A 43,355-nucleotide genomic window follows, 5' to 3' on the forward strand; every position below is an offset into this window, starting at 1 on the left:
GGCCTTCGAACTCGGCATTGAGCTCGAGTTGAACGATTTCGGCATGTATGAAATGACACTGTCAGTGATGTTTGAAGGCGAAATCGTCTATATGAACGGCGCTGAGCGGACTTACGAGTTTGAAGACGAGCTGTTCTTTATGTTCTCCGACCAGGACCAGATCGACTTCAACCAAATTCCGGACGGGCTCTACAACGAGATCCAGAAATTTGCTGCCGGCATGGGTGATGCTTGGGGCGGCATGGAAATCCTGAACGCTCAGCTGGAAGCAATTTTCCTCCAGCTGCAGGAAGACGGTCACTACCAGGCATGGGATGACGTGGATCAGGGACTGGACAACCCGTTCGACTTCAACGTACCGCCGTCCGACTGGCTGACCTGATCGACTCGAACCACTCCGCAGAATTCATCTCTTTTGGAAGATCTGCCTTTCTCTTGAACGGACCGGTGGCAAAGCCATCGGTCCGTTGTCGTATTTCAGAAGGCCAACAATCTGGTCATATCGGATTTTGCGCCACAATAGCTTTTGACGTTTCGACCAGATGTTTGTACGACGGAACTCTGATTTGAAAGACATCTCTGGACAGAGATGCCGTCCGTGATTGCCAGAGGTCTTTATGCCGAATTTTGTGAGAAAAACTCGAAATGCCGGAAACCGCCTTGGACTCATTGCGGTTGGCACTCTCGCATTCGCCCTGAGTGCCTGCCAGATCCAGTCGCCTTCAGATATTCTTTTTGCACCAACCTACAATACCGACCGCGGCAGCATTCCGGTCGTATCCGGAACTCAGTATGACTGCCGCACGTTTCAGGGCAGCGGTTGGAAAGGGATTGCTGGCGGTCGCGCAGCGAACTGGGGAGAGCCTTTCCCGGTTGCCCGGACAGCCTGTTTTAAGACGCGGGACGAGTGCCAGGCTTTCCTGACCCTGATGAGCGGTTACATCGACTATCAACCCTACTATCGCTGCCAGCCCCACACAGCCTGATATGATCAGCTGATCTGTCGCGCTATTATGTCTCGGCGTTGCCGGAAAATGTGCAAGACCAGTACTCTGCGGCGGCGTTATCTGACCACTTAAGTCAAAGTTGATACCGCGGGTAGCTGTCCTTGAAACACGGGTCTTTCGGCCAGATAGGTCCACATAAACTCCCGTAGACACTTTGCACGCGCGCTCAAGAGCCTACCGGTTGGCCAGACAGCGTAGATATCCCGTTGCTGACCCTGCCAGTTCGGCAGGAGAAGTTTTAGTCGGCCCTGCTCTAGCGGCTCAGCAGCTTCAGTCACACTCAATAGACACACGCCAAACCCGTCCTCTGCAAACTGACGGACGAGCGCGATATCATCAACAATCACATCTCCCTTGAGATGCAACTCGGAAGTGCTGCCAGTCAACCTGTGGCTCAACCGCCAGGCCGGGATCGTTCGGACGGCGATGATGGCATGCTGCTCGAGATCGTCTGGACTTTCCGGCATGTTGCACCCCTCAAGATAGGATGGGGCTGCCATCACCGCTGTCGAAATGGATCCAATCTTTCTTTGATAAAGACGCTGATCCTGCTGCGGGCCAATTCTCAGGGCCAGATCAATTCGCTCATCCAACAGGTCGATGTTGAAATTGCTCAGTCGCAAGTCCAGACGAATGCCTGGATACTGCCGCATGAAGGCGGTCCACATTGGCTGGAGGGCCCCAACAGAAACATTGGTTGGCGCAGCGACAACGAGAGGCCCACTGAGCTCATACATGTCGGCGCTCAAGTTGCGCGCTGTGACTTCCGCCTGCTCCACGATCCCGGCGAAGGCTTGAAAATACGCTTCACCTTCCGACGTTAGTGCGAATTTGCGGGCGGAGCGATGAACCAGTTGATGCCCGAGCTTGTCTTCCAACCGCTGCAAACGGCGGGTCACAGTCGCAGCCGGCAGGCCCAGCGCTGTACCGGCACCCGTTAAGCTGCGGGCTTGGGCGACGTGTACAAAGAGCGCAATATCATCCAACATGATTACATTTTCGGAATTTAAATTGTCGATAATCGGTATTTATCATGAAAAATGAAATTCATATACCTCTCCTGTCCCCAAACAAAACAGGAGATAATCATGAGCCACTACTTCATCAGCGCCAGTATCGAAATGACCGAAGGCTCGAAGCTTGAGCAGGTTGAAACCGAACTTCAGAAGCTGGTTGCGCAAACGCGCGAAGAACCAGGCTGCATCTTGTTTGAAATTCGCCAGAACCTAAAAGAACCAACAAAATTCACCTTGTGGGAGTGCTGGACCAATCCGGATGCCTTGGCCGCACATTTCGAGGCACACCACACCAAAGCCTATATGGCACAAAATCTCACAGAGGTAAGGCACATCGAAGCGCTCGGAGAAATAGGAGACAAAACCTTCGCCGATGCGATCAAGGCACACGCATGAGACATCGCCTGATCTCGACCGCGTTGATGTCCTTCTTCTTGTCGTTTCTGATGTCCTGCTGGGTCACCTTGATCAATCTCGGCTGGAGCGACGCTTTCCTTGGTCAATGGATGTCTGCATTCCGGCTTGCATGGCCGGCTGCCGCCGTAATTGCATTCTGCTTTGGCCCTTTTGTCCAAAACGCCACCGCCTACATCACACAGCGCTTCCCGGGTTAGGCGCTCCGATCATGAGAGAAATCATGCTTCCAATTCGCCAAAACGTCGATCAACTTGGCCCCGTGGCCGGGCCATACAGCCATGCCGTGATCCACGGTGACACGCTCTACACGTCGGGCCTGACAGCCTTTGGCTCAAACAGCCAGTCCGAAGGCGCAGCAGAGCAAACACAAACCATTCTGGACCAGCTCTCCATTCTAGCTGAGAGCTGCAACACATCCCTGCAGCACCTGATCAAGGTCACGATCTTCGCGGTGGATCCGGCTGACATTCCCGAAGTCCGAAAGGTGCTCACAGACCGCTACGGTGAAAACGTGCCGGCCAGTTCTCTTGTGTTTGTAAAGGAGCTGTTTTCACCGGATCTCCGGCTGGAAATCGAGGCAGTGTTCGCAGTGAATCCCGCGTAACAGCCACATGCCGCCACTGCGGGTTTGATCCTGCAGTTTGCAAGACGCTTAATCAAAACCGGTAATGCGGCCATCACACCGCATTGCCGGCACCGCATAATTCAGTGGCGGTTTTACAAACTACACTGGAGAAAAACAGTCTCTTTTATGGGCGTATCATAATAGGCCGGGATCTCCACAAACCCTGCAGCCTTGTATAAACGAATAGCGCCTTCCATGGTGGGAAGTGTATCCAGCCGCATATAGCGGTAGCCTGCGCTTCTAGCCCGTTCCAGAACGGCGGACACCAGGCTGGAGCCGACCCCGCTGCCCCGTCCCTCAGGCGCGACATACAAGCGTTTCATCTCGCAAATGCCGTCATCAGCCATGGGCCGCAGGGCCACACAGCCGATCGAGACATCAGAGCTCGTCTTCGCGAGTATTAGCGCCCCTAAGGGCGGTACATACTTGCCAGGCAATGCAGCCAATTCTTCCTCAAAGCCCTGATACGACAAATCAATGCCAAGCCAGTCCACATAGGCCCGGAACAACCGTTTGAAGTCTTCAAGGTCGCGGGACGGATCAGCATCCGTAACGGTGAAATCAGTCATGCTTGGGAAAATCTTGTCCAGTTCAACTCGCGATCATTGGGCAGCGCCCGAAACATCCGGGATTGCTTTCAAATAAACCCCGATCGCCTCGCGGTCAGAGGCCGGAAGGCGGGCCATATTTTCCTGAACCGGCACCATCTCGCCACCCACAGAATCGTAATCCGGTGTAAATCCACTTTCCAGGTAATAGGCGATGTCAGATGCGCTCCAGCTGCCAAATCCTCCCGAGACAGGGGTGATGTTCGGCACCCGCCCCTCACCCGTTGCAGCCGGTGCCCCGCCCAACCAGTCGGAAAGGATCAAGCCTCCAGCAAAATCGCGCGGCGTATGACATTCCCCGCAATGGCCCGGGCCTTCCACGAGATACCGTCCCCGCTCCCAAACTGCGGGATCCACATCTTCTCCACCGACAGGTGCCGCAACAACCGGAGCCGGGTCCAGGAACATTCGTTTCCAAAGCCCGACGCCCCGCCGGATGTTGAAAGGAAAGGCCAGCTCATTCGGCCCGGCACCGCCCTCGACAGCCGGCAGGGTCTTCATGAAGCTGAAGAGATCATTGATGTCCGCGAGATCCATCCGGGCGTAAGAGGCATACGGAAAGGCCGCGTAGTAATTCCGGCCGTCCGGAGATGTCCCGTGTGTCATCGCGTTTGCCAGATCAGCGACCGACCAATTCCCGATACCATCATTCGGGTCTTGGGAGACATTTGGTGCCACGAAAACGCCAAACGGAGTTTCAAGACGCAGCCCGCCACCGAGTTTCAGCTTGTCATCACCTTTCGCCTCAGCCGCTGCGTGGCAGGAACTGCATCCAGATGCCCAGAACACAAGCTCACCATTGACGGGATCGCCCGGTCCGAGATTGGCAACTGTGTTTTCGTCCAACCGGGTTGGGGCGGAGAGAAACCAGCCCGCGAGCGCCGCAGCAACGCCCAGCACGATCACGAACAGCAAGAGCTTTTTCATGACGGTTCTCCCCTCACCCCGAGTTATGGATCCCGGAAACCCTAGTTTTTGACCCGGAACCCTTCATGGCATGACTTGCATGTCCCGAAGACTGGCCCCATCGCCGCTTTGAAGGCATCAAGATCGGCTGGTCCGGCGCGTCCGGCTGCTTCCATCGCCGTGCCCGTTGCAGCAGCGAACTTCGCGATCTCGGCATCAAATCCGGCCCGGTTGTCCCAGATCGCCGGAGCGGCTTCTGTGTCGCCCGCGTTTGATCCATCCGGGAAATAGTCTCCAAAAGTAAGGGAGGCTGCACGCATGGCGGCAATGGCCGCTTTGCCGGCAGCAGGCGAATAGGCGATTTCGCCCTTCATCAAGCCGCCGCCAAGCCCAGCGGCTGCACCAACGGACGACATGATCGCCTGCCGGTCACCAATTGGATCATCGTCCGCCTGGGCCGCCCCAAGGCTGGCTGCAATCGCGATCGAAACAATGGAAATGCACTTCGAAATGGTCCGCATGGTCCTCTCCTCACTGACAGGTCTCAGCTTTGCTCAAGCGGATCTGCGTGTGGGAGCGTCCATCCCGGCAGCCGCATAAGTCTAGGGGAGCGGAAAGTTGCGGGCGTTGCAAGCTTTGAAATGTAACAACCGTTATCAAGAAATAGTGCGCGAACGTCCGCCGAATACAAAAAAGCCCCCGGTCTCGATTGAGGCCGGGGGCGGAAACGTCGCAGAAGCGAAGATTTACTTCGTTGCAGCTTCGTACATCTCCAGGACGTAGTCCCAGTTGATCATGTTGTCGATGAAGGCTTCCAGGTACTTCGGACGCGCATTGCGGTAGTCGATGTAGTAGGAATGCTCCCAAACGTCACAGCCCAGGATCGGGCTTGCACCGTGAACCAGCGGGTTTTCCCCGTTTGGGGTCTTCATGATTTCCAGTTTGCCGTCCTTGACTGCCAGCCATGCCCAGCCAGAACCGAACTGGCCGACGCCAGCTGCAATGAAGTCCGCACGAAACTTATCGTAGCCGCCAAGGTCGCTGTCGATGGCAGAAGCCAGAGCGCCCGGCAGAGAGGTGCCGCCACCGTCTTTTTTCATCCACTTCCAGAAGTGGATGTGGTTGTAGTGCTGACCGGCGTTGTTGAAGAGAGGTGCGTTCTTGCCGAAGCTTTCTTTCACAACGTCTTCCAGAGACTTGCCTTCTAGGCCGCTGCCTGCGAGCAGCTCATTGCCTTTGGTGACATAGGCCTGATGGTGCTTGTCGTGGTGAAACTCGAGAGTTTCTGCAGACATATACGGGGCCAAAGCGTCATAAGCATACGGCAGATCAGGCAATTCAAAAGACATGGCAAACTCCTCATGTGTTCTATGAACAGCGGTGCTGACCAAAACGGCCGCGTACCGTGTTGAGCGGCAAAATAGGTTCGTCACCTGCGCTCGGCAAGGCGCGTTTTGAAAATAAAGAAAAATTTTCTTTGTTTTATCGCTTGTCCGGCTGAAATGCGTTCCGGATCAAGCGGGAATCGAAGTTGAGCGGCATCTCACCCTCGACGGCGTAGATATAAAGCGCAGCCCGCAAGATGGCGCTGAGTGTGGTCACCACGACAGACCCGACAAGGATCAGGGTCACGCCCACAGTGGCCAAACCACTGCCCAAAGTCGGATTTTGCTCAAAGGAAAAGATCCCAAGCATCAAGATTGGCATCGCCACAATCAAAATCAGGAAATTCAAAGCCCCCAAGCCTATATGCCCGACCAGCGCTTCGCCCCAGGTTTTTCGAACGGCTTGAACTGATCGCTTGATTGCGGTCACCGGACCGACACCATCCACCACCAAAATCGGCACTGCGAAATACGTGGCAACAGCCCAACCGGCCCCGAGCAAGTTGATGAAAAAGCGCATCAGCCCCTTCAACCGGCTTTCAAGAAGCTGCAGAACCCAACCAACAAATGCCGTCACCAAGGCCCAAAGCAGGATCTGCGGCAGTCTGCGCATGGACAGACTGAGACCGTCCATGACCGTCGGATCTCCACCGGCGAACCGGATTAGGGCACAGCCAAGAAGCGCCGCGTTGAAAAAGATCATGATGAAGTAATTGATGAACAGGAAAACGAACATCAGCGCCCAGAACCGAGGATCCTGATCCGGCTGCTCGCTGTCGAAGATGCTCTGGAAGAAAGCTTGAAGTTCGGGCGTCGTGTAGATCGCCCAGCCTCCGGACCCAATCACAAGAGCAAGTGCCAAGGCGCTCATGATCGGAAACAGGAGCATCTCCTTGTCAAGGAGCAACACTTTCCAGCAAGCCGCCCCAAGCGCCAGGGCCCGTTCCAGTTTCTCGATCATGTGTGGTTCCGCTCGCCGTACAAATCGACACGGTACGTAACCACATTTTCCGTTAAGGAAGACCGAAGACAGACACTTCACACTTCAGATGCGCCCGCGTCCATCCACAGACATCGGTCGCACTGGCGGTTAGTTCTGTTGTTCTAGCGGTGCGATCAGGGCAAGAATCCGTCTGTTACACCATTTGATTCGTTGAGTTTTTCCAAGATGGGCAGTGTTTATCCTGGCGCGGTGAGGCCAGCGCTGTGGCTGTTTGCTTTTACGATTATCGCTGCGTCGCAGCCCCAACAGATCCAGGCGGCTGACGTTCGGGTTGTTGACGGAGATACGCTCGTTGTGAACGGAGAGCGGGTCCGCCTTGAAGGAATTGATGCACCCGAACTCGCCCAAACCTGCCTCACGTCTGCGGGCAAAAGCTATCGATGCGGCTTAACCGCCAAGGAGCACCTGCAATCGCTGATAAAGCAGGGTGATGTCACGTGCAGGGGAAATGAAACCGACGCCTACGACCGGAAACTCGCCACCTGTTTTTCCGGCAAAAAGAACCTGAACAAAGCCATGGTTGCAGATGGTCATGCGTATGCGTTCTTGCGATACTCTGATGCCTATCGGACCGAACAGGAAATGGCTCGGCTGAATGGCGCAGGTCTTTGGGCGGGCATTGCTGAAGCGCCTTTGGACTTCAGGCAGCAAAAATGGCAAGTTGCAGGGTCAAAGGCACCGGCAGGTTTTCCAATCAAGGGAAACATTTCCGCCCGCGGACGGATCTACCACACACCCTGGTCACCGCACTACAGCAGGACACGGATCAACGAGGCTGCGGGAGAGCGCTGGTTCTGCTCCGAAGAAGAGGCGGTTGCCGCTGGCAGGCGTTCACCGTTGAGCTAATGCAACGCTTATTCTACTCTGTTCCTGAGGTCATGCCCCAAAGGCCGGTTTCAAGTTTTCATTGCGTATTCGGTAGACCAGGGTCGGATTGACCCTTGTCACCCGACGTTGTGAGATGACGATTGAACAGCTCCCTCGCCTCACGGCCGGCTGGTGAGTTCTCAAAACACACATAAAGACTGTGGTTGATCAGCAGCTTTTCGTGAAACTGCAAACTATCCGCCACAAAGGCCACACCAGCGTCTTCGGCCTTCAAATAGTTGAAGACATTTTTGTCGATCACAATGGCATCAGCCCGCCGAGCGGCGACCTTCAAGATATTCTGTGTGTCGTTTTCAGCCAGTTCTCCGATGATGTCCCCGTCTGCGATCATCTGATCGAGCTTTGCTTCATTCACATAACCTCGAACCACGCCGATGACGAAGGATCGCAAGTCATCGAGCGTTTCCCAGTCGAAAGAGCTGCTTAATGGTGTCAGAAACCCAACCGGGCTTTCGCCGAATGGTTTTGAAAACAGGCACCGGTCTCCGTTGGCTTCTGCGTCTATGTCAGCCGAATAATACTCTGGATAAACACCGATCCAGTTCGGGTCATCAGCGGCAAGCATGATTGCGCGGTTCCAGGGAAACAGTTGAACATCAACCTCTATCCCAGCCTTCGCAAACGTTGACCGCACCGTGTTGGTATTCGGCCCCTCGCCCGTCGCTTCCACGTAAGGCGGCCAGTGAAGCGTGGTCAGCCTTAGCGCCTCAGACGCAAAGGACAGCGAAGACGTTGCAATGATCAAGGCACTTAAGGCCAATGCGCAGCGCATTACATTCTCTCGGTTATGATCCGTATTACACCGCGGGTAATCGGAACTGTCTGGAAAGCGCAGCGTGCCGCGCTTTCCATGTTTTAGTGAGCTCTTAAGCGCTCGTCAGAGAGCGGAGTTGAACTTGTCCCGCGCCGCCTTTCCGGCATCGGAGTTTTCAAAGCAGATGAAAAGACCGTGTTCAATGAGCAGATTGTCGTTGAACTTCAGATCACCGGCAACCTTGGCAACAGCCGGATCGTTCTGTGCAAGATGCTCAAAAACCAACTTGTCGATCACGCCTGCAGCAGAACGGCCGCCCGCGACTTTCAGAATGTTCTGCGAATCGTCGTCAGCTTCCTCTACCGCGATGTCGCCAGCTGCCACCATGCTGTCGAACTTCTCTTCATTGTTGTATCCCCGAACAACGCCGATCTTGTGCGCTTTCAAATCGTCATGGGACGACCAGGAGAAGTCTGAATCCTTGCGTTGAACGAACCCAACCGGGCTAACACCGAAAGACTTTGAAAACAGGCAACGGTCGCCACCCTTTTCCGCATCGCTGTCTTCGGCATAATACTCAGGGTAAACGCCGATCCACTCAGGATCCTTTTGCGCCAGGTTGATTGCCCGGTTCCAAGGGAAAACAGCCACTTCAGCGGAAATTCCGGCCTTTTCAAACGCTGCCTTGACAGCGTCCGAGCTCGGACCGCTGGCATCAGCCATCACGTAAGGCGGCCATTCCAGCGTCGTGAGTTTTACGGTCTCGGCCCGAGCGGCCAAGGGGCTCATGAGAAAGGCTGCGGTCGCAGTAGCCAATAGAAGACGCATATGTTCGTCCTGCCTTAAATTTAAAAGTGTTTCGTGCTCACGAGTGAGCGTGCCAACACTACGAACGAACAATGAATAAGAAATTTCCGAAGTGAAACCATGTCGCTTTTACGCACGTCCAGTGCCGCGAATATTTGTTTTAACTGTTAATAATACTTATCTGCACACCAGACAATTTGATTAGACACAATCATGCCCCCCTTCAGTTGAAGGCTTGCAGGGCCATAAACCGGCATCTACAAACAGTTTCGGATATTTCCGCCCGCCGTTCCAGACACAAGACATCCTTCCATGAAACAGTCCTTTTGGAGTTCGGTTTGCCTCGCGCTTGGTGGGTTGCTGGCGCTGGCCGCGGCCATGGGCATTGGACGGTTCGTCTACACCCCGATCCTCCCCTCCATGGCCGAGGGCATCCCGCTGACGCCGAGTGCGGCCGGACTGATCGCATCTGCGAATTTCCTCGGTTATCTGACTGGCGCTCTGATCGGCGCATCCCGTTTTTTGGGCGGAACACCCAGAACCTGGTTCCTTGCTGGGCTCGCGCTCAGTGCTCTGACGAGTGCAGCCATGGCCCTCAACAGTGATGTGTGGTTCTTCATGATGATTCGCTTCATCAGTGGCCTGGCCAGCGCCTTTGTTCTAGTTTTTTCGACCACTCTTATATTGGAACGGCTGACCACAGCCGGTCACAGCGCCCTGTCTGCAGTGCATTTTTCTGGAGTTGGCATTGGCATTGCCCTCTCCGCTGTCCTGATCGCGGCTCTCAATCACAACGCTGCGGACTGGCAAACCTTGTGGCTTGCAAGCGGACTGGCGACCGCAATCCTTCTAGTCGGGGCAATCGTTCTTGTTCCGACAAGATCAAACACTTCACCGACGGCGCCGGCTGATGGCAATCGCGCCCCAGAAGACGGCCGACGCACCTGGTCCCCAACGGTCATCCGTCTGGTTGCTGCTTATGGTTTGTTCGGCTTCGGGTATGTCATCACCGCGACTTTTGTTTCGGTCATGGCACGCACGACCCCGTCCCTGACAAACATCGAGCCTTATGTCTGGCTGGTTGTTGGTCTGTCGGCAGCGCCATCAATCTATGTTTGGAACTTGATCGCCGCCAAACTCGGTGCCCGCCGGGCCTTCGCGTTGGCATGCCTAGTAGAAGCAGGCGGCGTCGCGATGACAGCGGTCAGCACCTCACCAACCATCTTTCTGACCGGAGCAGCGCTTCTGGGCGGAACCTTTATGGGCATCACAGCCCTTGGCCTTGCCGAAGGACGCCGTTTGACGGCAGAGGCCGGGACGGCCGCAGTTCGCCAGATGTTGGCAACCCTGACAGCCAGTTTTGGCCTGGGTCAGGCTGCAGGACCATGGATCGCTGGGCAATTGCATGGCGTGACGGGCTCCTTCCAGGCACCATCAATTGCCGCAGCCATCGCTCTTGTGATCGCGGCCGCTCTTGCCGGGCTATGAGCTACTGCAAAGCGCCCCTCACCAAAAAATGATCGAATTTTATCTAAATTGAAAACGTGTGATTTAGAACACGTCAGAAGGAGAATTCCGCCGTTACATTCCGCGTCACAGTCAATGACGACTGCAAATGACTTGGGAGAAAGATGTGAAACTTGTAAATTCGATTATTAAAACTGTTGCACTTGCAGGATCTATTTCATTCGGCGCAACAGCAGCGTTTGCTGCACCACCAAGTGATGGCTCAACACTTGGCGAATGCTACAACAACTGGATATCTCATTGTAACCAGACCACACCAGGCTACCCGAACAGCTGTTACGATGAAGTTTTGAACCATTGCGACAGCGTGCACAGCGCAAGCCTTGGAACACTATCAGGCTACAAGGTCAAATCCATGCAACGCTCCGCTCTCACGAAAGCCAAGCGTGCCAACACGACACTCGTTGCCCCGAAGGTTCAGCCGGTTCGCGTTCAGAACTGACCGGGCGCTACGGCTCAACAAAAAGCCCTGCAATGGACGCATTGCAGGGCTTTTGTCTGTTCAATTGAGCGGCCCCAATCAGGCGTGGGAGAACTCCCAATACAGGTCACGTGCCCGAGCGGCGATCGGACCTGGCTGCAGATCACGCTCTTCGATCCGATTGACCGGCGTCACCTTGTTGTAGTTGCCAGTTGAGAAGATTTCATCAGCTTCCAAAAACTCATCATAACCGAGTGTGCGCTCAAAAACGTCATATCCAGCAGACCGCAGCAGATGAATGACGCGCTGGCGGGTGATTCCGTTCAGGAATGTGCCGTTCGGCGCAGGCGTATGAACTTTGCCATCCTTTGCCATGAATATATTCGCAGACGTCAGTTCGGCAACATTGCCCAGCATGTCGCGGACCACGGCATTGTCGAACCCCCGCCCTTTGGCCTCCAGCATCGCACGCGCATTGTTTGGATAAAGACACCCGGCCTTTGCATTGACCGGCATGCATTCCATGGTCGGACGGCGGAACGGAGAAAGTGTGATACTGGACGCTGCATCCTTCGGTGCCATCGGTGCGTCGAACAGACACAAACAGAACCGTGTGCTGTCCGGATCACCGCTGATGACACCCGGACCGTCACCTTCCACCCAGTACATCGGTTTGACGTAGATCTGCTTGTCGCTGCCGAACTTGGCACAGCCCTCCTTGGTCAGCTCCACCATCTCCCCAACCTTCATGGTTGGCTTCATGCCGAGAGCGACTGCGGAATCGTTCACCCGTTGGCTATGGAGATCGATATCCGGCATCACGCCATCGAAAAAACGGGCGCCATCAAAGACGCTTGACCCGAGCCAGGAAGCGTGGGTCCGCGGGCCCATGATCGGCGGATTCCCTTCGTGCCAAGTCCCGTCAATCCAGGTCCAGGTGTCGCTCCAGCCGCTCATCGTTCTCCCTTTCGATCATTCTGGGTGTTTGTTATCCGTGACCGGACAGAACACCGCCACCGCCCGCGGGTCAATAGCTTACCCACAACATCTGGATTGCAAGTCATATTATTCCTCCAGCTGACTTTTTGGGACCGGAATCGGTCTCATGATTACGCGAACCAGGATATTTCTTCCAGACGAGTTTATTGAGATTGAGCAGGGTTGGCGTCCCACTTATCGCCAATGAACAATTTCATTGCGGTGCGAATTTGCGATCAGCGCTTGCAAGAAAACCGCGCCATAGATAATTTGTTCCCTCTTTGTTCAATAATTTGGAGATACTCGTAATGGATCAGCGCATTTCAATGATCACTCTCATTGTTCCCGATATCATGACAGCGCGGGCTTTTTTTGAGACCGGATTAGGGTGGCAGGTGAATGCCGCGCCCTCCCCGCATGTCGTGTTTTTCCAGATACCCGGCGGTGTGTTTGCACTCTATGATCGCAGCGCGCTTGAGGACGAGATCGGGTCTGAGGTCACCACTGCGCCATTTGGTGCGATGACATTGGCATGGAACGCCAAAGAGCGTGGTGATGTCGACGCGATGTTTGAAAAGGCGGTTGCTGCAGGTGCCCGCTCGATCAAAGAACCCCAAGAAGTGTTCTGGGGAGGATATTCTTCGTATGTGGAAGTTCCGGGCGGGCATTTGCTGGAAATCGCATTCAATCCGTTCTGGACAGTCAACGACGACGGCTCCGTGCAGCTCCCTTAGGCCCAGCCGTGACGGGATGGCAACGGCGATAGGCATTTGATTTTATTCGAACGGCTTTTGCTTGACCTTGGTTCAGACTCAAGGTTCTCTGCCGCGTTCGTGTATTTCTTGTGCTGAAGGATCCGTTATGGCTCACGCCGCTTATGTCTTTGATGCTTATGGAACTTTGTTTGATGTGCATGCCGCTGTGCGCAGACATGCAGCCAAACTGGGTCCCGATGCGCAACGGCTATCCTCTCTGTGGCGTGAGAAGCAGCTAGAATATTCCTGGGTGCGGGCCTTGATGGGCCAGTACAAGGATTTCTGGGAATTGACCCAGGAGGGTTTGGACACCGCGTTTGCGCTGGTCCCAACCGCTGATAAGTCGATGAAAGACGACCTCCTGAATGCGTACTGGGAATTGGATTGCTATCCGGAAGTCCCGCAGGTTTTGACCGACCTGAAAGCAACGGGAGCCAAGATCGCGATCCTGTCCAACGGATCACCGGCCATGCTTGATGCAGCGGCCAAAGCCGCGGGTCTCACCGAACTGTTTGACGAGATCTTTTCCGTTGATGAGCTGCGGACCTTCAAGACCAACCCGCAAACCTACGAAATGGTGACGACCCACTTCCGCATCTATCCGGAAGAAGTCTCCTTCCAGTCTTCCAATCGATGGGATGTTGCCGGTGCAACCGCGTTTGGCTTCCGGACGGTCTGGATGAACCGCACCGGAATGCCAGATGAATACACCGACCTTGCCCCAAAGGCAGTTCTCGCAGATCTGACCGGCCTGGCAGCTTTGGGCTGACCGGGTCGTCATCGCTGACAGATAACTTTTCAAAATGGATAGTTTCCATTACGCTCACTTAAATTGATAGTAGAACCGATTATTTCCAAAAAAGAAAAAATATTTATCTGAGATCGCATAGTTGCCGAACTTTGAAACTGTCCTATCCTTTTATCTTGCTGGGAGATAAAAAACTGAGGGCAATCTACTAACCCGTTAGATTTGTTGAACATTCGCAGCATTGCTTCGAACAATAAAAAACGGGCACATTCCACGGCACGGTTGGGAGGCCTGCCGAAACGCTCTTCAGATGATCTCTCTCAAGCGAATTGGGAGGAATTTATGACGAAGCTTACGACCCGCCGCGACGCACTTCGCGGCATTGCGGGCGCTGGCGTTGCCGGTGCCGCGACTCTTGCAGCCCCGAACATCGCGACTGCCCAAGGGCAAACGACCACCTGGAAAATACAGACCTCTTGGCCCGGCGGCGCTGGCCTGCAGATCTTCAAGGACTGGTGCGCAACGATCGTCGAGAAAACTGGCGGCGAATTGGCGTTCCAGCCGTTCGGCGCGAACGACGTGGTCGGTGACTTTCAGCTCTATGACGCGGTGAAAAACGGTGTTCTTGACGCCGTAAACCCGTTTACGATCTACGCGCAGGGCATCATTCCGGCGGCAACATTCTTGACATCGATTCCGCTTGGCCTGCGCAACCCGCATGAGTTTGATGTTTTCTACTACGGCCTGGGCGGCATCGATATCGCCCGTGAACTGTACGAGAAACAAGGCATGAAATTCGTCGGCCCGGTACACCACGGCCCGAACATCATCCACTCCAAAGTGCCGATCCGGTCTATCGATGACTTCCGCGGCCGCAAGATGCGCTTGCCGGGCGGCATGGTTGCCGAGGTCTTCACCGAGATTGGCGCGGAAACAACGGTTCTGCCGGGGTCCGAGATTTTCCCCGCGCTTGAAAAAGGCACCATCGACGTTGCCGACTATGTCGGTCCGGCAGTCAACTATGCCCTCGGGTTCAGCCAGGTTACCGACTACATTGTCATGGGTCCTCCAGGGTTCATGTCGCTCTACCAGCCGGTCGACATCATGGACATCACCGTCGGCATGGACGCCTGGAACAAGCTCAGCCCGCAGATGCAGCAGTTCGTCGAGATGGAAACACATGTTTACTCCGACGCACACCATGCTGCGATCCAGAAGGCCGACCAAGATGCCTGGGCGAAGTTCGAAGCAGACGGCACGGAAGTTACCCGCCTGACGCAGGACGACGTCGAGCTGATGACCGAGGTCGCTGTTCCGATCTGGTTCAACTATGCAAACCGCGACGCAGACAGCGCCCGTGTGTTCAAAATGCAACTCGACTACATGATGTCCGGCTCGCTGGGCTACGTGGATCCGTCGTTGACGGAAGGCCTGGAGCTGAAGCTCTAAGCCACAAACCGGCTACGTAGGATATCACCAAGTCCGCGCAGGAAACTGCGCGGACCTCTCACCTCGACGTTAGGTTCGCCGAACAACAATGCACGCCACCCTGAGCTGTGCGGCTTTTCTTAAAGCCGGGCGGCAACAGGTGTCAGGGCAGACGCCTCTTCGTGTGGAGACTGCGACTGCCCGGGGGAAGGACAAGGCATGCCTCAATTGGATTTCACTCTGCCGCACTGGGCCTATTGGCTCGGCCTGATCCTGTTTCCGATCATCGCGGCAACTCTGGCCAAGCGGCCAAAACCCAAAGAACGGAAATATTCAACCGTTCTGGGTTATTTCATCTTGGTAACCGGCGGCATATTAGGACTGCATAGGCTTTACCTCAAAAGCATGATTGGCCTTTTCTATATACCGGTCTTCATTGTCATTCTTTTTGCCAATTCCCAGGGGCAGGATGCGCGGTCGGTCGCCTCCGACATGTCCAACCTCGTTCGCCAGGCAGAACGGACACTTGACCGTGAAGGCGGCCGGGTCAGCTCTGCCGAAGCTGAACTGCCGGAAATGCGCCAAAAGCTCACGGAAGCTGAAGCCGGAAGCTTTGCCGAACGGCGAGCTCAGCGCGATGTCCGCAGAGCTGAACAGAGGATCCAACAAGGTCGCGAACGCATGGCCGAGGCCGAAGCGGACCTGGAAACCGCACGACCGGCGGCTGAAGAAGCGCAAGCCAATCTGGAATTCTGGCAAAACATCGCGAAGTATGCCTTCTGGCTTATCCTGGCCGGGGTGGCGATCGACGCGATCCTTCTGCCCGGTCTTGTGCGCAAGGCCAATTCCAACCTGCCGCCAGAACCGGAGCTCAGCGAAGCCGAACTCAAGCTGAAAGCCCTTGAAGAGGCGGAGCGGAAAGACGACGCGAGTTACGTTTCGAGCGGCTGGACCGGATGGATCGACCGCCTCTCGCTCTTCTGCGGCGAGTTTGTGGCCTATTGGGCCGTGATCGCGGTGATTGTCTACTACTTCGAGGTTATGAGCCGCTATGTCTTCGGCAGCCCCACGAACTGGGCGCATGAAGCCATGTACCTGATGTTCGGCATGCAATACCTAATTGCTGGCTCCTATGCGATGCTGACGGAGTCCCACGTCCGGGTCGACATCTTCTACGCGCCACTTTCCAAACGCCGCAAGGCGATCGTGGATCTGCTGACCTCGGTCTTCTTCTTCATCTTTGCCGGCACGCTTTTGGTGACGTCCTGGATTTTCGCGTTCGACGCGATTGCCGTTCCCTCCGGAAACTCCCTGATTTCGGATTGGGCCCGGGGCGAGATCGGCTTTGGAGAAGTCATCACAAGTTGGAACCTTGCCCAGTGGACTGACCCGAACATCCGCTGGGGCGAAATCAGCTTCAACGAGTGGGAAGTCCCCTTGTGGCCGATGAAAATGGTCATGATCATCGGCGGGCTGCTTCTGGTGCTTCAAGGCATATCGAAATTCGCGCAGGACCTCCGCGCGCTTGTGGGGAGGACCTAAAGAATGGGTCTTGAAATTGGCATTGAGTGGCTAACACTCATCATGTTTGGATCACTGCTGGTGCTGTTGATGGCGGGTCTTCCGCTCGCCTTCGTGACCGGCGGCTTGGCCTGCGTGTTCCTGTTCATTTTGGGCGACGAACGCGCGTTGAATATCGTGCCGTCGCGCATCTTCCCGCTGATGACGAACTACCAGCTCTCGGCGATCCCCTTGTTCATCTTCATGGCGTCGATGCTGGAGCGAGCGGGCATCATCAACGACATGTTCGATGTCATCTACAAGGTGCTAGGGGGTGTTAAGGGCGGACTGGCGGCCGCAACCATCATTGCGTCCACAGTTCTGGCGGCGATGGTGGGGGTCATCGGTGCGGCGGTGGTTACCATGGGCATCATCGCCCTGCCTGCCATGCTGAAACGTCATTATGACCCGAAGATCGCCATGGGATCGATCATGGCCGGGGGTACGCTTGGCATTCTCATCCCGCCGTCGATCCTTGCGATCATCTATGCCGTCGTGGCCGAACAATCCGTAGGAGAGCTGTTCATCGGGGCGGTCGTGCCGGGGCTGTTGCTCTCGGGGATGTACATCCTCTACGTGATCATTTCCTGCACGATAAGCCCTCAAAAAGGCCCGCCGATCCCGGAAGAAGAGCGCATTCCATTCAAGGAAAAAATGCGGCTCATGTCCGGCATGTCAGCGCCGATTGCGCTGATCGCAATCGTTCTCGGGGTCATCTTTACCGGTGTTGCAACGCCGGTGGAAGCGGCCGGGATTGGGACTTTCGGGGCCATCATCGTGGCGGCCATTCACCGGAACCTTGACTGGCAGACACTGCGCGAGGCCTCTCTGACAACCCTCAAGGCCTCCGCCATGGTTATCTGGATCATGTTCGGCGCAACCATCTTTGTCGGGCTTTACGTCCTGGAAGGCGGCCAGCAGTTTGTGCAAGGCGCTCTGGAAGCCACCGGCCTCGGCCCCTGGGGCATCCTGATCCTGATGCAGGTGGTGCTGGTGATCCTTGGCATGTTCCTCGACTGGGTCGGGATCCTGCTGCTCTGTGTGCCGATCTTCGTGCCGATCGTCAAAGCACTCGGCGCAGCGGCCTTCGGGCTCGACAACCCGGACGACCTCGTCCTTTGGTTCGGGGTGCTTTATCTCGTCAACATGCAGATGAGCTTCTTGTCGCCACCGTTTGGCTATGCGCTGTTCTATCTGCGCGGTGTTGCGCCCCCGGACATCCCGATGACGGACATCTTCAAGTCCGCCCTGCCCTTCCTGGCGCTTCAAATCATCGGATTGGTGCTCTGTATGATGTTCCCCGGCATCATCACCTGGCTGCCAAATCTGGTCTATGGCTAGGAACAACTGAAACAAAAAGACCTACGGCTGCGCGTTTATCGATGCGCAGCCGTAGTTGTATTTCAAGGATTGAGGTCGTTAGAAGGCACGCGAAATACCGAGCATCAAACGATGGTTGCCGGCGGTACGCTTGGCCTGCGTTCCGGCAAAGGTATCCTTGGTGTCGGCGATCCCGGTCAATGTGTAATCGGCGCGAAGACGCCAGTTGTCGTGCATGGCGACTTCCACACCGGCGCCAAGAACCGCACCAAGCCCGACCGAACTCTCGGTCCGGCCATTGGCCTTCAGGCTGTGATCGGTCGCAGCAACGCCAAGACTGATATACGGCATGAAATTGTTGATTGGCAGACCGACCCGGGTTTTTGCGGTCACCGACCACTTGGACCCGGTCTCGATCGTTCCAAGCACCGGATGCTGACCTTTTTTCGTGTCACCAATATAGGTCGCGGCCCCTTCCACACCCAAGATCACCCGGGAAACTTCCCAGTTGTAGCCGCCAAAAACACCAAACGCGGCATCGAAACGGGAATAGTCTTTCTTCTGACCGCCCGCTTTCACATCCGTGACTGTTTGAGACCCACCGGCCTCAAATCCGAGATACGGTCCTGCCCAAATGGACCCGGCAGGAGCCATTGGAACAAAATCAGTTCCACCAGCGACTGGCATGTCGGCGGCTTTGGCCCCGCCGACCAGAACAGCTAGGGCTGCGCATAATACAAAGGGCTTTACCAGCCAATGCCTTGTATTCGGTAAGGAATTCCGGAGGCGCCGAAACGGTTTTGGCCGCGGCGAACAGCCATAAAAAACGCAACTATCGCGATTGGTAAAGGAACTTACCATGGGAGGTCTCACTTCGGTTATCTCGTCAAACCCGCGCCACAACAATCAATAATTATTGCGAAACGATAATTTTAAAAATCACAACGATGATTATTTTGTCAACCGCAATGTTTTGAGTTTGCGTTTTTTTTCAAAATGGACTAGAGGCTCTTTTCGTCAAAGGGCAGCACTCACCCGCGTGCCAACATCTTCCCTTACGGATGAACGCGCGCTGAATGCACTGGCCCAAAGGCTCTGAGTTCGTAGAACTAATTGATTTATCAAAGTATATTGGCCTTTTCCCAATCAAGGCCGGAGGAAATCATGACAGAGATGGAATGGTCCGAACGCGAAAAACGACTGACACGGATCAGGCGGGTATCTGCGTTCATGAAATGGATGGTCAGCGGAATTCTGGTCCTGATCTTGATTTTCGGCCTTATCGTGATTGTTGGGATTTCTCTGCCGAACGAACTGATGATCGCACCTGACGAAACCATCGATTTCGCCGACATCGAACGTCCGCTGGGCGAGATCCCTCAAATCCAGCGCTTCGGCTTGTCGATCGTATCCGGCATCGCATTTGTGCTTTTGATGCTGGCCGGCTGGAACATTCGCCAGGTTTTCAAGCGGTTCCAAAGCATGGAGTTTTTCTCGCCCCAAACCCTCGCCAGTGTCATTTCCTTTGGGGTCTGGCTCATCGCCTTTGCAACTTTTGACCTGATCAGCGATCCAGTTGGCTCGGTGCTTTTGACGTATGATTTTCCACCCGGCGAACGGTCAATTGATGTGACCCTGGATGGGGGAGAACTGTTCTTCTTTGTTCTTGGGGCCTTGATGCTGCTTTTTGGCTGGATCTTGCGGGAAGCAGCACTCATCGCGGATGAAAACCGCCAATTTATCTGATTTGGGCCGAGGGATAAAAATGGTCGACGCATCCATCAATGAACAAAGCAAACGCCTGAAGCGCATTCGTATTGTCGCAAGACTGGTCAAGTGGATCGCAACCCTCTCCCTATTAATCACCTTGACGGTCGGGATCGGCCTGACCTTTGTGTTCCTTTTTCCTCAAGGGCCAGCGTGGAGCATCGACGAAACAATCTGGGTTGGCGAAGGTGAAAGAGCGCTTGCGGCCATCCCAATTGAACAACGGTTTATCCTGGCAGTGCTGCTGGTGGTCAACTTTGTGCTTGCTCTTGGAATCATTTGGGCGCTGCGATCGGTATGCCGGCATTTTGAAACTGGGGACTACTTTTCCCCGCAGGCTTTGGAAAATGTCTTTTCGCTCGGCGCATGGATGATTTCATTTGCGGTATTTGATATTGCCAGTGATCCGGTCGGGATCATGGTCGCGACACTTGATTATCCGGAAGTGGAGAGTGTCATTGACGTTTCCCTCGATGGCGGCGAAATTTTCACAATGATTCTTGGGGCGCTTATGTTGTTGTTTGGATGGATCTTTCGTGAGGCGGCCCTGCTTGCGGAAGAAAACCGGCAAATCGTCTAGCATCAACGCATCAGGGTCTCGAATATGCCGATCATTATCGAACTGGATGTGATGCTCGCCCGCCGAAAGATGCGGTCGAAGGAGCTTGCCGAACGGATCGGCATCACCGAGCAGAATGTGTCCCTGCTCAAGTCCGGAAAGGTGAAGGGCGTCCGCTTCGAAACTTTGGAAAAGATCTGCGAAGTTCTGGACTGTCAGCCGGGCGACATTCTGGTCTACCAGGCGCCAGAAGATCCATAACCCGTCAAACTTTCATCAAATACATATGAAATTGCGCGGATTACTGTAATTTCATCGCAAATTTTGACAATTAAAACGCTCCGGGATTATTGCGCATCATATCCTTTGGAGCTCATTTCTTATGTATGCACCGTCAGTTACAGACAAAACTGGAATACGGCTGGCACCGGCCTCCCGAACACGGTTGAGGCACGGAAAACTCCTCACAGTCGACAAGACCGATATTTGTGATTGCACACTTTACGACCTTCAGAACGGCGGGACGGGTGTCGTCATCCCGGACGCCGAAGCTGATCTACCCGACACGCTTTATGTCGCTGATACCAAGCTTGCGACCGTGAACTTGGCAAAGGTGCGCTGGCGTGTGGGTTCTAACTTGGGGGTTTTGTATTTGGAAAAGCCCGTTCAGCTCAGCTTGAAGCAGTCAGCCAAAACAAAATAACCGGCTGCGTTTCCCGCAGCCGGTTCGAATTTTGATTGCCAATTACGTTTATTCGGCAGCCTGGGCCGGCGCGTAACCGAGCTGAACATTCAGCTTTTCAATCAAACCGACAGCTGCTTCCGCAATGACAGTCCCCGGCGGAAAGATGGCTGCGGCTCCGGATTTGTAGAGCTCATCGTAGTCTTGCGGCGGAACCACACCGCCCACGACGATCATGATGTCCTCCCGGCCCTCGTCGGCCAGCGCCTTTTTCAGTGCTGGGACCAGCGTCAAATGACCTGCGGCAAGGGACGACACGCCAACCACATGGACATCGTTCTCAACCGCCTGCCGGGCCGCCTCTTCCGGGGTTTGGAACAACGGGCCGATATCGACGTCAAAACCGAGATCGGCAAAGGCCGAGGCAATCACCTTCTGGCCGCGGTCGTGACCGTCTTGCCCCATCTTGGCAACGAGGATACGCGGACGCCGGCCATCGTTGTCCTCAAACGTTTCAACGAGGCTTTGTACTTTTTCCATGGTGCCGGACATTGCGCCAGCCTCCCGCTTGTACACTCCTGAGATCGATTTGATCTCCGCTTTATGCCGGTCGAAGACCTTCTCCATTGCAAACGAGATTTCTCCGACGGTCGCCATCGCCCGCGCAGCCTTGACGGACAGATCCAGAAGATTGCCCTCACCAGTCTTCGCGCATTCTGTCAGGGCATCGAGCGCAGCCTGCGTCTCCGCTTCGTTGCGCTCTGCTCGCAGCCGTTTAAGTTTGTCGATCTGAGCGGCCCGAACTGTCGCATTGTCGACTTTGAGAACGTCGATGGCCTGTTCACTCTCAGGCTTGAACTTGTTGACGCCAACAACCGTTTGCGCACCGCTGTCGATCCGCGCCTGGGTCTTGGCCGCCGCTTCTTCGATCCGAAGCTTGGGAATACCCTTTTCAATGGCTTTTGCCATGCCGCCCAGCTCTTCGACTTCGCGGATGTGCGCCATCGCCTTTTCGGCCAAATCGGCGGTCAGTTTCTCGACATAGTATGATCCGCCCCAGGGATCGATGACCTTGGTGGTGCCGCTCTCCTGCTGCAGGAAAAGCTGGGTGTTCCGGGCGATCCGCGCCGAAAAGTCCGTCGGTAGTGCCAGCGCCTCGTCCAGCGCATTGGTGTGCAGCGACTGGGTGTGCCCCTGTGTCGCTGCCATTGCTTCCACACACGTACGGATGACATTGTTGAAGACATCCTGCGCCGTAAGCGACCAGCCGGAAGTCTGAGAGTGGGTGCGCAGAGATAGGGATTTTGGGTTCTTCGGCTGGAAGTTTTCTTCCATCAAGGTCGCCCAGATCAGGCGCGCAGCGCGCAGCTTTGCAACTTCCATGAAGAAGTTCATGCCAATCGCCCAGAAGAACGACAGGCGCGGCGCAAACTGGTCAATGTCCATGCCAGCCGCGACACCGGCGCGGGCATATTCGATGCCGTCCGCAATCGTGTAGGCGAGCTCCAGATCCGCCGTCGCACCCGCTTCCTGCATGTGATAGCCGGAAATGGAAATCGAGTTGAACCGCGGCATGTTCTGTGAGGTGTAGGCGAAGATGTCGGAGATGATCTTCATCGACGACTTCGGCGGATAAATGTACGTATTGCGGACCATGAACTCCTTCAGAATGTCATTCTGAATGGTGCCCGAGAGATCCTTTTGATCAACGCCCTGCTCTTCCGCTGCAACGATGTAAAGTGCCAGCACCGGCAACACTGCGCCGTTCATGGTCATGGAGACGCTCATCTTGTCCAGCGGGATGCCGGAAAAGAGCGTGCGCATGTCATAGATCGAATCGATCGCGACACCGGCCATGCCAACATCACCCGAGACACGCGGATGATCGCTGTCATAGCCCCGGTGCGTGGCAAGATCGAAAGCAACCGAGAGACCCTTCTGACCAGCAGCAAGGTTCCGCCGGTAAAACGCATTTGAATCTTCGGCCGTCGAGAACCCAGCATATTGGCGCACAGTCCAAGGCTGCTGGACATACATCGTGGGATACGGCCCCCGCATGAACGGCGGAAGACCCGGCCAGGTGCCGATATGTTTCTGGTCGGCAATGTCACCGGCACTGTATGCAGCAGCAACATTGATGCCCTCAGGAGTGGTCCAAGCCGCCTCGTCCGCGACATTGGCCGCGCCAAGCGCGTCCTGAAACGGAACCTTGGAATAATCCGGAACCCGGCTCATGCTTGGCCCTCCAGTTCTTGTTCTGCTGAAGCGCTTGGGAGCCCCAAGAGGCTGTGCGCATCACGAAGCAGTTCCAATATATCACAACCGGCAAAAACGAAGGTTCCGACACCGGCAGAACGATAAGCGGCTTCCTTGTCGCCCGGCTTTCCTGCAAGGTAGATGTGTTTGGCCCCGCCATCGGAAAGGGCTTTCGCGGCAGCTTCGGCCTCATTTTCGTAAACAGCGTCTGACGACACGATGCACGCTAGCGCTGCGCCACTTTCCTTAAAAGCGGCCGCCATTTCCTCAACAGATCCATAGACAGCCGCTTCACTTGCCTTCAAACCGCCGGCTGCGAATGCGCTGGCCAGCCACGTGGCACGAGCCGTGAACTGCGCGAGCGGGCCAAGGGTCGCGAGGAAGATGCTTGGCGCCTGTCCCGCTGCCTGTTCATGTGCGTCCGCGGCAGCCCGGAGCACCTCAAAAGGTTCGGCATAGCGCCAACCGGCGCCTGAGTTTGTCTTAGCAAGCACTTCCACGGGTTTTTCGCCGAGATTTGGGAACTCACTGACGCCCGTGATCGGGCGTTTGCGCCGGGCGATATCCTTTTCGATTTTCGCTCTGGTTTCGGCGATATTCTTTTCTACCAATCCGCTTTTGCGCGCAGCAAGCAATCCACCCGCTGCCTCGATTTCCTGGAAGAATGCCCATGCAGCTGCACAGAGTTGATCAGTGCGCGCCTCAATCGCTCCAGAACCCGCAGACGGATCCATGACCTTCGCCAGGCTGCTTTCTTCCAAAAGCATCGACTGGGTGTTGCGCGCGAGCCGGCGGGCGAACGCATCCGGCAAACCGATTGCTTCTGTGTGCGGCAATACACAAACACTGTCAGCTCCACCGACACCGGCTGCAAAAGACGCCACCGTGTTGCGGAGGAGGTTCACCCAAGGATCGCGCTGGGTCAGCATTCGCCGGGAGGTGACCATATGTAGATCGGCAGGATCTTGCTTCACGCCGGCACCTGCCAAAACGGATGCCCAGAGTTTCCGGATGGCCCGGGCCTTGGAAATTGTGCCGAACTGATCAGCATCGGCAACCAGAGTGATCGAAATCCGCGTAGCCCATTCTTCAGGCTCAAGCCCCGCATTTTCCAGAGCGCGCATGTGCGCAACAGCAGAGGAAAGCACGAGCGCCAGCTCTTGCGCATCGCTCGCGCCGGCATTGTGCCAAGTTTGCCCGTCCGCGGTCAGCAGGCGCAGTGGACTACCACACGCTACACTTTCTTCTGCTGCGACCTTCAGCGCCGAGAGGTCGGCCCCATCAGTCTCTGCGGCCGAATTCGGATCATAGGAGGCGGTGAGACGCACGGTCGAAGGTTTAATACCGGCGGATTTCAGATAACCAAGGAACTCGCTAATGAGCCCTAAAGTCTTGTTTCCTGCGTCGATGCGGGTTTCGATCAGGTCTGGAAGCACGCCAGCATAAAGTCGGGCAAAGTCACGCGCGGTTTTTATTTGGATACCTCGACCGGTTCCCAATCCAATTGGATCCAAGACAAGATCCAAACCGCTAGCGCCACCTTCCAAGTCCTGCAGGATTTGCGCATTGGCAACCGAAACGTCGGGAAGGTCGATCCGCTGTGATATGGTCCAGGCACCCGGCTTAGCTCGCAAAGCCCGGGCTGGCTGGTCGGTGCGGTTGGCGTAAAGCGGCTGGACCGGCAGACCGTCATCGGTGAGAGATGTCAGTCTATCCCTCGGAGCTCCTTTCAGAGCCTTGTCGACCGCAGACCACCAGGCCTCTTCATCGGCAGTGTAGAAATGATCTGGCCCAGAAAAACTAAGTGGCATGGATACAGTCTCCCTTGCCGGCGTTTTTAGTCTGCAGGTTAAGCCTAAGCAACTCAGCATAAAGGGTAAGACTAATCAGAAGAAAGCCGCAAAGCACAAGTCTCCGCGATCCCACCAACCTCCAGAAGCATATTTGGAGCTGATTCCTTGACATAATTAATTAGGGGTTAAAAACAATTAATATTGTTATTTTTTACAATATATAGGAAGATGAAAAACAACTCCTGATAAACAATTCAGTAATTTATACACCCCTTCCCGCTGGGGAAATGCAAACAAAATGGCATATAAAGCCAACTTGCAGGTTTTTCCATATTGGTACGATCATCAATTGTATTGTAGCGTGAGTTTGTTGACGCATGGGAAGTTCTATCCACGGAAGAACAACAAATGTCCCACCAAAAAATGCGCGACGCTTCGAGTTTGGCTGGGGGCAGGTCACCTGTGCCATGCGCGAGTTAACCCATCAGGATCGCCAACAGCGTGTCTGTGGCGTGTCCAAAAAAGCGGCTTTCAAGCCGCAAAGGATGTGCACAATGCTTGATCAAACCGAATTGAAAAATAAACTGAGAGCGATCTCTGAGGCTAACGCAGCCCATCATGTTCTGGACATTTTGGAATCGAACCTACGGCGTATGGGGGCAACCCATATCCTGATAACCGGTCTGCCGATGCCCAACCGTCCGATCGACAACCTGGTGCAGCGCTTCCGCTGGCCGGATCAACGCAATGATGGCATCGAGAGCACGTCTCTGTCGGCAAATGACAGTGCCTTGATGCTGGGGCTGGGCTCGAACCGGGCCCGCATCTGGACGATCACTGCTGGTGACATGGAGCATTCCGATCTCATGGCCTCCGCTGGAGAGGGAAGCCAGATTGTCGTCGTGCCTGTTACCGAGCTTTACCCGTTCCAGGCATTTGTTTTTGCCAGTGGACCGGCCCTGCAAGTCAGCAAATACGATCTGTCCAATCTTGAGGCACTGTCGGCAGCAGCATTCTCACGCTTGCGTGAACTCGGTGTGGTCTCCGGCCAACGCCCGGGCGCCCTGTCGACCCGCGAGCGCAAGGTTCTCGAACTGACAGCCTACGGCAAAACCGCAGGTGAGATTGCAGATGTTCTGGATATCTCTCAGCGGACAGTCCATGCGCATTTGCAAAATGCCAGCGTAAAGCTGAATGCATCCAACAAGACCCACACAGTGGTTGAGGCTCTGCGTTACGGACAGATAAACGTCTAGCAAACTTACCAAGGTGCCTGACTTGGCACCTAGACCTGACTGCTTACAAATGCCCCGTGGAGTTACCGCGGGGCTTTTTTTGCCACGATTGCAGAGATCTCACGGATCGGGACCTACATATCGATCGAAGTCATGCGAAACCATCTTCAATCAGAGATGTCGCACGCCAGTTTTTCAAGGCACTGTCGAGATCAGTCTCGAAAACGTATCCCGATGACTTGAGCTTCGCCGGAACAATATTCGTTGATACGACCAATTTCTGAATACGCGCCCGGTTAATGCCGTTCCTGATGCCAAACGCATTCAGAATTTCAAACGGCATGCTCGCCAACTTCATCAAAGGCAAGGGAACAACGCCCCGGGGCTGAGACAGGCCACCAGCTCGCTCAAAACTCTGGCAGATTTCTTCAATTGTGTACGGGTGCGGATAGCAGAAGTTATAGAGCGACTGCCCTTCTTTCTGCCCCAGCATGAAATCGAAGGACCGGATCAATTCATCAACATAGCCACACGCTTTGATCGTGTCCTTGCGGCCCGGATAGAGGAAGAACCCCTTTTTTAGGGCACCAGCGAGCCGGGTGAAGTTGCCGTTTTCTCCAGCACCGAAGACGACTGCCGGCCTGGAAATCACCAGTTTACGGTCGGGTGCTTCTTGCTGCCAGCTTTGCTGGATCTGCTCGGCCAAAAGCTTGGACCATCCGTAGGCGGATTGCGGCGCGGTAGGAGTGGTTTCTTCTTTCGGTGCCTCATCGGGGCCATACACTGCGATCGAGCTGGTAAAAACGATCTTTTTGACACCTAATGCCCGTGCGAACTCGCAGATATGCGTCGCCCCGGCCACATTCGTTTCATAATACTCATGCGTTTCATGGCCAGGCGTCCGGTGGATGGCTGCAAGATTGTAGATAACATCAGGGGCCTGACACAGATCCACGGGCAGCGGCCGGCGAATATCTGCGATTTTGTAATCGACTGTCTCGACCGGTGCGCGCGGGGCGACCAGATCAACGCTCACCAGTTCCTTGAACTTGCCGCTTTCTTTCAAGGAACGAAGCAGGTGGGATCCGATAAATCCGGCGCCGCCAAAGACTACAGCCCGCGACATGCTTTTCCCTCATCCTGAATTCGACCTAGTCAGAAAGCCCTAAAGACCTGAATAAATTACTGACAAATACGAAACGTTATCGTCAAAACTGCTCCTGACAGAATTTTTACATGAGGCATTCTTGATCTTTACACGCAAGAGTTCAGATGAAATCGAGATGCACCACCTGACCTCCGCTCAACCGACAGGCTTTCGGCTGGACCTCAGGAAAAAAATATGGTTTCACGCAGCGCCTAGAGCTTTGCCCAACCCCAAAGGTGCCTTGTCTTGAAGATTTCCGAAACCGACATCCTGCTCATTCCCGGCTACGGCAAAACCTTGCCGGGCCATTGGCTGTTGCGCTGGCGGGACAAGATGCCAACCGCACGCGTTGTGGCTCAAAGAGAACTGCATCGGCCAAACAAAAAAGACTGGGTGGACACGCTGGTCAAAGAAGTCGAGGCCTGTCAGCGCCCGGTTGTCCTTGTTGCCCATTCGCTGGGCTGTATTCTTGTTGCGCATGCTGCGCATGCTTTAAGGGACAAGGTCCGCGGTGCCTATCTTGTTGCACCCTCCGATTGGGATCGCGACGGCCTCGTTCCGGAGTTTGACGGCGGTGACTTCAAACCGGTGCCAACTCATCCCCTCACCTTCCCGGGCCATCTTGTCGCGAGCCGGAACGATCCTTACTGCGATTATGAGCGGGCCCAGGATTTTGCGAACGCCTGGGGCACGACGTTCCAGGATGCCGGCGAGGCGGGCCATATCAATCTGGAAAGCGGGCACGGCCCGTGGCCGGAAGGCATGATGTCCTTTGCCCACTTTATGAAAAAGCTCGGCTAAACTGGCGGAGTTCTCTTAAGTTCACCTCGCCCGCAAGCCTGTTCATATTGCCTCGCCAATAGTCTACCTCAATAGCTGGCTGCGGGCCCTGATCCGGTTGCGGCATCGACCTCTTGAAGGTGAGCGCGCGCCGCCTCATCGAACATCATCATGTCTGTGCCGTGGGCCATAAGCCTGAATCCTTGGGCGATGGCCTCCTCAACTTTTGCCGCACCAATGCAAAAGATACCGGCGATCTTCCCCGCCGCTTTCGCTCGGGCTGCGATTTCGCCGCAAACCCGGGCCGTCTCTTCGCCGTTCGGATCAAGTTTTTCGCCATTTGACAGAGCCAGCGACAGATCGCTTGGTCCAACAAATACTCCGTCCAGACCCGGCACCGCCAAGATGTCATCCAGCGCGTCAACAGATGTACGCGTTTCCACCATGGCCAGAGCCAGCGTTTGTTCGTTCGCAGTTTCCAAGTAGGCATCCGGAGTTTGCTGGTTGAGCATAACCACTCGGGACGGTGCCCAGCTGCGCTCTCCAACTGGCGGGTACTTGACGGCCTTCACAAAGGCTTCGGCATCCGCACGGGAATTGATCATTGGAGCAATGAGACATTCTGCACCCATGTCCGCCAATCGGCTGGCAGTTGCATTGTCGTCAACGGGGATGCGCGCAATCCGATGAGCCCCACCGAGCACCAGGGCTGCAAAGCCTTCGCTGGCGGACTGGAAGTCATGCATCCCATGCTGAAGGTCCAGTGTAACCGCTTCATAGCCACTGCGAGCAAAAAGCTCAGACACAATTGGTGCCGCCAACATGGACCAGCCTGTGATCACCGGCTGTCCGGAGCGCAATTTGTCGGCAAGGGTTTTCGGGTCGGTCACGGTCGTCTCCTCCTGATTGGCCACCATCAGACAAGGATCTCAAGCTGCCCGCAAGCCGGATATGTGCCTCATCCGTACGGGTCCAGCCAACAAACAAAAACGCCCGCCGGTTTCGGCGGGCATTTCAAATTCGACAAAGACCAGTCCGATCCCCTGATCAGCCTTCGTTTTGCAGCTGATCCACGGCGGTTGCCATCAGTTCGTCCATGGTGCGCCGAATCTGGTGATCCGACTGATCGACATTGTTGGCATCAAAGTCTGCGCGGATTTTGCGGAAAACGTCTTCGTCACCCGGCTCTTCGAAGTCAGCCCGGACAACTTCCTTGGCATATTCTTCGACCTTCTCGCCTTCGTATCCGAGAAGCCCTGCAGCCCAGAGGCCCAGCAGCTTGTTGCGGCGGGCGGTTGCCTTGAACCGCAGCTCCTCGTCATGCGCGAATTTGTTTTCAAATCCCTGCTCGCGCTTGTCGAATGTGCTCATGCTTCTACGTCTCCTGAACTGCGGTGCACATCCCCAATATGGGGATCATTTGGCTCTTTCAATATCCCCCACCGCTTCGCAAATCAACGTAGTAGCGACACGGATTGGCCAAAAGCATGACATTCCCCGGAAATTCGCACAAAACATAAGATTGTGCTTTCGCCTCGCTTCGGGTAAGTTCCGCGCCGCAATCGAGGATTTGCGGCCATACGGTCCCCACCTGGTCGAAGCCAAATTCCCAGTGAACGAGACGTATAGGCGCAGATATCCCTCGCAAGGTTTCTCTCAATAACGAGACGGATAAGCCCATGAACCGCCGCCGGCGCATTTATGAAGGTAAAGCGAAGATTCTCTATGAAGGTCCGGAGCCAGGAACCCTGGTTCAGCACTTCAAGGATGACGCGACTGCTTTCAACAACAAGAAACACGAGATCGTTGACGGCAAGGGCGTGCTCAACAACCGCATCTCCGAGTACATCTTCAACAACCTGAATGCCATCGGCATTCCGACGCACTTCATCCGCCGCATGAACATGCGCGAGCAGCTGATCCGCGAAGTCGAGATCATCCCGCTTGAAGTGGTTGTGCGCAATGTTGCTGCCGGATCAATCGCAAAGCGCCTGGGTCTTGAAGAGGGCACACAGCTGCCGCGCTCCATCATCGAGTTCTACTACAAGAATGATGAACTCGATGATCCGATGGTGTCTGAAGAACACATCACGGCCTTTGGCTGGGCAACTCCGCAGGAACTCGACGACATGATGGCCCTGGCCATCCGGGTCAACGACTTCCTGTCCGGCCTGTTCCTGGGTGTCGGCATCCGCCTCGTTGATTTCAAGATCGAGTGTGGCCGCCTGTTTGAGGGCGATCTGATGCGCATCGTGGTCGCGGACGAGATTTCTCCGGACAGCTGCCGTCTTTGGGACATTGAGACCAACGAAAAGATGGACAAGGACCGCTTCCGCCGCGAAATGGGCGGCATGCTGGAAGCTTACCAGGAAGTCGCCAAACGTCTGGGTCTCGTGACACAGAACGAGCGCCCGGTCGGATCAGGCCCAACGCTGGTCAAATAAATCTTCAAAGACCCCTGCCCTGATCTCACTTGGCAGGGGTTTTTCTTTTGAATAGCCGTCTTTGACTTTGCGAAGCGGTTCAGCTGGTGTATGGAGCGCGCAACACGCCCACCAGATGCTGATGGAGACAACAATCATGAAAGCTCGCGTGATCGTCACCTTGAAAAACGGTGTTCTCGATCCTCAGGGAAAAGCCATTGAAGGCGCGCTCGGCGGTCTTGGCTTCGGCGATGTCGGCTCTGTCCGCCAGGGCAAGGTGTTCGACTTGGAATTGATCGGGTCCGACAAAGATGCCGCCAAGGCCGAACTGGAGCAGATGTGCGAAAAGCTGCTCGCCAACACCGTGATTGAAAACTACGCGATCGAGATCGCATAAGCAGGGGAGCGAAATGGATAAGGATGCAAAGAGAGCTGTTCTCTTTCTGGCCATAAAAGCTGCAATCTTCATCCTGCTGCCCGCATTTGTTGCCCTCGTTGCTGTGTTTTACCTGCTCTGAACTTCCGGAACTTGCTCCATGAAAACCGCCGTCATCGTTTTCCCAGGCTCCAACCGCGATCGTGACATGTTTCATGCGCTGGAACTGATCACCGGCACGCGCCCTGTCGGCGTCTGGCATACGGAAAGCTCCCTGCCCGACGCCGATTTGGTCATCGTCCCGGGCGGTTTCTCCTACGGCGATTACTTGCGCTCCGGCGCGATTGCAGCGCGGTCCCCGATCCTGAAGGATCTGGTCGCCAAGGCCGAGAGCGGCGTTTCAGTTCTTGGTGTGTGCAACGGCTTTCAGATCCTGACAGAAGCGGGCCTGCTGCCGGGTGCCCTCATGCGCAATGCCGGACTGACTTTTGTCTGCAAAGAAGTGATGCTGGAAACGGTGAACAGCGTAACACAGTTTTCTTCCAAGTTCGAAAAAGGCCAGGTGTGGCGGTGCCCGGTTGCCCATCACGACGGTAATTACTTCGCCGACGCTGAAACCCTCAAATCCGTCGAAGACAACGGGCAAGTGGTGTTCCGCTATGCCAACGGCACAAATCCGAACGGCTCGATCAACGACATTGCCGGCGTCACAAACGCGAAAGGCAACGTGCTCGGCATGATGCCCCACCCGGAAAACCTGGTTGAGCAGCTTCACGGCGGCCTCGATGGCCGCCTGCTGTTCGAAAGCCTTTTGGAGCAGGCTGCCTGACCGGCCAATCTCTTCACCTGATTGCTGGGGGCAACCAGACATGCCGGACCTGAAACTGGACAAGGATACTCGCGCCCGCCTCAACCAGCAGATCCGGCAGTATCTGAGCGACGAACTGGATACCGATATCGGCAACATGGAAGCCGATATCCTGATCGACTTCCTGACCAAATCACTTGGCGCGAACTTCTACAATCTCGGTCTGAAGGATGCTCAGGCGCTCCTCGCCCGGAAGATGGACGACATCAACGACGAGCTTTACGGCATGGAGCAACCGGACGATCCTGTTCGCTGACCTGCGTTCAGTTGTGCTCCAGTTGCCGCGCGCGGCGTGGCGGAGCGCCATATCTCTTGGCGAAAGCCCGGGAAAAGGATGCCGGGCTGGAAAAGCCGCACATATTGGCGACAGCCTTGACCTGACGCCCAGCGGCGAGTTCATCCCGTGCAATGTCGAGCCGCCAATTCGACAAATACGTCATCGGCGTTATCCCGATCAGGCTCTTGAAGGTCACCGCAAATTGGGTCCGCGACATGCCGGCGATTTCCGCGAGCCGTTCTAGTGTCCAGTTTTCGCCCGGTGCCTCGTGAATGGCGACAAGCGCCTGCGCGACTCTTGGATCAGAAAGCCCGTTCAAAAGCCCTGAATCGATCTCATTGCCTTCCATCGCATGGCGCAGCAACCGAATCACCACCACCTCGCACAAGCGCTGAAAGACAGCCTGGCCGCCACAGCGGGGCCGCATCACCTCTTCCACCAGCGGCATCACCACTGACGACAAACTTGGATCGTCCGAAAGGTCAACGGACAAACAAATGGGAAGCGCGGCAAAGAGCCGTTTTCCAACTCCGGATATCTCGATGTTTGTCGATACGATGATGCTTTCATCAGCCCTCGGGCGAACGAGATCAAGAGCACCTGAAGCACTGTCTTCTGGCGGGCGCAACACAAGACGAAGGTCCTGGCGCGGATCTTTGCAGATCATCAGCATGGCATGCTGTACATCCGGGCCGCCTGCTCCGCCGTCGCTCACATGAACCCGCAACCTGTCGATCAGAGACGACAACCGGTCCAGCCGGCCATTGAAGTTTGTGCGATAAGGCGCCTGCATATCCGTACTCTCGGCTTCTTTATTTGTACTTTTATATCGAGATCGTTCGATATTCTAGCCCAAGTCGATCCGATTTATCCAAGACAAAGGAAGCATCATGCTCATCCCCAGACAGACCGTTCCAGCACTGACCGTTGAGACACTCGGCGGCGGGTCGTTTGATCTTTCATCGGAATCCGCTGACTTTGCAACATTGGTCGTCTTTTACCGCGGGCTGCATTGTCCGATTTGCGCCACCTATTTGAAGGAACTTGGCCGTCTTTTGCCCGATCTGAAGGAACGCGGCGTTGAGGTCATTGCCCTGTCATCCGATGATCAAGAGCGGACACAACAAATGGCTGACAAGGTCGGATTCGATGACCTAACGTTCGGTTACGGATTGCCGCTCACAATGGCAAAGGATTGGGGGCTCTACATCTCCACGGGCCGTGGCAAGACGTCTATCGGAATTGAAGAGCCGGACCTGTTCTCAGAGCCAGGTGTCTTCTTGGTCAAGCCCGACGGCACACTCTACTTTGCATCCGTCCAAACCATGCCGTTTGTGCGGCCGCATTTTCAGGAGATGCTCGGCGCGCTGGATTTCGTCAAGAAAAACGACTACCCGGCACGTGGCGAGTACACCGGCGAAGTCTAACCCAGGACACCATATGAATTGCAGGCGCCCGCGGAGGTCGGGCGCCTGCGAAATCCGGGGCCTATCGCTTCAGAAGCTGAAGGCTGCTGCTTAAGAAGGCCGGACATCGGGCCCCGGACATTTGATGACCAAGCACGGTGTTTCAAAAGATGCGCAAGGCGCATTAACAGGTCACCGGAAGTCCGGGCCCTGCCAAAACGGCTTTTCAATCTCAACCAGCACATCGGATCTCTTCAAACCGATATCCTTCAATTGATCATCCGTCAGGCTGGCCAATTCGCGCCGGCTTCTGGCGACGGCCATCCATTGCAAAACCAACCTCACCAGGTTCCAGCGCGGGAACGAGACTCTTGGCTGGTCTGTGCAGCTGGGTGCGAAGATTGATTCCAATGCACTCATTTTAGATACTCCAAGAGATACAATCGACACAATAACTGTGTCCTTTACGGTGACAATCTTATGAATTGACTCCTTGACGGCGGCAATATACTAAATTGTCACCATGACAAATTGGCTTCCTCAGATCCCGGACGGGCAAGGCCCGATCTATCTGCGGCTCGCAGATCAGATTTCCGCAGACATCGCCTCCGGCGCACTCGCAGCCGGAACCAAACTGCCGCCACAGCGTGATCTCGCCTATGATCTTGGCGTAACGGTCGGCACCATCGGCCGGGCCTATGCCACTATCCGTCAACGTGGTCTGGTGAATGGCGAAGTGGGGCGTGGAACATACGTTCTTGGCAGTGCAGAGCCGATCCAGCTTCAAGAATCTACAAAACCGAACCTTGACGCCCCCGCAGGCAATCCTGCACCGTCCGCCCCAACCCTCAGACAACGCACCGAGGGGACTTCATGGGTTCAAGGCGCGATGCAACCGCCAAAAGACCGAGCGTTCGCTGGCACACGCATCGCGGTTCCCCACGAATCTTCCATCCGGTTCGACAGCACATCAGCACCGGAAATCGGACAGGCAAAGCTGATCGCGCAAATCACCTTGGACATCACACGCGACCATCCGCACGAGATCGCCAGTTACACCCGCGCTGTCCCGCCGGACTGGCGCGCCGCCGGTAAGATCTGGTTGTCACGCGGCGGCTGGGAACCTGATGAAGGCAGCATTGTTCCGACTACCGGTGCTCAAGCGGCAATCATGTCGATCATTGCAGCGACCACAGCTCCTGGAGACAGAATTGCCTTTGAAGATCTGACCTACAGCTCTATCGCGCGGGGGGCGGCCCTGTCTGGTCGACGGCCGGTGTTGGTCGAGCGGGATGAAGAAGGGCCCTTGCCAGAGGATCTGGCTCGCGTCTGTGCCCAAACACACCCACGCATCCTGTTTTTGATGCCGACCATGCACAATCCGACAACGGGGTTCATGAGCGAAACGCGCCGGCACGAGCTTATCGAGGTTGCCCGGCAGCACAATCTCTGGATCATCGAGGACGAGGTCTACGGCTCGCTGCGGGACACATCGGTTCCGCCGATTGTCTCGTTGGCTCCGGAGCGGACCTTTCACGTTGGATCCCTGTCAAAATCCGTGACGGCTGGCGTGCGCGGCGGCTGGCTCTCCAGCCCTCAGTCCTACGCCCAGCGCATTTACACCGCCCACAAGATGCTGACAGGCGGCATTTCATTTCTTCTCTCAGAGCTGTCCTCCAGGCTGATCTTGTCTGGTGCAGCTTCTGACTTTCGAGAGAAAGTCGGTGAAGAGATCGCGGCCCGCCACGCTCTTGTGCGGCAACATCTCAGCCCGTTCGAATATCGCTCCGCCGCCGACTGTCCCTTCCTTTGGCTAAAGGTGCCCGAACCCTGGAACCCCGGGACTTTCAAAGCGGCAGCGGCTGCAGAAAATGTTCTGGTGGATGATGAAGACGAGTTCAAACCAGGTCGCACCGGCAAGGTCTATCACTGCATCCGCATCGGCTTCAGCAATCCGCTAACCCGGGATCAGACCGTTGAGGGCCTTGTGGCTGTGCGCGACCTTTTGAACGACAACTGCGCCTGCTACGACAGCTTCGAGTAACGTTGCCGGTCGCGCAGCCGAAAGCCTTACGGACAACATGCAAATGAATCGTCTGAGACCTCTCCCATTTTGAGGTTTTGTCTGCTAAACCGGCGCGAAACTGGCCCAGGCGCACAAAAGCATTTTGTAAAACGCTCTAAACGCCGCAGATTTCCGGACCGACATGATCCCGAACGACATCAAGATCACGCCCGAGCTCATCGCTTCCCACGGCCTCAAACCTGACGAATATGACCGCATTCTGGAACTGATTGGCCGCGAGCCGTCGTTCACGGAACTTGGCATCTTCTCGGCGATGTGGAACGAGCATTGCTCCTACAAGTCTTCCAAAAAATGGCTGAAAACCTTGCCGACGGAAGGCCCGCGTGTGCTTCAGGGTCCAGGTGAAAACGCCGGGGTTGTCGATATCGGCGACGGTCAGGCCGTTGTCTTCAAAATGGAAAGCCACAATCACCCGTCCTACATCGAGCCCTACCAGGGTGCGGCAACAGGTGTTGGCGGCATCCTGCGCGATGTCTTTACAATGGGGGCCCGTCCGGTCGCAGCCATGAATGCCCTGCGATTCGGTGAACCCGATCATCCGCGGACCCGCCACCTCGTCTCAGGTGTTGTCTCCGGTGTGGGCGGTTATGGCAACTCCTTCGGCGTTCCGACCGTCGGCGGTGAAGTCGAGTTCCATGCCCGCTACAACGGAAACTGTCTTGTGAATGCCTTTGCCGCAGGCCTTGCCGACAGCGACAAGATCTTCCTGTCCGAAGCCAAGGGCGTCGGCCTGCCGGTTGTCTATCTCGGCGCCAAAACCGGCCGGGATGGTGTTGGCGGTGCGACCATGGCGTCAGCCGAATTTGACGACACGATCGAGGAGAAGCGTCCGACCGTTCAGGTGGGCGATCCGTTCACGGAAAAATGCCTGCTCGAAGCCTGCCTTGAGCTGATGGAGACCGGCGCGGTCATCGCGATCCAGGACATGGGCGCAGCCGGCCTCACCTGCTCCGCCGTTGAAATGGGCGCCAAGGGCGACCTCGGCATCGAACTGAACCTCGACCAGGTGCCCGTGCGCGAAGAGCGCATGAGCGCTTACGAGATGATGCTGTCGGAAAGCCAGGAGCGCATGCTCATGGTTCTCAGCCCGGAAAAGGAAGCTGAAGCAGAAGCGATCTTCAAGAAATGGGGCCTCGACTTTGCCATCGTCGGCGTCACGACCGACACGCTGCGCTTTGTGGTCAAGCACCAGGGCGAGACCGTTGCGGATCTGCCGATCAAGGAACTCGGCGACGAAGCTCCGGAATACGACCGTCCGTGGATCGAACCCCAAAAGCGTCCTGTTATAGCAGCCAGCGACATCGCAGAACCGGACGACTATGCCGAGGCGCTTACGACACTGGTCGGCAATGCCAATGGCTCGTCGCGCCGCTGGGTCTATGAGCAGTATGACACGCTGATCCAGGGCAACACCGCGGCAACCCCCGGTGGCGATGCCGGTGTCATCCGCGTGGACGGCACCCGCAAGGGTCTCGCCTTCTCCGTCGATGTGACCCCGCGCTACTGCGAGGCGGACGCCTTTGAAGGCGGCAAACAGGCGGTGGCCGAAGTCTGGCGCAACCTGACGGCGGTCGGTTCAGAGCCGCTTGCGGCCACCGATAACCTCAATTTCGGCAATCCGGAACGCCCGGAAATCATGGGGCAATTCGTTGGCTGTATCAAAGGCATCGGCGAAGCCTGCCGGGAACTCGACTTCCCGATCGTCTCGGGCAACGTCTCGCTCTACAACGAGACCCACGGCGAAGCAATCCTGCCGACCCCGGCGATTGGCGGTGTTGGCCTGTTGCCGGATGTGACCGTGCGCGCGGGTGCGGCGTTTGCGAACGAAGGCGACGTTATCCTCGTCATCGGCGGCCGCGGCACCCATCTTGGCGCTTCGCAGTATCTCAGCGACATCCTTGGCCGCGAGGAAGGCGCACCGCCTCCGGTCGATCTCGCGGCAGAAAAGCGGCGCGGCACGCTTGTCCGCCAGCTGATCGGCGCTGCGCGCCTCACCGGTGTCCATGACATTTCCTCCGGCGGCCTCGGCGTCGCTCTTGCCGAAATGGCGATGGCCAGTGGAATGGGTGCAAGCGTCGAGATCGACGGACCTGCACACGCGGCGCTCTTCGGCGAAGACCAGGGCCGCTATGTCGTCACTGTCAGCCCGGACCGGCTTGATGCGGTTCTGGAAGACATTGTCGACGCCGGCATTGAAGTCGAGCGGATCGGAACAACCGGCGGAACGGATTTGACAGTTCAAGGTGTTCTCACCATATCCGTTGCAAAGCTGAAAAAAGCACATGAAAATTGGTTTCCTGATTACATGACAGCCGTGTGAGTCGGCCATGAGGGGGAAACAGGCAATGAAGGGGCGCGCATAACATGCCAATGAACGCAAATGAGATTGAAACCCTGATCAAGGAGGCATTGCCCGACGCTCAGGTGGAGATCCGGGATTTGGCTGGCGATGGCGACCATTACGCGGCGAATGTTGTCTCCGAAGCATTCCGGGGCAAGAGCCGCGTCCAGCAGCACCAGATGGTCTATGAGGCGCTCAAGGGCAACATGGGCGGCGCGCTGCATGCCCTCGCCTTGCAAACCAAGGCGCCGGATTAAACCGAATTTGCCCCGTGCATTTGACGGCGTGATTGCCCATATACGTATTATCACGCATTATCAGGCATCATAAGGTTAGCCGCCCGCTGCAGGCAGACAGACAAGGACAAGTGAAATGAGCATCCAAGACTGGATCAAGAACGAAGTCGACACCAACGACGTTGTGCTGTTCATGAAGGGCACACCGAACTTCCCGCAGTGCGGGTTCTCCGGTCAGGTCGTTCAGATCCTCGACTATGTCGGCGCGCCGTACAAAGGCATCAACGTTCTGGAAGATGACGAGCTGCGCAACGGCATCAAGGAATTCACCAACTGGCCGACCATCCCGCAGCTTTATGTAAAGGGTGAGTTCGTCGGCGGCTGTGACATCATCCGCGAGATGTTCCAGAACCAGGAACTCCAGGGCCTGATGAGCGACAAGGGCATCCAGACAGCCCAAAGCGCCTGATCGGCAGCTTCAATCAGACGGGTTTCGAAGGGGCGGTTTTCCGTCCCTTTTTCTTTGTGACATGCCTTTTTCCGAGCGCTGGCACCCAGGCAGCATCGGCACCTATGCATCTAATCGATTAAACAAAAAGTGGGTCTGGACATTGCGTTTGGTCTAGCGATAAACCGCACGCGCAGGCGGGAAAACCCGCCAATCATTGTGCGTTAATCACCCAAAGGGAGTTGGTCGGCATGGCGGCTATGGATAATCACTTCGATAACTGGAAGGAACAACAATCCGCCGCTGAGCAGATGATCCCGCTGGTTGGCCACCTTTACCGCGACTACGGCATCAACATCCGGATTTTCGGCCGCCGGCTCCTCAACAACTCTGCCATCGAGATCATCAAGGCGCACCGCTACGCCCTGCAGATCACCGGCCAGGAGCTGGACGTTGCCAAGAGCCTTGAGATCGTCAAGGCGATGCTGGAAATGGATCTCGCTGCCTCCCGCGTCGACCTCGGCAAGCTGTGCCACCGCTACATGACGGAAGGCGGCGATGCCAAGACCCTGGTTGAAGAGCAGCTCGCCAGCATCAACACCGGCAAGACCTCAATCCTGCAGGAGCCGCAGGACGTTGTCCTTTACGGTTTCGGCCGCATTGGACGCTTGCTCGCCCGCATGATGATCGAACGCGTTGGGGCCGGCAACAAGATGCGCCTGCGCGCCATTGTCGTGCGCGGCGGCAAGGAAGGCGATCTCAAGAAACGCTCCAGCCTGCTGCGCCGCGATTCTGTTCATGGCGCCTTCAGCGGCTCGATCACCGTCGATGAAGACAAGAACGCCATCATCGCCAACGGCAACTACATTCAGGTGATCTACGCCAATTCTCCGGCGGAGGTCGACTACACCAAATACGGCATCAAGAATGCGCTGGTCGTCGACAACACCGGCATGTGGCGTGACGAGGAAGGCCTCGGCCAGCACCTGAAGTGCCCAGGCGCCGCAAAAGTCATCCTGACCGCACCGGGCAAGGGCAACATCAAGAACGTTGTTTACGGCGTCAACCAGGGCGACATCACCCCGGACGACGACATCTTGAGCGCCGCATCCTGCACCACCAACGCGATCACGCCGGTCCTGAAGGTAATCAACGACGAGTTCGGCATCGAGAACGGCCACGTGGAAACCATCCACGCCTTCACCAACGATCAGAACCTGATCGACAACTACCACAAGGGCGACCGCCGCGGCCGTGCCGCCCCGCTCAACATGGTTCTGACCAGCACGGGCGCTGCCAGCGCGGTGGCTAAGTGTCTGCCGGAGATGAAGGGCAAACTGACCGGCAACGCGGTCCGTGTGCCGATCCCGAACGTCTCCATGGCGATCCTCAACCTCAATCTCAAGCGCGAGACATCAGCTGAGGAAATGAACGACTACCTGCGCCAGGTCTCGATCCAGTCGCCGCTGCAGGACCAGATCGACTACACGGCCTCCACCGAACTGGTCTCGTCCGATCTCGTCGGCTCCATCCACGCCGGCGTCGTCGACAGCCAGGCCACCATCGTCGATGGCGATCGTCTGGTGCTTTACGTCTGGTACGACAACGAGGCCGGCTATAGCACCCAGGTCATCCGCCTGATGCAGGAAGTCGCCGGCATGAAATACCCCTCCGTCCCGGTGTGATTTTTCTGGGACTTGGGCTGAGACTTAATTGAGATGAGTGAGAAAGGGGCGGTTTTCTGCCCCTCAGACTGCTGACAAAGTCCGTTAATTCCTCCGGCGTCATGTTCGGACTAGTTCCAAACATCCATAACATATTGAAAAATATGGACCCTCGGCACAAGGCCGAGGGTGACTATTGAGAGGTATGAGGTTTGTCGTCACGCTCAGAGGCGGTTTTCCGCCTCTTTTTTGTTTTTCGGCTCGTGATCCTGCAACAGTCCCATTCACGTCCCCAACGTCATCCCGGCCAAGCGCAGCGCAGAGCCGGGACCCACTCGTTCCCAGAGCGCCAGCTATCCGAAGACCGGAGCCGCCGGAACAGTCAAAACCAACCGTATCAGCAAGCAGCCCCGCGAGTGGGTCCCGGGTCTCGCAATGCTCGCCCGGGATGACGGCGGAGGGGCGGTCGGCAACGCGCTTCTCCCTTCGCTCCGTTATCCTCGGCCTTGACCCGAGGATCCAATCCGTTTCCTCGCCCCACGCAGGGCTGATCGAATGGACCGCTCACGGCATGGATCCCGCATCAAGTGCGGGATGACAGCAGAGGGTGTGGTGGGCAGTCGGAGAGTTGTTTGCGCCTTCTTTTTTGATCGCGTGGCGGAAGGCAAACTCGGCGCAACGCCGTTTCGTTTCAGATCGACCTGTGCCGCGGAAGGTCCGGGAGGGGAACTACAGGTTTCGGCCCATAGCGAACGAAATGACCGCGTGCGGCGCGTGACCAGCTGGAACCCAATTTCAAAAAATTTGGGTCTTGCGAGTAGTCCTGCTTTTGCAATCAAGCAACCCGAATCGCAGAAGGACGGCCAACTTCAATTGCGATTTCGTTCAGCAATGCACGGGCGGCGTCGTTGCGGCTTTTGGGAGTAGAGCGCGCGACATAGGCGATTGCCGGAGGCTCCGGGAGCACACGTTCGATGACCTCCAAGTCCAAAGGCACGTGCAAGCCGTTCATGAGGGCTACGCCCAGCCCCGCGCGCGTTGCCGAAAGAATGCCGGATACGCTGGGACATTCGAGCACAACCTCGAACTGATACTCCGTTCCCGAACTGTGAAATTGCGCCCATTGTTTGTAGAAACAGTTCTCATCGAAGGCCAGGAACGGCAAAGGTGCATTTGGTTTCAAAGGCAAGTCTTGTGACTTTATCCAATGCAGCCGATCCTCGAAGAGTACGACATCGTCGCGCCGGATTTCGTCCCTCCAAACTTGAATGACTGCTACATCAATCTCCCCCGTTGCCAGCCATTCGGACAGAGTCAGGCTTTGGCCGATCCTTGTGCTTACCTTGGTCTCGGGATGTAAACGCGAGAATCGCCCGAGAATGCGCGCTACGTCACCACCCGTTGTATCTTCTGTCATGCCTAATCGTATGGTGCCTACCAACGATTTTTTTCCAAGTGCGGCCAGTGCTTCGTCATGCAGATCCATCATTCGCCGCGCATACTCCAATAGGCGCGTCCCGGCTTCTGTAAACAACGGTCCACCTGCGCGGCGAGCTAACAATTCACAATCCAAGACGTTCTCAAGCCTTTTGATTTTGTGGCTCACTGCGGGTTGAGATAGCGCCAAATGTTCGGCAGCGCGCGTAACGCCTCCATGGGTCGCAATCGCGACTAGGGCTCGCAGGCCTTCAATGTCCAAGCGCTCTGGCATTCAGATTATCTATCACTCTATGACAATCATTCATTTGATGCATTGAATATACAAACACTAGTGTTTGGGGAAGAAGAAATTGGAGATCCCCACATGGCACACCTTGTTGACCAACATGCACTCATAAACGAAACACGCATTGCGCATGGTGTGCATGGAGAAGGGACACCCGTGGTGCTTCTTCATGGCACACCATCCTCTTCCTATATCTGGCGGAACATTCTGCCGACCCTGGTTGAGACAGGATACAAGGTTCATGTCTACGATCTACTTGGCTACGGCTTGTCAGAGCGTCCACATGACCCGGGCATCGATACGTCCGTGACGGGCCAAGTCCCGGTCTTTGAGGGGCTTCTGGATGTATGGGGGCTTGAGGACTTCCACCTCATCGCACATGACATCGGCGGAGGCGTCGCTCAGAGGTTTGGCATTCATTCCCCAGAACGTATGCGCAGCCTAACCATGATTGATGTGGTCAGCTTTGACAGCTGGCCTTCCAAGCGCACGCGGGAACAGATGGCGGCCGGTTTGGAAAAACTGATCAAGGCGACCGACACAGACCACCGCGAGCATTTCCGCGATTGGCTTTATTCAACGGCTCAGAACAAGAAACGCTTGGCTGAAACGTCGATGGAGACCTACCTTGATTTCATCAGCGGACCAGTCGGACAAGCAAGCTTCTTTCAACATCAAGTCATGCATTATGACCCCAAACACACGGATGAGGTTGCCCCGCGCTATGGCGAGCTTGGCCAAAAGCCGGTGCAACTAATATGGGGGGCAGATGATCAGTGGCAGGTCGTTGAATGGGCCCACAAACTACATGAAGCAATTCCAGGATCAGAGCTGCATGTGCTTGAGGATTGTGGTCACTTCGCAATGGAAGATCAGCCGGAAAAAATCGCAACACTGTTGACAGACTTCCTCGGCAGGAATTCGTGATGCAAAAAAGAAGATGCTGTCAAGAATGATGACTTGGAACTCAGATTCACTCGCGAAGTAAACCGTCGTTTCTTCTACAGCGAATGTCGACGTTCGCACTTATATATCTTTTGTGTTGCTTCAAAAACTGACGGCTTCGAGCAATTGGATCCGAAGCTTCGTACCTTCGATTAAGAGTCGCGAATCCGTCCCTCCCCTCCTCCCC

The 43,355-nt window shown here is 55.8% G+C and carries 49 protein-coding genes (1 of these 49 running past the window's edge); 31 read left to right on the forward strand and 18 right to left on the reverse strand.

What is annotated here, in order from left to right:
* A protein-coding gene (locus RBB44_RS22325) for a hypothetical protein (RefSeq protein ID WP_306150040.1) crosses the window boundary here: on the forward strand, positions 1-382 show its 3' end. It extends 683 nt beyond the left edge of the window; the window shows 382 of its 1,065 coding nt (coding positions 684-1,065); the start codon falls outside the window, past its left edge; its stop codon occupies positions 380-382.
* A 235-nt stretch (positions 383-617) separates the two neighbouring features.
* Entirely contained in the window at positions 618-986 is a 369-nt protein-coding gene (locus tag RBB44_RS22330) for a hypothetical protein (protein ID WP_209178503.1), read from the forward strand.
* A gap of 89 nt (positions 987-1,075) precedes the next feature.
* Here the strand turns inward: RBB44_RS22330 and RBB44_RS22335 are convergent, their stop codons facing one another.
* Positions 1,076-1,996, reverse strand: a complete 921-nt coding sequence (locus RBB44_RS22335) for a LysR family transcriptional regulator (RefSeq protein WP_306150041.1) — start codon at positions 1,994-1,996, stop codon at positions 1,076-1,078.
* Positions 1,997-2,095: 99 nt separating this feature from the next.
* Here RBB44_RS22335 and RBB44_RS22340 point away from each other — a divergent pair, with 99 nt between their 5' ends.
* The 3 genes from RBB44_RS22340 to RBB44_RS22350 are packed head-to-tail and all read left to right on the forward strand — an operon-like array spanning position 2,096 to position 3,044.
* On the forward strand, positions 2,096-2,419 hold the full coding sequence (locus tag RBB44_RS22340; RefSeq protein WP_306150042.1) for a putative quinol monooxygenase: 324 nt from the start codon (positions 2,096-2,098) through the stop codon (positions 2,417-2,419).
* Entirely contained in the window at positions 2,416-2,637 is a 222-nt protein-coding gene (locus RBB44_RS22345; RefSeq protein WP_306150043.1) for a DUF2798 domain-containing protein, read from the forward strand. Before RBB44_RS22340 ends, RBB44_RS22345 begins: the two co-directional genes overlap by 4 nt.
* Positions 2,638-2,648: 11 nt before the next feature.
* Complete coding sequence (locus RBB44_RS22350) at positions 2,649-3,044, forward strand: RidA family protein (protein ID WP_306156164.1); 396 nt, start codon at positions 2,649-2,651, stop codon at positions 3,042-3,044.
* Positions 3,045-3,157: 113 nt separating this feature from the next.
* Here RBB44_RS22350 and RBB44_RS22355 read toward each other — a convergent pair whose 3' ends face one another.
* From RBB44_RS22355 to RBB44_RS22375, 5 genes are all read right to left on the reverse strand, one after another.
* Positions 3,158-3,634 carry a GNAT family N-acetyltransferase gene (locus RBB44_RS22355; protein WP_306150045.1) on the reverse strand — a complete coding sequence of 159 codons (477 nt, stop codon included), beginning with the start codon at positions 3,632-3,634 and terminating at the stop codon, positions 3,158-3,160.
* A gap of 33 nt (positions 3,635-3,667) precedes the next feature.
* Complete coding sequence (locus RBB44_RS22360; RefSeq protein ID WP_306150046.1) at positions 3,668-4,600, reverse strand: cytochrome c; 933 nt, start codon at positions 4,598-4,600, stop codon at positions 3,668-3,670.
* A 41-nt stretch (positions 4,601-4,641) separates the two neighbouring features.
* A complete protein-coding gene (locus RBB44_RS22365; protein ID WP_133946717.1) occupies positions 4,642-5,100 on the reverse strand; it encodes a cytochrome c in 459 nt (152 codons plus the stop codon).
* A gap of 225 nt (positions 5,101-5,325) precedes the next feature.
* Positions 5,326-5,928, reverse strand: coding sequence for a superoxide dismutase (locus RBB44_RS22370; protein WP_008192782.1), 603 nt, complete (start codon positions 5,926-5,928; stop codon positions 5,326-5,328).
* A 133-nt stretch (positions 5,929-6,061) separates the two neighbouring features.
* The gene (locus tag RBB44_RS22375) at positions 6,062-6,925 is read right to left on the reverse strand and encodes a DUF6159 family protein (RefSeq protein WP_306150047.1); all 864 of its coding nucleotides are present in this window, start codon (positions 6,923-6,925) and stop codon (positions 6,062-6,064) included.
* A gap of 207 nt (positions 6,926-7,132) precedes the next feature.
* Here RBB44_RS22375 and RBB44_RS22380 point away from each other — a divergent pair, with 207 nt between their 5' ends.
* Entirely contained in the window at positions 7,133-7,813 is a 681-nt protein-coding gene (locus RBB44_RS22380; RefSeq protein ID WP_306150048.1) for a thermonuclease family protein, read from the forward strand.
* A 58-nt stretch (positions 7,814-7,871) separates the two neighbouring features.
* On the opposite strand, the gene RBB44_RS22385 is transcribed toward RBB44_RS22380, so the two are convergent.
* Complete coding sequence (locus RBB44_RS22385; protein WP_306150049.1) at positions 7,872-8,627, reverse strand: ABC transporter substrate-binding protein; 756 nt, start codon at positions 8,625-8,627, stop codon at positions 7,872-7,874.
* Positions 8,628-8,732: 105 nt separating this feature from the next.
* Positions 8,733-9,437: an ABC transporter substrate-binding protein gene (locus tag RBB44_RS22390; RefSeq protein WP_306150050.1), complete on the reverse strand. Its 705-nt coding sequence runs from the start codon at positions 9,435-9,437 to the stop codon at positions 8,733-8,735.
* A gap of 291 nt (positions 9,438-9,728) precedes the next feature.
* Here RBB44_RS22390 and RBB44_RS22395 point away from each other — a divergent pair, with 291 nt between their 5' ends.
* Both RBB44_RS22395 and RBB44_RS22400 read left to right on the forward strand, forming a co-directional pair.
* A complete protein-coding gene (locus RBB44_RS22395) occupies positions 9,729-10,904 on the forward strand; it encodes a YbfB/YjiJ family MFS transporter (protein ID WP_306150051.1) in 1,176 nt (391 codons plus the stop codon).
* A 145-nt stretch (positions 10,905-11,049) separates the two neighbouring features.
* Positions 11,050-11,385, forward strand: a complete 336-nt coding sequence (locus RBB44_RS22400) for a hypothetical protein (protein ID WP_306150052.1) — start codon at positions 11,050-11,052, stop codon at positions 11,383-11,385.
* 78 nt (positions 11,386-11,463) lie between these two features.
* Here the strand turns inward: RBB44_RS22400 and RBB44_RS22405 are convergent, their stop codons facing one another.
* Entirely contained in the window at positions 11,464-12,321 is an 858-nt protein-coding gene (locus RBB44_RS22405) for a branched-chain amino acid aminotransferase (RefSeq protein WP_209173980.1), read from the reverse strand.
* Between the two features lie 329 nt (positions 12,322-12,650).
* On the opposite strand from RBB44_RS22405, the gene RBB44_RS22410 reads away from it, so the two are divergent.
* The 5 genes from RBB44_RS22410 to RBB44_RS22430 all read left to right on the forward strand — a co-directional run bounded on the left by RBB44_RS22410 (position 12,651) and on the right by RBB44_RS22430 (position 18,174).
* The gene (locus tag RBB44_RS22410) at positions 12,651-13,076 is read left to right on the forward strand and encodes a VOC family protein (RefSeq protein ID WP_306150053.1); all 426 of its coding nucleotides are present in this window, start codon (positions 12,651-12,653) and stop codon (positions 13,074-13,076) included.
* Positions 13,077-13,203: 127 nt separating this feature from the next.
* Positions 13,204-13,866, forward strand: coding sequence for a haloacid dehalogenase type II (locus RBB44_RS22415; protein ID WP_306150054.1), 663 nt, complete (start codon positions 13,204-13,206; stop codon positions 13,864-13,866).
* 321 nt (positions 13,867-14,187) lie between these two features.
* A complete protein-coding gene (gene dctP / locus RBB44_RS22420) occupies positions 14,188-15,294 on the forward strand; it encodes a TRAP transporter substrate-binding protein DctP (protein WP_133946707.1) in 1,107 nt (368 codons plus the stop codon).
* A gap of 198 nt (positions 15,295-15,492) precedes the next feature.
* Positions 15,493-16,815: a TRAP transporter small permease subunit gene (locus tag RBB44_RS22425; protein WP_306150055.1), complete on the forward strand. Its 1,323-nt coding sequence runs from the start codon at positions 15,493-15,495 to the stop codon at positions 16,813-16,815.
* A gap of 3 nt (positions 16,816-16,818) precedes the next feature.
* Entirely contained in the window at positions 16,819-18,174 is a 1,356-nt protein-coding gene (locus RBB44_RS22430) for a TRAP transporter large permease subunit (RefSeq protein WP_133946705.1), read from the forward strand.
* 78 nt (positions 18,175-18,252) lie between these two features.
* Here RBB44_RS22430 and RBB44_RS22435 read toward each other — a convergent pair whose 3' ends face one another.
* On the reverse strand, positions 18,253-18,840 hold the full coding sequence (locus tag RBB44_RS22435; protein ID WP_133946704.1) for an outer membrane protein: 588 nt from the start codon (positions 18,838-18,840) through the stop codon (positions 18,253-18,255).
* 477 nt (positions 18,841-19,317) lie between these two features.
* Between RBB44_RS22435 and RBB44_RS22440 the strand changes: the two genes are divergently transcribed.
* From RBB44_RS22440 to RBB44_RS22455, 4 genes are all read left to right on the forward strand, one after another.
* On the forward strand, positions 19,318-19,899 hold the full coding sequence (locus tag RBB44_RS22440; protein ID WP_209002142.1) for a hypothetical protein: 582 nt from the start codon (positions 19,318-19,320) through the stop codon (positions 19,897-19,899).
* 19 nt (positions 19,900-19,918) lie between these two features.
* Entirely contained in the window at positions 19,919-20,500 is a 582-nt protein-coding gene (locus RBB44_RS22445; protein ID WP_306150056.1) for a DUF2975 domain-containing protein, read from the forward strand.
* A 24-nt stretch (positions 20,501-20,524) separates the two neighbouring features.
* Positions 20,525-20,740 (forward strand): helix-turn-helix transcriptional regulator, encoded by a 216-nt coding sequence (locus RBB44_RS22450; RefSeq protein ID WP_306150057.1) that lies wholly within the window; start codon positions 20,525-20,527, stop codon positions 20,738-20,740.
* Positions 20,741-20,861: 121 nt separating this feature from the next.
* Positions 20,862-21,182, forward strand: coding sequence for a hypothetical protein (locus RBB44_RS22455; protein ID WP_306150058.1), 321 nt, complete (start codon positions 20,862-20,864; stop codon positions 21,180-21,182).
* Positions 21,183-21,230: 48 nt separating this feature from the next.
* Here RBB44_RS22455 and scpA read toward each other — a convergent pair whose 3' ends face one another.
* Positions 21,231-23,396, reverse strand: coding sequence for a methylmalonyl-CoA mutase (scpA, locus tag RBB44_RS22460; protein WP_306150059.1), 2,166 nt, complete (start codon positions 23,394-23,396; stop codon positions 21,231-21,233).
* Positions 23,393-25,228, reverse strand: coding sequence for a methylmalonyl-CoA mutase subunit beta (locus tag RBB44_RS22465; protein WP_306150060.1), 1,836 nt, complete (start codon positions 25,226-25,228; stop codon positions 23,393-23,395). The genes scpA and RBB44_RS22465 overlap by 4 nt, the downstream gene beginning before the upstream one ends.
* A gap of 536 nt (positions 25,229-25,764) precedes the next feature.
* Between RBB44_RS22465 and RBB44_RS22470 the strand changes: the two genes are divergently transcribed.
* Positions 25,765-26,466 (forward strand): helix-turn-helix domain-containing protein, encoded by a 702-nt coding sequence (locus RBB44_RS22470; protein WP_133946698.1) that lies wholly within the window; start codon positions 25,765-25,767, stop codon positions 26,464-26,466.
* 130 nt (positions 26,467-26,596) lie between these two features.
* On the opposite strand, the gene RBB44_RS22475 is transcribed toward RBB44_RS22470, so the two are convergent.
* Positions 26,597-27,571, reverse strand: coding sequence for an NAD(P)-dependent oxidoreductase (locus tag RBB44_RS22475; RefSeq protein ID WP_306150061.1), 975 nt, complete (start codon positions 27,569-27,571; stop codon positions 26,597-26,599).
* 267 nt (positions 27,572-27,838) lie between these two features.
* Between RBB44_RS22475 and RBB44_RS22480 the strand changes: the two genes are divergently transcribed.
* Positions 27,839-28,393, forward strand: a complete 555-nt coding sequence (locus RBB44_RS22480) for an alpha/beta hydrolase (protein ID WP_306150062.1) — start codon at positions 27,839-27,841, stop codon at positions 28,391-28,393.
* 68 nt (positions 28,394-28,461) lie between these two features.
* Here RBB44_RS22480 and RBB44_RS22485 read toward each other — a convergent pair whose 3' ends face one another.
* Together RBB44_RS22485 and RBB44_RS22490 are read right to left on the reverse strand one after the other, a co-directional pair.
* Positions 28,462-29,262: an HpcH/HpaI aldolase/citrate lyase family protein gene (locus RBB44_RS22485; protein ID WP_306150063.1), complete on the reverse strand. Its 801-nt coding sequence runs from the start codon at positions 29,260-29,262 to the stop codon at positions 28,462-28,464.
* Positions 29,263-29,419: 157 nt separating this feature from the next.
* Complete coding sequence (locus tag RBB44_RS22490) at positions 29,420-29,743, reverse strand: DUF1476 domain-containing protein (protein ID WP_133946694.1); 324 nt, start codon at positions 29,741-29,743, stop codon at positions 29,420-29,422.
* 308 nt (positions 29,744-30,051) lie between these two features.
* On the opposite strand from RBB44_RS22490, the gene purC reads away from it, so the two are divergent.
* From purC to RBB44_RS22515, 5 genes are all read left to right on the forward strand, one after another.
* Positions 30,052-30,816: a phosphoribosylaminoimidazolesuccinocarboxamide synthase gene (gene purC, locus RBB44_RS22495; RefSeq protein WP_306150064.1), complete on the forward strand. Its 765-nt coding sequence runs from the start codon at positions 30,052-30,054 to the stop codon at positions 30,814-30,816.
* Positions 30,817-30,949: 133 nt separating this feature from the next.
* Positions 30,950-31,192 (forward strand): phosphoribosylformylglycinamidine synthase subunit PurS, encoded by a 243-nt coding sequence (gene purS, locus RBB44_RS22500; RefSeq protein WP_306150149.1) that lies wholly within the window; start codon positions 30,950-30,952, stop codon positions 31,190-31,192.
* Positions 31,193-31,205: 13 nt separating this feature from the next.
* On the forward strand, positions 31,206-31,313 hold the full coding sequence (locus tag RBB44_RS22505; RefSeq protein WP_306150065.1) for a phosphoribosylformylglycinamidine synthase-associated small membrane protein: 108 nt from the start codon (positions 31,206-31,208) through the stop codon (positions 31,311-31,313).
* Between the two features lie 18 nt (positions 31,314-31,331).
* The gene (purQ, locus tag RBB44_RS22510) at positions 31,332-32,000 is read left to right on the forward strand and encodes a phosphoribosylformylglycinamidine synthase subunit PurQ (RefSeq protein ID WP_306150066.1); all 669 of its coding nucleotides are present in this window, start codon (positions 31,332-31,334) and stop codon (positions 31,998-32,000) included.
* A gap of 40 nt (positions 32,001-32,040) precedes the next feature.
* Positions 32,041-32,295, forward strand: coding sequence for a DUF2164 domain-containing protein (locus RBB44_RS22515; protein WP_306150067.1), 255 nt, complete (start codon positions 32,041-32,043; stop codon positions 32,293-32,295).
* Positions 32,296-32,302: 7 nt separating this feature from the next.
* Here the strand turns inward: RBB44_RS22515 and RBB44_RS22520 are convergent, their stop codons facing one another.
* The gene (locus RBB44_RS22520) at positions 32,303-33,109 is read right to left on the reverse strand and encodes an AraC family transcriptional regulator (RefSeq protein ID WP_133946690.1); all 807 of its coding nucleotides are present in this window, start codon (positions 33,107-33,109) and stop codon (positions 32,303-32,305) included.
* Positions 33,110-33,206: 97 nt separating this feature from the next.
* Here RBB44_RS22520 and RBB44_RS22525 point away from each other — a divergent pair, with 97 nt between their 5' ends.
* A complete protein-coding gene (locus tag RBB44_RS22525) occupies positions 33,207-33,743 on the forward strand; it encodes a peroxiredoxin-like family protein (RefSeq protein ID WP_306150068.1) in 537 nt (178 codons plus the stop codon).
* 171 nt (positions 33,744-33,914) lie between these two features.
* On the opposite strand, the gene RBB44_RS22530 is transcribed toward RBB44_RS22525, so the two are convergent.
* Entirely contained in the window at positions 33,915-34,142 is a 228-nt protein-coding gene (locus tag RBB44_RS22530; protein WP_306150069.1) for a DUF1127 domain-containing protein, read from the reverse strand.
* Positions 34,143-34,245: 103 nt separating this feature from the next.
* Between RBB44_RS22530 and RBB44_RS22535 the strand changes: the two genes are divergently transcribed.
* The 5 genes from RBB44_RS22535 to RBB44_RS22555 all read left to right on the forward strand — a co-directional run bounded on the left by RBB44_RS22535 (position 34,246) and on the right by RBB44_RS22555 (position 40,518).
* Complete coding sequence (locus RBB44_RS22535; protein ID WP_306150070.1) at positions 34,246-35,766, forward strand: PLP-dependent aminotransferase family protein; 1,521 nt, start codon at positions 34,246-34,248, stop codon at positions 35,764-35,766.
* Between the two features lie 163 nt (positions 35,767-35,929).
* Positions 35,930-38,128: a phosphoribosylformylglycinamidine synthase subunit PurL gene (gene purL, locus RBB44_RS22540; RefSeq protein WP_306150071.1), complete on the forward strand. Its 2,199-nt coding sequence runs from the start codon at positions 35,930-35,932 to the stop codon at positions 38,126-38,128.
* Between the two features lie 44 nt (positions 38,129-38,172).
* Positions 38,173-38,406 carry a BolA family protein gene (locus tag RBB44_RS22545; protein ID WP_133946685.1) on the forward strand — a complete coding sequence of 78 codons (234 nt, stop codon included), beginning with the start codon at positions 38,173-38,175 and terminating at the stop codon, positions 38,404-38,406.
* 115 nt (positions 38,407-38,521) lie between these two features.
* Positions 38,522-38,854, forward strand: coding sequence for a Grx4 family monothiol glutaredoxin (gene grxD / locus RBB44_RS22550; RefSeq protein ID WP_306150072.1), 333 nt, complete (start codon positions 38,522-38,524; stop codon positions 38,852-38,854).
* A gap of 230 nt (positions 38,855-39,084) precedes the next feature.
* Complete coding sequence (locus tag RBB44_RS22555) at positions 39,085-40,518, forward strand: glyceraldehyde-3-phosphate dehydrogenase (protein WP_306150073.1); 1,434 nt, start codon at positions 39,085-39,087, stop codon at positions 40,516-40,518.
* 814 nt (positions 40,519-41,332) lie between these two features.
* Here the strand turns inward: RBB44_RS22555 and RBB44_RS22560 are convergent.
* A complete protein-coding gene (locus tag RBB44_RS22560; RefSeq protein ID WP_306150074.1) occupies positions 41,333-42,208 on the reverse strand; it encodes a LysR family transcriptional regulator in 876 nt (291 codons plus the stop codon).
* A 93-nt stretch (positions 42,209-42,301) separates the two neighbouring features.
* Here RBB44_RS22560 and RBB44_RS22565 point away from each other — a divergent pair, with 93 nt between their 5' ends.
* Positions 42,302-43,150, forward strand: a complete 849-nt coding sequence (locus RBB44_RS22565; protein WP_306150075.1) for an alpha/beta fold hydrolase — start codon at positions 42,302-42,304, stop codon at positions 43,148-43,150.
* The last annotated feature ends 205 nt before the right edge of the window (positions 43,151-43,355 follow it).

It is taken from the genome of Roseibium sp. MMSF_3247 (genome assembly GCF_030733765.1).
Classification (GTDB): domain Bacteria; phylum Pseudomonadota; class Alphaproteobacteria; order Rhizobiales; family Stappiaceae; genus Roseibium.

Bases quoted from the DNA above. Each gene is read 5' to 3' on its own strand.
- RBB44_RS22465 (WP_306150060.1), bottom strand. From the start codon at position 25,228: ATGCCACTTAGTTTTTCTGGGCCAGATCATTTCTACACTGCCGATGAA.
- purL (WP_306150071.1), top strand. From the start codon at position 35,930: ATGATCCCGAACGACATCAAGATCACGCCCGAGCTCATCGCTTCCCAC.
- RBB44_RS22450 (WP_306150057.1), top strand. From the start codon at position 20,525: ATGCCGATCATTATCGAACTGGATGTGATGCTCGCCCGCCGAAAGATG.
- RBB44_RS22425 (WP_306150055.1), top strand. From the start codon at position 15,493: ATGCCTCAATTGGATTTCACTCTGCCGCACTGGGCCTATTGGCTCGGC.
- purQ (WP_306150066.1), top strand. From the start codon at position 31,332: ATGAAAACCGCCGTCATCGTTTTCCCAGGCTCCAACCGCGATCGTGAC.
- RBB44_RS22445 (WP_306150056.1), top strand. From the start codon at position 19,919: ATGGTCGACGCATCCATCAATGAACAAAGCAAACGCCTGAAGCGCATT.
- RBB44_RS22430 (WP_133946705.1), top strand. From the start codon at position 16,819: ATGGGTCTTGAAATTGGCATTGAGTGGCTAACACTCATCATGTTTGGA.
- RBB44_RS22375 (WP_306150047.1), bottom strand. From the start codon at position 6,925: ATGATCGAGAAACTGGAACGGGCCCTGGCGCTTGGGGCGGCTTGCTGG.
- grxD (WP_306150072.1), top strand. From the start codon at position 38,522: ATGAGCATCCAAGACTGGATCAAGAACGAAGTCGACACCAACGACGTT.
- RBB44_RS22405 (WP_209173980.1), bottom strand. From the start codon at position 12,321: ATGAGCGGCTGGAGCGACACCTGGACCTGGATTGACGGGACTTGGCAC.
- RBB44_RS22330 (WP_209178503.1), top strand. From the start codon at position 618: ATGCCGAATTTTGTGAGAAAAACTCGAAATGCCGGAAACCGCCTTGGA.
- RBB44_RS22530 (WP_306150069.1), bottom strand. From the start codon at position 34,142: ATGAGTGCATTGGAATCAATCTTCGCACCCAGCTGCACAGACCAGCCA.
- RBB44_RS22435 (WP_133946704.1), bottom strand. From the start codon at position 18,840: ATGCCAGTCGCTGGTGGAACTGATTTTGTTCCAATGGCTCCTGCCGGG.
- RBB44_RS22440 (WP_209002142.1), top strand. From the start codon at position 19,318: ATGACAGAGATGGAATGGTCCGAACGCGAAAAACGACTGACACGGATC.
- RBB44_RS22350 (WP_306156164.1), top strand. From the start codon at position 2,649: ATGAGAGAAATCATGCTTCCAATTCGCCAAAACGTCGATCAACTTGGC.
- RBB44_RS22505 (WP_306150065.1), top strand. From the start codon at position 31,206: ATGGATAAGGATGCAAAGAGAGCTGTTCTCTTTCTGGCCATAAAAGCT.
- RBB44_RS22355 (WP_306150045.1), bottom strand. From the start codon at position 3,634: ATGACTGATTTCACCGTTACGGATGCTGATCCGTCCCGCGACCTTGAA.
- RBB44_RS22525 (WP_306150068.1), top strand. From the start codon at position 33,207: ATGCTCATCCCCAGACAGACCGTTCCAGCACTGACCGTTGAGACACTC.
- RBB44_RS22490 (WP_133946694.1), bottom strand. From the start codon at position 29,743: ATGAGCACATTCGACAAGCGCGAGCAGGGATTTGAAAACAAATTCGCG.
- purC (WP_306150064.1), top strand. From the start codon at position 30,052: ATGAACCGCCGCCGGCGCATTTATGAAGGTAAAGCGAAGATTCTCTAT.
- RBB44_RS22415 (WP_306150054.1), top strand. From the start codon at position 13,204: ATGGCTCACGCCGCTTATGTCTTTGATGCTTATGGAACTTTGTTTGAT.
- RBB44_RS22410 (WP_306150053.1), top strand. From the start codon at position 12,651: ATGGATCAGCGCATTTCAATGATCACTCTCATTGTTCCCGATATCATG.
- RBB44_RS22380 (WP_306150048.1), top strand. From the start codon at position 7,133: ATGGGCAGTGTTTATCCTGGCGCGGTGAGGCCAGCGCTGTGGCTGTTT.
- RBB44_RS22365 (WP_133946717.1), bottom strand. From the start codon at position 5,100: ATGCGGACCATTTCGAAGTGCATTTCCATTGTTTCGATCGCGATTGCA.
- RBB44_RS22345 (WP_306150043.1), top strand. From the start codon at position 2,416: ATGAGACATCGCCTGATCTCGACCGCGTTGATGTCCTTCTTCTTGTCG.
- RBB44_RS22385 (WP_306150049.1), bottom strand. From the start codon at position 8,627: ATGCGCTGCGCATTGGCCTTAAGTGCCTTGATCATTGCAACGTCTTCG.
- RBB44_RS22455 (WP_306150058.1), top strand. From the start codon at position 20,862: ATGTATGCACCGTCAGTTACAGACAAAACTGGAATACGGCTGGCACCG.
- scpA (WP_306150059.1), bottom strand. From the start codon at position 23,396: ATGAGCCGGGTTCCGGATTATTCCAAGGTTCCGTTTCAGGACGCGCTT.
- RBB44_RS22395 (WP_306150051.1), top strand. From the start codon at position 9,729: ATGAAACAGTCCTTTTGGAGTTCGGTTTGCCTCGCGCTTGGTGGGTTG.
- RBB44_RS22340 (WP_306150042.1), top strand. From the start codon at position 2,096: ATGAGCCACTACTTCATCAGCGCCAGTATCGAAATGACCGAAGGCTCG.
- RBB44_RS22535 (WP_306150070.1), top strand. From the start codon at position 34,246: ATGACAAATTGGCTTCCTCAGATCCCGGACGGGCAAGGCCCGATCTAT.
- RBB44_RS22475 (WP_306150061.1), bottom strand. From the start codon at position 27,571: ATGTCGCGGGCTGTAGTCTTTGGCGGCGCCGGATTTATCGGATCCCAC.
- RBB44_RS22520 (WP_133946690.1), bottom strand. From the start codon at position 33,109: ATGCAGGCGCCTTATCGCACAAACTTCAATGGCCGGCTGGACCGGTTG.
- RBB44_RS22555 (WP_306150073.1), top strand. From the start codon at position 39,085: ATGGCGGCTATGGATAATCACTTCGATAACTGGAAGGAACAACAATCC.
- RBB44_RS22515 (WP_306150067.1), top strand. From the start codon at position 32,041: ATGCCGGACCTGAAACTGGACAAGGATACTCGCGCCCGCCTCAACCAG.
- RBB44_RS22370 (WP_008192782.1), bottom strand. From the start codon at position 5,928: ATGTCTTTTGAATTGCCTGATCTGCCGTATGCTTATGACGCTTTGGCC.
- RBB44_RS22545 (WP_133946685.1), top strand. From the start codon at position 38,173: ATGCCAATGAACGCAAATGAGATTGAAACCCTGATCAAGGAGGCATTG.
- RBB44_RS22390 (WP_306150050.1), bottom strand. From the start codon at position 9,437: ATGCGTCTTCTATTGGCTACTGCGACCGCAGCCTTTCTCATGAGCCCC.
- RBB44_RS22560 (WP_306150074.1), bottom strand. From the start codon at position 42,208: ATGCCAGAGCGCTTGGACATTGAAGGCCTGCGAGCCCTAGTCGCGATT.
- dctP (WP_133946707.1), top strand. From the start codon at position 14,188: ATGACGAAGCTTACGACCCGCCGCGACGCACTTCGCGGCATTGCGGGC.
- RBB44_RS22360 (WP_306150046.1), bottom strand. From the start codon at position 4,600: ATGAAAAAGCTCTTGCTGTTCGTGATCGTGCTGGGCGTTGCTGCGGCG.
- RBB44_RS22470 (WP_133946698.1), top strand. From the start codon at position 25,765: ATGCTTGATCAAACCGAATTGAAAAATAAACTGAGAGCGATCTCTGAG.
- RBB44_RS22565 (WP_306150075.1), top strand. From the start codon at position 42,302: ATGGCACACCTTGTTGACCAACATGCACTCATAAACGAAACACGCATT.
- RBB44_RS22335 (WP_306150041.1), bottom strand. From the start codon at position 1,996: ATGTTGGATGATATTGCGCTCTTTGTACACGTCGCCCAAGCCCGCAGC.